This window comes from Micromonospora sp. NPDC049645, assembly GCF_040675155.1.
In the GTDB taxonomy this organism is placed as follows: Bacteria; Actinomycetota; Actinomycetes; order Mycobacteriales; family Micromonosporaceae; genus Micromonospora.
This window is the reverse complement of the sequence record NZ_JBFAOI010000002.1, coordinates 403,701-459,783: the sequence shown is the minus strand read 5'-3', so window position 1 is coordinate 459,783 and position 56,083 is coordinate 403,701. Positions and strand designations below refer to the sequence as shown.

The 56,083-nt window shown below is 70.8% G+C and carries 54 protein-coding genes and 1 pseudogene (2 of these 55 only partly in view); 26 read left to right on the top strand and 29 right to left on the bottom strand.

The annotated features are described in order from the left end of the window. A protein-coding gene (locus AB0J33_RS07525; protein ID WP_363610955.1) for a BTAD domain-containing putative transcriptional regulator crosses the window boundary here: on the bottom strand, positions 1–914 show its 5' portion. The gene continues 1,891 nt to the left of window position 1, outside the view; only the first 914 of its 2,805 coding nucleotides appear in the window; it begins with the start codon at positions 912–914; its stop codon lies off the left edge, out of view. Positions 915–1,200: 286 nt separating this feature from the next. Further along, positions 1,201–3,501 carry a M14 family metallopeptidase gene (locus AB0J33_RS07520; RefSeq protein WP_363610953.1) on the bottom strand — a complete coding sequence of 767 codons (2,301 nt, stop codon included), beginning with the start codon at positions 3,499–3,501 and terminating at the stop codon, positions 1,201–1,203. A 372-nt stretch (positions 3,502–3,873) separates the two neighbouring features. Between AB0J33_RS07520 and AB0J33_RS07515 the strand changes: the two genes are divergently transcribed. Continuing rightward, on the top strand, positions 3,874–4,893 hold the full coding sequence (locus AB0J33_RS07515; RefSeq protein ID WP_363610951.1) for a hypothetical protein: 1,020 nt from the start codon (positions 3,874–3,876) through the stop codon (positions 4,891–4,893). 56 nt (positions 4,894–4,949) lie between these two features. On the opposite strand, the gene AB0J33_RS07510 is transcribed toward AB0J33_RS07515, so the two are convergent. Both AB0J33_RS07510 and AB0J33_RS07505 read right to left on the bottom strand, forming a co-directional pair. Further along, complete coding sequence (locus AB0J33_RS07510) at positions 4,950–5,369, bottom strand: VOC family protein (RefSeq protein ID WP_363610949.1); 420 nt, start codon at positions 5,367–5,369, stop codon at positions 4,950–4,952. Positions 5,370–5,463: 94 nt separating this feature from the next. Further along, complete coding sequence (locus AB0J33_RS07505) at positions 5,464–5,985, bottom strand: glutaredoxin domain-containing protein (protein WP_363610947.1); 522 nt, start codon at positions 5,983–5,985, stop codon at positions 5,464–5,466. Positions 5,986–6,168: 183 nt separating this feature from the next. Here AB0J33_RS07505 and AB0J33_RS07500 point away from each other — a divergent pair, with 183 nt between their 5' ends. The 3 genes and pseudogenes from AB0J33_RS07500 to AB0J33_RS07490 all read left to right on the top strand — a co-directional run. Further along, the gene (locus AB0J33_RS07500) at positions 6,169–7,683 is read left to right on the top strand and encodes a family 43 glycosylhydrolase (RefSeq protein WP_363610945.1); all 1,515 of its coding nucleotides are present in this window, start codon (positions 6,169–6,171) and stop codon (positions 7,681–7,683) included. Between the two features lie 103 nt (positions 7,684–7,786). Further along, complete coding sequence (locus tag AB0J33_RS07495) at positions 7,787–8,311, top strand: hypothetical protein (protein ID WP_363610943.1); 525 nt, start codon at positions 7,787–7,789, stop codon at positions 8,309–8,311. 1,492 nt (positions 8,312–9,803) lie between these two features. Further along, positions 9,804–10,241: pseudogene (locus AB0J33_RS07490) on the top strand (RICIN domain-containing protein); the annotation flags it as partial. Positions 10,242–10,326: 85 nt separating this feature from the next. Here AB0J33_RS07490 and AB0J33_RS07485 read toward each other — a convergent pair. Then, positions 10,327–11,595 (bottom strand): PHB depolymerase family esterase, encoded by a 1,269-nt coding sequence (locus tag AB0J33_RS07485; RefSeq protein WP_363610942.1) that lies wholly within the window; start codon positions 11,593–11,595, stop codon positions 10,327–10,329. A gap of 163 nt (positions 11,596–11,758) precedes the next feature. Next, complete coding sequence (locus AB0J33_RS07480; protein ID WP_363610940.1) at positions 11,759–12,358, bottom strand: hypothetical protein; 600 nt, start codon at positions 12,356–12,358, stop codon at positions 11,759–11,761. A 118-nt stretch (positions 12,359–12,476) separates the two neighbouring features. On the opposite strand from AB0J33_RS07480, the gene AB0J33_RS07475 reads away from it, so the two are divergent. From AB0J33_RS07475 to AB0J33_RS07460, 4 genes are all read left to right on the top strand, one after another. Further along, a complete protein-coding gene (locus tag AB0J33_RS07475) occupies positions 12,477–14,792 on the top strand; it encodes a tetratricopeptide repeat protein (RefSeq protein WP_363610938.1) in 2,316 nt (771 codons plus the stop codon). Positions 14,793–14,868: 76 nt separating this feature from the next. Further along, positions 14,869–16,008: a sensor histidine kinase gene (locus tag AB0J33_RS07470; protein WP_363610936.1), complete on the top strand. Its 1,140-nt coding sequence runs from the start codon at positions 14,869–14,871 to the stop codon at positions 16,006–16,008. Next, entirely contained in the window at positions 16,005–16,661 is a 657-nt protein-coding gene (locus AB0J33_RS07465; RefSeq protein WP_363610934.1) for a response regulator transcription factor, read from the top strand. The genes AB0J33_RS07470 and AB0J33_RS07465 overlap by 4 nt, the downstream gene beginning before the upstream one ends. Positions 16,662–16,750: 89 nt before the next feature. Then, positions 16,751–17,389, top strand: coding sequence for a DUF2306 domain-containing protein (locus tag AB0J33_RS07460; protein WP_363610932.1), 639 nt, complete (start codon positions 16,751–16,753; stop codon positions 17,387–17,389). A gap of 96 nt (positions 17,390–17,485) precedes the next feature. On the opposite strand, the gene AB0J33_RS07455 is transcribed toward AB0J33_RS07460, so the two are convergent. After that, on the bottom strand, positions 17,486–17,818 hold the full coding sequence (locus AB0J33_RS07455) for a TraR/DksA C4-type zinc finger protein (protein ID WP_363610930.1): 333 nt from the start codon (positions 17,816–17,818) through the stop codon (positions 17,486–17,488). A gap of 352 nt (positions 17,819–18,170) precedes the next feature. Between AB0J33_RS07455 and AB0J33_RS07450 the strand changes: the two genes are divergently transcribed. Further along, the gene (locus AB0J33_RS07450) at positions 18,171–19,274 is read left to right on the top strand and encodes a hypothetical protein (protein ID WP_363610928.1); all 1,104 of its coding nucleotides are present in this window, start codon (positions 18,171–18,173) and stop codon (positions 19,272–19,274) included. A 172-nt stretch (positions 19,275–19,446) separates the two neighbouring features. On the opposite strand, the gene AB0J33_RS07445 is transcribed toward AB0J33_RS07450, so the two are convergent. Genes AB0J33_RS07445 through AB0J33_RS07435 form a run of 3 tightly spaced genes read right to left on the bottom strand, consistent with a single transcriptional unit; the run spans position 19,447 to position 22,382 of the window. Next, positions 19,447–20,592: a MalY/PatB family protein gene (locus AB0J33_RS07445; protein WP_363610926.1), complete on the bottom strand. Its 1,146-nt coding sequence runs from the start codon at positions 20,590–20,592 to the stop codon at positions 19,447–19,449. A gap of 9 nt (positions 20,593–20,601) precedes the next feature. Next, a complete protein-coding gene (locus AB0J33_RS07440; protein WP_363610924.1) occupies positions 20,602–21,702 on the bottom strand; it encodes a Gfo/Idh/MocA family oxidoreductase in 1,101 nt (366 codons plus the stop codon). Beyond that, positions 21,672–22,382 carry a ThuA domain-containing protein gene (locus tag AB0J33_RS07435; protein WP_363610922.1) on the bottom strand — a complete coding sequence of 237 codons (711 nt, stop codon included), beginning with the start codon at positions 22,380–22,382 and terminating at the stop codon, positions 21,672–21,674. The genes AB0J33_RS07440 and AB0J33_RS07435 overlap by 31 nt, the downstream gene beginning before the upstream one ends. Before the next feature lie 284 nt (positions 22,383–22,666). Here AB0J33_RS07435 and AB0J33_RS07430 point away from each other — a divergent pair, with 284 nt between their 5' ends. Beyond that, complete coding sequence (locus tag AB0J33_RS07430) at positions 22,667–25,540, top strand: M48 family metalloprotease (protein WP_363610920.1); 2,874 nt, start codon at positions 22,667–22,669, stop codon at positions 25,538–25,540. 37 nt (positions 25,541–25,577) lie between these two features. Here AB0J33_RS07430 and AB0J33_RS07425 read toward each other — a convergent pair whose 3' ends face one another. From AB0J33_RS07425 to AB0J33_RS07410, 4 genes are all read right to left on the bottom strand, one after another. Then, positions 25,578–26,453: an endonuclease/exonuclease/phosphatase family protein gene (locus tag AB0J33_RS07425; RefSeq protein WP_363610918.1), complete on the bottom strand. Its 876-nt coding sequence runs from the start codon at positions 26,451–26,453 to the stop codon at positions 25,578–25,580. A gap of 169 nt (positions 26,454–26,622) precedes the next feature. Beyond that, positions 26,623–26,820, bottom strand: a complete 198-nt coding sequence (locus AB0J33_RS07420; protein ID WP_363610916.1) for a histidine phosphatase family protein — start codon at positions 26,818–26,820, stop codon at positions 26,623–26,625. Beyond that, on the bottom strand, positions 26,817–27,194 hold the full coding sequence (locus tag AB0J33_RS07415; RefSeq protein WP_363610914.1) for a histidine phosphatase family protein: 378 nt from the start codon (positions 27,192–27,194) through the stop codon (positions 26,817–26,819). The genes AB0J33_RS07420 and AB0J33_RS07415 overlap by 4 nt, the downstream gene beginning before the upstream one ends. A gap of 101 nt (positions 27,195–27,295) precedes the next feature. Beyond that, on the bottom strand, positions 27,296–27,922 hold the full coding sequence (locus AB0J33_RS07410) for a disulfide bond formation protein DsbA (RefSeq protein ID WP_363611378.1): 627 nt from the start codon (positions 27,920–27,922) through the stop codon (positions 27,296–27,298). Positions 27,923–27,961: 39 nt separating this feature from the next. Between AB0J33_RS07410 and AB0J33_RS07405 the strand changes: the two genes are divergently transcribed. Continuing rightward, the gene (locus AB0J33_RS07405) at positions 27,962–28,480 is read left to right on the top strand and encodes a MarR family transcriptional regulator (protein WP_363610912.1); all 519 of its coding nucleotides are present in this window, start codon (positions 27,962–27,964) and stop codon (positions 28,478–28,480) included. 40 nt (positions 28,481–28,520) lie between these two features. Here the strand turns inward: AB0J33_RS07405 and AB0J33_RS07400 are convergent, their stop codons facing one another. After that, positions 28,521–29,258, bottom strand: a complete 738-nt coding sequence (locus AB0J33_RS07400; protein WP_363610910.1) for a VOC family protein — start codon at positions 29,256–29,258, stop codon at positions 28,521–28,523. Between the two features lie 215 nt (positions 29,259–29,473). On the opposite strand from AB0J33_RS07400, the gene coaD reads away from it, so the two are divergent. After that, entirely contained in the window at positions 29,474–29,911 is a 438-nt protein-coding gene (gene coaD, locus AB0J33_RS07395; protein WP_363610908.1) for a pantetheine-phosphate adenylyltransferase, read from the top strand. Positions 29,912–30,039: 128 nt separating this feature from the next. Further along, complete coding sequence (locus AB0J33_RS07390; protein WP_363610906.1) at positions 30,040–30,570, top strand: GNAT family N-acetyltransferase; 531 nt, start codon at positions 30,040–30,042, stop codon at positions 30,568–30,570. A 51-nt stretch (positions 30,571–30,621) separates the two neighbouring features. On the opposite strand, the gene AB0J33_RS07385 is transcribed toward AB0J33_RS07390, so the two are convergent. Further along, positions 30,622–31,128 carry a tetratricopeptide repeat protein gene (locus AB0J33_RS07385; RefSeq protein ID WP_363610904.1) on the bottom strand — a complete coding sequence of 169 codons (507 nt, stop codon included), beginning with the start codon at positions 31,126–31,128 and terminating at the stop codon, positions 30,622–30,624. A 109-nt stretch (positions 31,129–31,237) separates the two neighbouring features. Here AB0J33_RS07385 and AB0J33_RS07380 point away from each other — a divergent pair, with 109 nt between their 5' ends. Next, positions 31,238–31,384 (top strand): ArsR family transcriptional regulator, encoded by a 147-nt coding sequence (locus AB0J33_RS07380; protein ID WP_363610902.1) that lies wholly within the window; start codon positions 31,238–31,240, stop codon positions 31,382–31,384. Positions 31,385–31,418: 34 nt separating this feature from the next. Here the strand turns inward: AB0J33_RS07380 and AB0J33_RS07375 are convergent, their stop codons facing one another. The 5 genes from AB0J33_RS07375 to AB0J33_RS07355 form a co-directional block, all read right to left on the bottom strand. Further along, positions 31,419–32,894 (bottom strand): RICIN domain-containing protein, encoded by a 1,476-nt coding sequence (locus tag AB0J33_RS07375; RefSeq protein ID WP_363610900.1) that lies wholly within the window; start codon positions 32,892–32,894, stop codon positions 31,419–31,421. Between the two features lie 29 nt (positions 32,895–32,923). Continuing rightward, on the bottom strand, positions 32,924–34,363 hold the full coding sequence (locus AB0J33_RS07370) for a glycoside hydrolase family 43 protein (protein ID WP_363610898.1): 1,440 nt from the start codon (positions 34,361–34,363) through the stop codon (positions 32,924–32,926). A gap of 36 nt (positions 34,364–34,399) precedes the next feature. Next, positions 34,400–35,797 carry a family 43 glycosylhydrolase gene (locus AB0J33_RS07365; protein WP_363610896.1) on the bottom strand — a complete coding sequence of 466 codons (1,398 nt, stop codon included), beginning with the start codon at positions 35,795–35,797 and terminating at the stop codon, positions 34,400–34,402. A 309-nt stretch (positions 35,798–36,106) separates the two neighbouring features. Continuing rightward, the gene (locus AB0J33_RS07360; protein ID WP_363610894.1) at positions 36,107–37,123 is read right to left on the bottom strand and encodes an ATP-binding protein; all 1,017 of its coding nucleotides are present in this window, start codon (positions 37,121–37,123) and stop codon (positions 36,107–36,109) included. Continuing rightward, a complete protein-coding gene (locus AB0J33_RS07355; protein ID WP_363610892.1) occupies positions 37,116–37,811 on the bottom strand; it encodes a response regulator transcription factor in 696 nt (231 codons plus the stop codon). Before AB0J33_RS07355 ends, AB0J33_RS07360 begins: the two co-directional genes overlap by 8 nt. A gap of 159 nt (positions 37,812–37,970) precedes the next feature. Between AB0J33_RS07355 and AB0J33_RS07350 the strand changes: the two genes are divergently transcribed. Continuing rightward, positions 37,971–39,050, top strand: coding sequence for an NAD-dependent epimerase/dehydratase family protein (locus AB0J33_RS07350; RefSeq protein ID WP_363610890.1), 1,080 nt, complete (start codon positions 37,971–37,973; stop codon positions 39,048–39,050). On the opposite strand, the gene AB0J33_RS07345 is transcribed toward AB0J33_RS07350, so the two are convergent. Further along, positions 39,022–40,377, bottom strand: coding sequence for a hypothetical protein (locus AB0J33_RS07345; RefSeq protein WP_363610888.1), 1,356 nt, complete (start codon positions 40,375–40,377; stop codon positions 39,022–39,024). The two genes, AB0J33_RS07350 and AB0J33_RS07345, sit on opposite strands and share 29 nt — an antisense overlap. A gap of 156 nt (positions 40,378–40,533) precedes the next feature. Between AB0J33_RS07345 and AB0J33_RS07340 the strand changes: the two genes are divergently transcribed. The 9 genes from AB0J33_RS07340 (at position 40,534) to AB0J33_RS07300 (ending at position 48,811) form a co-directional block, all read left to right on the top strand. Next, a complete protein-coding gene (locus AB0J33_RS07340) occupies positions 40,534–41,211 on the top strand; it encodes a glycosyltransferase family 2 protein (protein WP_363610886.1) in 678 nt (225 codons plus the stop codon). Next, positions 41,208–41,888, top strand: coding sequence for a DUF2064 domain-containing protein (locus AB0J33_RS07335; RefSeq protein ID WP_363610884.1), 681 nt, complete (start codon positions 41,208–41,210; stop codon positions 41,886–41,888). Before AB0J33_RS07340 ends, AB0J33_RS07335 begins: the two co-directional genes overlap by 4 nt. A gap of 122 nt (positions 41,889–42,010) precedes the next feature. After that, positions 42,011–42,598, top strand: a complete 588-nt coding sequence (locus AB0J33_RS07330; protein ID WP_363611376.1) for a class I SAM-dependent methyltransferase — start codon at positions 42,011–42,013, stop codon at positions 42,596–42,598. Next, positions 42,595–43,761, top strand: coding sequence for a molybdopterin-dependent oxidoreductase (locus tag AB0J33_RS07325; RefSeq protein ID WP_363610882.1), 1,167 nt, complete (start codon positions 42,595–42,597; stop codon positions 43,759–43,761). Before AB0J33_RS07330 ends, AB0J33_RS07325 begins: the two co-directional genes overlap by 4 nt. Next, a complete protein-coding gene (locus AB0J33_RS07320; protein ID WP_363610880.1) occupies positions 43,758–44,168 on the top strand; it encodes a hypothetical protein in 411 nt (136 codons plus the stop codon). The genes AB0J33_RS07325 and AB0J33_RS07320 overlap by 4 nt, the downstream gene beginning before the upstream one ends. A gap of 44 nt (positions 44,169–44,212) precedes the next feature. Beyond that, positions 44,213–45,052 carry an S-methyl-5'-thioadenosine phosphorylase gene (locus AB0J33_RS07315; protein ID WP_363610878.1) on the top strand — a complete coding sequence of 280 codons (840 nt, stop codon included), beginning with the start codon at positions 44,213–44,215 and terminating at the stop codon, positions 45,050–45,052. A 57-nt stretch (positions 45,053–45,109) separates the two neighbouring features. After that, positions 45,110–45,679: a DM13 domain-containing protein gene (locus tag AB0J33_RS07310; protein ID WP_363610876.1), complete on the top strand. Its 570-nt coding sequence runs from the start codon at positions 45,110–45,112 to the stop codon at positions 45,677–45,679. A 361-nt stretch (positions 45,680–46,040) separates the two neighbouring features. Next, positions 46,041–47,390, top strand: coding sequence for a ricin-type beta-trefoil lectin domain protein (locus AB0J33_RS07305; protein WP_363610874.1), 1,350 nt, complete (start codon positions 46,041–46,043; stop codon positions 47,388–47,390). An 83-nt stretch (positions 47,391–47,473) separates the two neighbouring features. Next, on the top strand, positions 47,474–48,811 hold the full coding sequence (locus AB0J33_RS07300; protein WP_363610872.1) for a ricin-type beta-trefoil lectin domain protein: 1,338 nt from the start codon (positions 47,474–47,476) through the stop codon (positions 48,809–48,811). A 96-nt stretch (positions 48,812–48,907) separates the two neighbouring features. On the opposite strand, the gene AB0J33_RS07295 is transcribed toward AB0J33_RS07300, so the two are convergent. Beyond that, positions 48,908–49,528, bottom strand: a complete 621-nt coding sequence (locus tag AB0J33_RS07295) for an ABATE domain-containing protein (protein WP_363610870.1) — start codon at positions 49,526–49,528, stop codon at positions 48,908–48,910. A 91-nt stretch (positions 49,529–49,619) separates the two neighbouring features. On the opposite strand from AB0J33_RS07295, the gene AB0J33_RS07290 reads away from it, so the two are divergent. After that, entirely contained in the window at positions 49,620–50,840 is a 1,221-nt protein-coding gene (locus AB0J33_RS07290; RefSeq protein WP_363610868.1) for an MFS transporter, read from the top strand. Here AB0J33_RS07290 and AB0J33_RS07285 read toward each other — a convergent pair. The 6 genes from AB0J33_RS07285 to AB0J33_RS07260 all read right to left on the bottom strand — a co-directional run bounded on the left by AB0J33_RS07285 (position 50,794) and on the right by AB0J33_RS07260 (position 54,962). Further along, complete coding sequence (locus AB0J33_RS07285) at positions 50,794–51,264, bottom strand: hypothetical protein (RefSeq protein WP_363610866.1); 471 nt, start codon at positions 51,262–51,264, stop codon at positions 50,794–50,796. The genes AB0J33_RS07290 and AB0J33_RS07285 overlap by 47 nt on opposite strands. Positions 51,265–51,322: 58 nt before the next feature. Continuing rightward, complete coding sequence (locus tag AB0J33_RS07280) at positions 51,323–51,688, bottom strand: DNA polymerase ligase N-terminal domain-containing protein (RefSeq protein WP_363610864.1); 366 nt, start codon at positions 51,686–51,688, stop codon at positions 51,323–51,325. Between the two features lie 135 nt (positions 51,689–51,823). Beyond that, entirely contained in the window at positions 51,824–52,747 is a 924-nt protein-coding gene (locus AB0J33_RS07275) for a serine hydrolase (protein ID WP_363610862.1), read from the bottom strand. Then, a complete protein-coding gene (locus AB0J33_RS07270) occupies positions 52,740–53,423 on the bottom strand; it encodes a hypothetical protein (protein WP_363610860.1) in 684 nt (227 codons plus the stop codon). Before AB0J33_RS07270 ends, AB0J33_RS07275 begins: the two co-directional genes overlap by 8 nt. Before the next feature lie 155 nt (positions 53,424–53,578). Beyond that, the gene (locus AB0J33_RS07265; RefSeq protein ID WP_363610858.1) at positions 53,579–54,079 is read right to left on the bottom strand and encodes a SigE family RNA polymerase sigma factor; all 501 of its coding nucleotides are present in this window, start codon (positions 54,077–54,079) and stop codon (positions 53,579–53,581) included. After that, positions 54,072–54,962: a hypothetical protein gene (locus AB0J33_RS07260; protein WP_363610856.1), complete on the bottom strand. Its 891-nt coding sequence runs from the start codon at positions 54,960–54,962 to the stop codon at positions 54,072–54,074. Before AB0J33_RS07260 ends, AB0J33_RS07265 begins: the two co-directional genes overlap by 8 nt. A gap of 417 nt (positions 54,963–55,379) precedes the next feature. Between AB0J33_RS07260 and AB0J33_RS07255 the strand changes: the two genes are divergently transcribed. Further along, positions 55,380–56,083 carry the 5' portion of a glycosyl hydrolase family 18 protein gene (locus tag AB0J33_RS07255; protein ID WP_363610854.1) on the top strand. 652 nt of this gene lie beyond the right edge of the window, so the window shows 704 of its 1,356 coding nt (coding positions 1–704); the start codon lies at positions 55,380–55,382; its stop codon lies beyond the right edge, outside the window.

The following is a 56,083-nucleotide window of genomic DNA, read 5'->3' as shown; positions in this document are numbered from 1 at the left end:
CCCATGCCACCGGAACCCGTGACGACCACCGAGCCGCTGACTCGCCGACCGTCTCCCGGATCCGCGTTCACCGCGTCGAGCGCCGCGAGTTCGTCGTGGCGACCGACGAAGTTGCTGGGTGGGGCGGGCAACTGCGCCGGCCGGACGGTGACCGGAGCGGCGGTCGGCGCCGCCGCTGGCTCGGGCCCACGCAGGATTGCGGTGTACAGCTGCTGCAGGCGACTGCCGGGGTCCGTACCAAGCTCGTCGGCGAGCAGGCGCCTGGTCCGCTCGTAGACGGCCAGCGCCTCCGCCCGACGGTCACTGCGCACGAGCGCCAGCATCAGTTGCGCCTGAAGGCGCTCACGCAGCGTGTTCGCCGACGCCACCGTCGACAGCTCGGCGCAGAGTTCGCGGTGCAGCCCGAGGCTGAGTTCGATGTCGACGCAGCTCTCGTACGCGGTCAGGCGTCGCTCGCCCAGCTGGCCGGCCGCGCCTCTCACCAGATCGGTGTCGGCGGCGCCCTGGTAGGCGTCGGTCGCCCGCCACAGCCGCAGCGCAGCCCGGTAACCCTCGCGTGCCTCGGTGAGCCGACCGCGCGCCTCGTCGCGACCAGCGGCGTCGACCAGCGCGACGAACTCGTCGGCGTCGAACTGGTGCCCGTCCAGCACGATCCGGTAGCCACCGGCCGTACGGGTGATCGACGCGGTGCCCAGGTTACGGCGGAGATGGTGCACGAGCACCCGTAGTGCCACCCGCTTGCTGTCGCTGGGATCGTGACCCCACAGGGCCTCCCGCAACGTGCCGTCGGTGACGGTCTGTCCGCCGGCCGCGAGGAGGCAGGCCAGCACCACCTCGTGTTGGCGTCTGCCGGCCGGAACCACCGCTCCGGACGCGTCGACGGCTCGCAGTGGCCCCAGGACTTCGAACCGCATGATCCCTTTCCCTGAGCGCGATCGGTCTCGACGGCGGTCGCGCGCGGCCGTCGGTCGTCCAACAGCCAACCAACATCCTCCTGCGAGACTGCCGGCACGGCGATCGACCAATCAGATGGAGGTGGGTCAGGAAACCCATTCGTGCCAAACGGGGATACGCGACCGCCACGAGCGAGGCGCACCGCGGTGCGCTCGGGGTCGCGTGTGGCACGACCTGGGCCAGCAGCGACGAATGCCCCGCCGGCGCGGATGACCGCACCGACGGGGCAACGTCACCGGGTCGGCGCTACCTCTCGGCGATCCTGATCGTCGCCGTACGGTAGTTGTCGCGCCTGTCGTTCTTCGTCGGGTCGTAGTTCTTCTCGATGTTGCCGGCGCTGTCGACCGAGAACCAGTGGAACGTCGTCGTCTCGGTCACGTGGAACACCTGCCCCGGCTCCCGGAACTCGGTCGCCGCGTAGCGGGGCGAGTCGAGGGTGGGCCGGCTGCCGTCCGTCGTGTAGTAGATGGTGGCCGGCTCGCTCGTCTCGAAGCGCACGTCGACCGGTTCGGAGTAGCGTCCCGCCCCGGGGATGAGCCGGGACGTCGGCTTCTTGTTGTCCCTGCCCCAGTCCGCCGCGACCCGGAACATCTCCATGATCCCGTTGGCGTACTCCATCGTCTCGGCGTGGCCGCTGACGAGGTCGGGGTTGCCCACCCACTCCGGTTGGAACGAGCCGCCCTGCCAGTCGCCGGTGGCCGGGTTGTAGACGGAGCCGCCGACCTCCCAGCCGAACGCGTAGATCCCGTAGGTGTGGTAAAGGTCCTCCCGCACGTTGCCCGCCGAGGAGTAGAGGACATCCGACGACCCGCCGACGTTCTCCGGCGTGACGACGGTCTGCCGGTGCGCCTTGACCTGCGACAGGATCCGGGCCGCCGACTGCCAGTAGAACGCCTCGTCACCCAACGGCGGGCGCGGCGTGGTGATCCGGCCGTCCGCGATGTAGGCGCCGGGCTGCCAGAAGAGCTGGCCGCCGTTGGAGTGCACCGACATCATGAACTTGATGTTCTTGTACTTCTCGACCAGCCAGATGATGTTCTTCGACTCGGGCTCGGACAGCTCCTCCGGCCCCTGGTAGGTGTCGCTGACGCAGCTGGTCGACGCACCCGCGTAGCCGTCGTGCCCCGACCCGACCCGGTAGTTCCGGTTGAGGTCGACGCCCCAGGAGTTACGTCGACCCGGGTCGGCGTTCGCGTCGGGGCAGTGGTTGGTCATGTTCCGGCGCTGGGAGGCGAAGTTGTAGAAGCTGTAGTTCGCCCCGTCCGGGTTGTTCGACAGGATGAAGAAGACGTCGGTGTTCTCGACGATCTTCTTCGTCTCCCGATCGGACCGGTAGTTGTGCACCAGACGTTCGGCGGACTCCAGGCTCGTCGTCGCCGGCACCCACTCCCGGGCGTGGTCCTGCGCCTGGATCAGCACGCCGGGCTTCTTACCGTCGCGGTGCTTGCCGATCCGCAGGACCGGGATCGTGGCCGGGCCGCGCGGCACCTCGCCCGCCGGCGCGCCCACGCGCTTCTGGTCGAGGAAGTCGGTCAGCGCGACCGGGGCACCCGTCGGCGCGACGATCCCGGTGCCCTCGTTGGCACGGTACGGGTGCGCCCGGTCGATGAGGCCCGCCGAGCGGGTCCGCAGCGCCTCGGCCACCTCGACGGCCGTGCTCGCCGGCGCACCGGACGCATCCGTGGCGAGCAGTACGCGGACCGCCTTGCCCACGACCTCCACCCCGAGCGGGAGGTTCGGATCCGGCCGGTCCACGAAGTCCACCGTGATGTCGTTGCCGCCCTCGTGACCCCAGGCCGCCGAGCTGACCACGACCGCGGCCTGCCCGGTCCCGCCGATCTGGGCCTGCGCCTTGCGCTGGTACCCGTTCGTCTGGTTGGGCAGGTAGACGATCTCGGCGATGTCCGGGTACTGGCGGGCGATCTCCTTGGCGCGACTGTAGAGCTGCTGCGGGTGCCGGTAGCCGTCCACGAAGTCCGACTTGTAGGACGGATTCGCCGTCAGCGGCGGCGGGGCGTCCTCCAGCCAGTTGGAGACCACACCGGTGGTGACGCCACCGGTGGAACTGGTCACCCGGATCTTGTCGGGGCGTGCGTCGAGCTTGAACAGGTTCCGGTGGAACATGTACTGCCCGGAGTCGACGAACCGGCTCATCGTCCGCGCGAAGCCGAACGGCGTGCCCTTGCCGGAGTCGTTCTCCACCTGCATCCCGACGACCGGATCCGCCTGCTGACCCTCGGTGGTGCGCGCCTCGACGTAGAGGAAGCCCTGACCCTTGGTGGTGAACCAGTCGGCGCGGACGACGCGTACCGTCGCCTCGTGGTTCGACGGCTGAACCGCCCGCGCGCCGGCGGTCCCGACGCCGATGCCGCCGTCCGCCTCGTCGCTCCAGGCGAAGCCGGCACCGTCACCGAGCACCTCGACGCCCATCGCGGTGAGTTCAGCGGTCTGCTCGGGGGTGACCACGGCCTCGCCCTCGATGCCGTTCGGTACGCGCCGCAGGCCATGTTCGAGGTCGAAGCCGGCGGCGGCAACCTTGTCGAGCATGTCGGCGCCGGTCAGCCTGATGTGAACGAGACGTACCTGATCCCCAGGCTGGGATCGGCTGGCGGCGGCTGACGGTCCCGTGGGTTCCGCGCCCGCAGGGCCGGTCGTCACGAGGATGCTACCCACCAGGGTGGACAGGGCGAAAAGCGCGATGCGCCGTGGTGTACGCCGCATTCCCCCTCCTTCTGCTTACGACGGGTGATTGCCGGCGGACCGGGTCCGGTGAGCGTATGTGCGTTCGCGCCTGGAGTGGCTCGCGTCGATCGAATTTGAGCATTCCTTGAGGCGACAGCCGGCCTGTCCCCCGGTAGAGGGAGCGCATCCCCTGCTGTCGGGGAGGAAGGTCGGTGGGCGACCCGTGATCGTTGGTCCATGACTGTCGTGGAAAAGCCGACCCGCACCAGAGCGTGGGCGCTGGCGTGCGTCGTGTTCGTCGTCGGCGCGGTGGCTCAGCGTCTCTACTGGATCGCCGGTGGCCGGTGGGGCTACACCGCCTGCGACCGCACCGATCTGGTCGATCCGACGGGCGGTTGCGGTGCGGACCAGGTCGTGCACGTGCCCTTCTGGTCGGGGTGGGGGGCGGTCGGAGTCGGTGTCGCCCTCGCGGCGGTGCTCGCGGGCGCGGTCCGGTCTCCGGGACGCTCGGCGACCGCCGGCAGTTGGGCTGCGGCCGGGCTGCTCCTGGTGGTCGCGTTCCCGCTGCACCTGATCTTCGAGGTCCCGGCGGCGTTGGCGGGACGACCCTCGGACTGGCGTGACCTCGGCGCCCGGCTCGCGCTGGTGGCCGGTGGCGTCCTGTTCGCCGGGCTCGCGAACGCATCCGGGCCCCGGCACCGGCCGGTGGCCGTCGGCTATCGGCCGGTGCCGCAATGGACGCGCCGCTGGGCGTACGTCGCCGTTGCGCTGCCCGTGGTCGGCTGGGCGGTGCCCCACGGGCTGTGGGTGCTCGGCGTTCCGATCGGCATCTCCGAGCGAGAACTGGATGACATCCAGAGGAATCTCTCCACGCCGGTGGGGGTGGCGATCACGCTCGTCCCGCCGCTCGCCGGCCTGCTCGTCCTCGGGCTGGTACAGCGTTGGGGGCAACGGTTCCCCCGCTGGGTGCCGGGGCTGCACGGTCGACAGGTTCCCCGACGGCTGGCGGTGATCCCGGCCGCCGTGGTGGCGCTCACGCTTGTCAGCTACGGCGTGCTGAGCATCGCGGTACTCGTCGGCGACCTGATCGCGGGGCGGTCGCGCTGGTCCGACGTGTGGGACGGATGGGCGGTCACCGCCACGCTGCTGGTGTTCCTCTGTTGGGGAGTGTCGATGGCCGTCACCACCGCCGGCTACGCCCTCGCCACCTCGGCCGCCGCCGCCAGGCCCGGCCTCTCACGATCGGAGCGTTCATGAGCCCCACCGATTTCGAGCACGGCAGGATCGGTGCCCCGCCGGTCTGGGCGGTCTGATCAGAGCCCCTGGCCCACCTCGACCAGGTATCCGTCGGGGTCGCGCAGGTAGCAGCGGATCTCCGTGCCGTGGTCCTTCGGCTCGGTGAGAAAGTCCGCGCCTCGGGACTTCCACTCCTCGTGGAGTTTCCGAACGTCACGGACCCGGAGGTTCATCGCGCAGCTCAGGGTGTTGGAGTCGGTCGGCGCCTTGGCCTGCACGGTCGGCTTGTCGTCCGTCGGACCGCCCTCGACGTTGATGATGATGTAGCTGTTGAAGAATTTCATGATCAGTGGGCTGCTCTCGTGGACGCAGGTCGCCCCGAACACCCGCTCGTAGTACTCCCGGGACCGCGCCAGATCGCGAACGATCAGCAGGGTTGCGAGGAACATGCCGTCCTCGGGCGCGAAGTAGTCGGGTGCCGGGTTGGCCAGCGCCATCACGGTCCTCCTGTCGTCAGCCGTACAGCGCGACAAAGTCGGACGTCGGTATCCCCAGGGAAGGATGGCGAAAACGCCACCGCGACGGGTGTGGTCAGAGCGAGCGCAGCTGCTCGCGGAACCAGGCCCGGTCGGGGTTCACGACGGCCTGATCTCCGAGCACGACGGTCGGCACGGTCTCGTTGCCGCCGGCTATCCCCCGCACGGCGGCAGCGGCTGCCGGATCCTTCCAGATGTCCACCCAGTGCGCCCGCCGGGCGAGCCGGCCGAGAGAGAACCGGAGTTGGAGGCAGTAGCGACAGCCGGGCCGCCAATACACGATCGGCCGGCCGTCCGCCGCGCTGGCTCGCCGCGCTTCCGCGGCACCCACCGAGCGGGGAAAGGCCCACGGCGACAGCAGCAGCGCCAGCAGCAGGAAGACCAACAACTCGACGCCGCCGACGGCGGGCAGGCCGGCGGCCAGTTGGGCCACCGCCACCAGCACTCCACACGCTGCCATCAGGGTCGCCAGAATCCACCGCCGCAGCACGCCGAGGACACTACCTCCCGGTACGCGGAGCGCCCCGCCCAGCTCGCGCAGGAGGCCCGGCGCCGCTGTTCGCACCTTGACAGGCATCAATGTTAACGCCAACATGAACTCCGCCACCTGGACGCGACACCACCGTCACATTTGCCAGCCCCTGGCGCTCATTCCCGGCCCAGCCCGACGCCACCGAGCAGCGCCGACCGGATCGGCTGCGGCGTCGCGACGGTGTTGCCCGTGTTGGTCAATGGCCGTTTCCAACCATGTGGAGGACAGATGTCGCTGCCACCGCGTCGCACCGACCCGGTCACCGGCCGAGCCGCCCACCGGGGGCCCGCCGGCCACGGTGGCCCCCGACATCTGCGGTCGGTGCTGGCCGCCGTGGTGGTGCTGATCGCCGTGGCCGCCGCCCTACCGGTGGCCGGGCCGGCGCACGCGGCACCGGCCGTCAACTACACCAACCCGTTGGTGAACCAGCGGGCCGACCCGCACATCTTCCGGCACACCGACGGCTACTACTACCTGACCGCGACCGTGCCGCAGTACGACCGGATCGTGCTGCGACGGGCGACCACCCTCCAGGGGTTGGCGACGGCGGCCGAGACGACCATCTGGAACCGTCACACGAGCGGAGAGATGGGCGCCCACATCTGGGCGCCGGAGATCCACTTCATCAACAACCGGTGGTACGTCTACTTCGCCGCCGGCCGGACCGACGACGTGTGGCGGATCCGGATGTACGTGCTGGAGAACGCCAGCGCCAGTCCGCTGACCGGTTCGTGGACCGAACGCGGCCGGATCACCACACCCTGGGACACCTTCAGTCTGGACGCCTCGACCTTCGTCGCGAACGGGGTGCGCTATCTGACCTGGGCGCAGCAGGAGCCGGGAATCTCCAACAACTCGAACGTGTACCTCGCCCGGATGGGCGCCAACCCGTGGCAGATCACCGGCACGGTGACCCGGCTCGTCGTGCCGACGTACGACTGGGAGACCCGCGGCTACCGGGTCGCCGAGGGACCGGCGGTGGTCCAACGCAACGGCCGGATCTTCCTGACCTACTCGGCCAGCGCCACCGACGCCAACTACTGCCTCGGGATGCTGAGCGCCTCGGCCAGCGCGAACCTGCTCGACGCCGCCTCCTGGAGCAAGAGCCCCAGCCCGGTGTTCGCCAGCAACGCGGCCACCGGTCAGTACGGGCCGGGCCACAACTCGTTCACTGTCTCGGAGGACGGGCAGAGCGACATCCTCGTCTACCACGACCGGAACTACCGCGACATCAGCGGCGACCCGCTCAACGACCCGAACCGACGCACCCGGCTGCAGAAGGTGTACTGGAACGCCGACGGCACCCCGAACTTCGGCATCCCGGTGCCCGACGGGGTCACACCGGTCCGGCTGCGGTCACATGATCAGGCCAGCAGCTACATCCGGCACTACGACTACCGGGCCCGAATGGAGCCGAACGTGACCAACCTGGCCGACTCCCAGTTCCGCATCGTCACCGGCCTCGCCGGCGGCGGATCGGTGTCGCTGGAGTCGACCAACTTTCCCGGGTACTACCTGCGCCACCGGGGCTTCGCCCTGTACGTGGAGAAGAGCGACGGCTCGGCGCTGTTCGGCGCCGATGCGAGCTTCCGTCGTCAGTCCGGCCTGGCCGACAGCGCCGGAGTCTCCCTGGAGTCGCAGAACTTCCCGGGCCGATACGTCCGTCACCGTGACGGACTGCTCTACGTGGAGGCGGTCAGTTCGAGCGCCGACCGCGCCTCGGCCACCTTCCACCTGGAGTAGCGCCCAGCGGGTCGATGTGCCCGCGAAGGTCACCCCGGGGGTCAGGGTGATGCCCCGGGCCCCCGGGTTTCGCCGGCCGGCGCTTGCGGGTAGCGGTTGGCCCATGAATCGCAATCTCGTCAAGGCGCTGCAGGTCGCGTGGGGGCTGCCGGAGTTCCGCGCGGGCGTACGGCACCTCGTCGATCTCGAGGAGGTCGCCGGGCTGCTGGCCACGTTGTCCCTCCCGGACCACGATCACGAGGTGGAGCGCAGCCTGCTCAACCTGCTGCGGTCCGCACTGGACACGGTCGAGATCCGGGAAGCGGTGTTGCTGCTGCTGGAGCAGGACGAGGTACGCAAGCCGCTCGTCGCGGCGGCGGTGGAGCCGCTTGCCGATCGGCCGGGGCAGGCTGCCGCCATCGCCTCGGCGGCCGAGGATCCTGCGGTGCGCCGCGAGCTGCGGGCGGTGCTGGCCAACGCCACGGTACGGGAGCTGATCTGGCAGGCGATCGAGAACCAGATGAGCGACAACCGGTTCGGGCTGATCCGCCGGGCAGCCGTGCTGCTCGTCTGGCATCCGGGCGTCCGGCGTCTCGCGTGGGCCCTGCGCCGACACGGCGTGTTCCGGGAACTACGCCGCAAGAACTGATCCACGTCAGTCGATGCGGCAGACGTGGCGCGCCCCTTGTCTGTTAGCGTTAACAGTCACGACGGTCGATCGGAGCCCGAAGCGATCGTCAGCTATACGGCCAATCACGTGCCAGCGCAGCAGACCGGTGCCGACCGGGCCGACGGGACCGAGAAGGCGCGAACCACCACCACCTGCAAGGAGACGAGACATGACGCACGATCACCAGGAGCCGGTGCGCGGCGAACGAAGACTGCTGAGCCGACGAACCGTCCTGACCACCATCGGGGCCGTGCCGGTCGCGGCGACCGCGACCCTCGCGGGAGCCACGGCGGCCGCGGCCGCACCGGCGAACATCAACCCGTCCGCACCGCGGCAGACCATCCGGGGCTTCGGCGCCATGGCCCATGCCGCCTGGATCGGCGACCTGACCGCAGCCCAGCGGGACACCGCCTTCGGCACCGGCGAGGGCCGGCTGGGGTTCTCCCTGCTGCGGATCCCCGTCAACGAGAACCAGGCGGACTGGAGCCGGGATCTGGCGACGGCGCAGCGCGCGGTCGCGCTCGGCGCCACCGTCTTCGCGTCGCCGTGGAATCCCCCGGCCAGCATGGTCGAGACCTTCACCCGCGGCAGCCAGACCAATGCCAGGCGTCTGAGGTACAGCTCCTACGCGGCCTACGCCACACACCTGAACGACTTCACCGCGTACCTGCGCGCCAACGGGGTGAACCTGTACGGCATCTCGGTGCAGAACGAACCGGACTACGCGGCGGAATGGACGTGGTGGACGTCTGCGGAGATGCTCCGGTTCCTGCGGGAGAACGCCGGCGCGATCAGCACCAGGGTCATCGCGCCGGAGTCCTTCCAGTACGTGAAGTCCGTGTCGGACCCGATCCTCAACGACTCCACGGCGCTCGCCAACGTGGACATCATCGGTGCCCACCTCTACGGCACCTCGTACGCGAACTTCCCCTATCCCCTGTTCAAGCAAAAGGGCGCGGGCAAGGAACTCTGGATGACCGAGGTCTACTACCCGAACAGCAACACGAATTCGGGCGACGCCTGGCCCGAGGCGCTCGACGTGGGCGAACACATCCACCGCGCCATGGTCGACGCCGAGTTCCAGGCATACGTCTGGTGGTACCTGCGGCGCAGCTACGGCCCCATGCGGGAGGACGGCCAGATCAGCAAGCGCGGCGCCATGATGGCGCACTTCGCCAGGTTCGTCCGCCCCGGATACGTGCGGATCGACGCCACGGCGAACCCGGCGTCGAACGTCTACGTCTCGGCGTACCGGGGCGGCGACACCGTGGTGATCGTCGCCGTCAACAAGAACACCTCGTCGGTGAGCCAGCAGTTCACCCTGTCGAACGCCACCGCGTCCGGCAGTGTCGCCAACTGGCTGACCGACGCGAGCAGGACCGTCGCGCCGCAGGGCGCGCTGAGCATGTCGAACGGTTCGCTCACCGTCACGCTGCCCGCCCGAAGCGTGATGACCTTCGTGACCAGCGTGAGCGGCACCAACCCCGGAAACACGTACAAGTTGACCAACGTCGACACCGGCCTGGTTCTCGGCGTACAGAACATGTCCACCGCCGATGGCGGTCTGGCTGTGGTGTGGGGTGACAGCGGCACCGCCGACCACAACTGGGTCAGGGTCACCGACGGCGACGGGTTCCGGTTCCGCAACGTCAACAGTGGCAAGGTCCTCGGCGTCGAGAACATGTCGACCGCCGACAACGCCCGCGTCCTGCAGTGGAGCGACAACGGCACCGCCGACCACCGCTGGACACTGGTGGCCAACAGCGACGGCTCCTACCGGATCCGTAACGTCAACAGCGGCAAGGTGCTGGCCATCCTCAACGGCTCCAGCACCTGGGGCGCCCAGGCCGTCCAGTACGCCGACAACGGCAGCACCAGGAACAACTGGCGCCTGGTCCAGGTCAGCTGACCGTCCACGACGACGCTCCGGGTCGGCCCTTCACGGCCGGCCCGGAGCCCCGCTCCCGCCTCGATGCCCCCGAGACCGCCGCCGGTCACCGACGACGGCGGCGGGCCATCCACTGCCAGATGTGGGTGCCGTTGACGCTCGGGTCGTTGCGGGCCACGTAGATCCAGGACCAGTGGCCGGGGAACTGGTAGCCGTTCCAGACGACATGGTCGTACAGGGTGATCAGCGATCCGGGGATGAGGTCGTGGGCGTGGATCGTGTTGGCCGCGGGTGGCACGGTGTCGTCGTCGCGCGAGGTGACCAGCCAGGTCGGGGTGTGGATGCCCGCCAGCTCCGCGTCGGTGATCAGCGGCGGGCCCTCCCCGCCGAGCGGTTCGACGACGCCGCAGATCGGCACCGACGCGGCGAACAGGTCGGGATAGGCGACGGTCATCTCCAGGGACATGTAGCCGCCGTTGCTGCAACCGACCACATAGATGCGATCGGGGTCGACACGCTTGCGGCGTACCAGGTCCTGGACGATCTCGCGGATCAGCGGGACGAACCGGGGACCGTCCTCCATCCAGTAGGACGTGCTCTGCGGGGCGACAACGTACGCGCCGGAGAAGATCCGTTGAGCCTGCGGGGTGGCGAAACCGAGCGCGCCCCGGTTGGCGCGCAGTGTGGTCTCGTTGTCGTAGTAGTCGTCGGGCAGGGAGGCGCCCTCGCCGCCGCCGTGCAGCCAGACGACCAACGGTCGCCGCCCGTGCCGGGGTGAGTGGTCGGGAGAGTACAGCCGGTACTTCAGCCCGGAGCCCGAGACGTGGTGGCTGAAGGCGTCCACCTCGGGGTTCGACAGCCGCCCCTGCACGAAGCGCGTGATGGTGAGCGGCGAGCCGTGGCGTCGGGCGAGCGGGGTGTTCTGGGTGATGGTGTAGACGAGGTCCAGCCGGACGTTGCGGCCCCTGCTCAGGATGTAGCCGAGGGTGCCACCACCGAGTTGGCCTTCGGCGTGGTCCAGCTCCAGCACGATGTTCCCGTGCCGGTCGAGCCGGGCCGCGGTCACCGTGCGGTCCAGGTCGTACTCGCTGAAGATCAGGTCGCCGGGCGCGATCGGGATCGGGCTGGTGGCCTTGGCATGCACGGTGAAGGCGCCGGGGGTGAGCCCGGCGGGGTCGATCGGCCCGAGCCGACCGGTGTCGAGGGTGACCGAGGTGACCTGCTCGCCGCCGTCGAGCGTTCTGGCGTCGAGGGTGAAACTCACGCTGGTCGGATGGTGACCTCCGGCGTGGGCGGCCGGGCCGGGCAGGGCCAGGCCGATCGCGGCGCCAGCCCCACCGGCCAGCACGGTGCGACGAGTGACAGACGTGGACATGCGGCCCCCGTAACCCTGCGAAGTAGACAGTCGTCTATGGGACCTCAACGTAACGCCGTGGAGATCCGCTGGCAACCGATGCCGCCATGGGTGATCAGGGCGCCCACGAGCCATCGGGGAGACGCCCTGATCAGTCACGGGAGGAGCGACGCCACGCGCACCGTCAGCTCAGCCGCTGGAACACGGAGAACGGGTAGACCCAGGCGGGGTTGAAGATGAGGCCCAGCCGGTGCAGGTACCGCTGGCAGGTGCTCGGCTGCGCGGGGTCGGTGCAGAAGGTCAGCCACAGCTCGGAGTACCCGTCCTTCTCGGTCGGGCTGAGGTGGACGATCTCGTCGCGCACCACGAACTGCATCGAGGTCAGTCGGGGGTCCTGCACGTCGTTGGGGAAGGAGAGGGACGTGTCCAGGCCGTACAGCACGATCTCGTTGGCGAACAGACAGACGCTCGCCTGGAAGTACATCTCGTAGATGGTGGTGTAGGTAGCGGTCTCGTAGACCTGTTCGGAGACCTCCTCGCGATAGCAGGGGGTGCCCGGCGGGAACGCGGGCGGCGTGGGCACCGGGATCGCGTTGGTCGTGATGTCACCGGTGGTGCGGGCCGAGCTGCGCGACGACGTCGCGCGCAGGACGCCGTCGGCGCAGGACGCCTTCGTCGTGCAGATGGCCGCGTCGGGCGCCGCCGACGCGGCCGCCGCCGGGACGGTGAGCGTCGCCGCGAGCACGGTCAGGGCCAGGACCAGAGGCTTGAGATGTACGGACACATGACCTCCATCGGGAATCGATCAGTGCGCTCTGCACCCGAGCAGGATCGCCGACCGGTCGGATCTCTGGCCGGGATTCCGTACACCGCCGTACACTGACGAACGTCTATTGCCGACGGTGGGGGGCAGGGCACTGGACACCGCCGGAGCGCAGACGACCGACGACCTGGCTCGACTGTTGCGGGCGTTGCGACGCAGGCACGCACGCCAACGGGGCGACGGTGAGCTGACGTACCGGGAGCTGGCCGCCCGCACCGGCTGGTCGCACACGGCGATCGCGGAATACCTCACCGGCAAGACGCTGCCGCCCACCGACCGGCTGGACGTCCTGGCCCGGTTGCTCGGTGCCACGCCGGTCGAGCAGGGTGCGCTGGCGACCGCCCGGGACCGGATCGAGGAGAACCGCCGTCGCACGGCGCGCGCCCCGGACCGGATGGTGCCCCGGCAACTGCCCGCCGACGTGGCCAACCTCGCCGGGCGGGACGACGAGTTGGCCCGTCTCGACAAACTCGTCGCCGCGCCCAGCGCCGTGGTGGTCGCCGCGATCTCGGGCACCGCCGGGGTGGGCAAGACCGCGCTCGCCGTGCACTGGGCCCACCGCGTCGCCGACCGGTTCGACGACGGTCAGCTCTACGTGAACCTGCGCGGCTTCGACCCGGGTGGGCAGGCGCTGAGCGCCGCCACGGCACTGCGCGGCTTCCTGGACGCGCTCGGCGTGCCGGCCGTCAGGGTGCCCGCCGACCTCGACGCCCAGGCCGCCCTGTACCGCAGCGCGCTCGCCGGCAAGCGGATCCTCATCGTGCTGGACAACGCCCGTGACGCCGAACAGGTCCGCCCGCTGTTGCCCGGCACGCCCACCACCATGGTCCTGGTGACCAGCCGCAACCAACTCACCTCCCTGGTCGGCCTCGACAGCGCGCATCCGCTTCCCATCGGCCTGCTCACCCGCGACGCGGCCGGTCACCTGCTCACCAACCGGCTCGGCGTCGAGCGGGTGACCGCCGAGCCGGACGCCGCCGAGGCGATCATCGCCGCGTGCGCCCGGCTACCGCTGGCCCTGAGCATCGCCGCCGCCAGAGCCCAGCAGTCCGGCTTCCCGCTGGCCGCCCTCGCCACCGAGCTGGGGACAGCCGGCCAGCGGTTCGGCGTACTGGACGCAGGTGACGCGGTCGGCGAGGTGCGCGCGGTGTTCTCCTGGTCGTACACGGCGCTCACCGCGCCGGCGGCCGGGCTGTTCCGGCTGCTGGGCCTGCACCCCGGCCCGGACATCACGGTGCCCGCAGCGGCCAGCCTGGCGGGTCTCGCAGCGGACGCGACCCGCCGGTCGCTGACCGAGCTGACCCGCGCGAACCTGCTCACCGAGTACCGGCCCGGCCGGTTCACCGCCCACGACCTGTTGCGGGCGTACGCCGCCGAACTCAGCGTGGACACCGATCCGGAGCCGGATCGACGGGCCGCCACCACCCGGCTCCTCGACCACTACACGCACACCACCCACGCCGCCGACGCGCTGCTGCGCCCACACAGCGACCCGGCGGACCACCTGATGACCCCACCCGCGGCCGGCGTGACGCCGGAGCGGCCCACCACCCACGCGGAGGCGATGGCCTGGCTGACCGCCGAGCACCCGGTCCTGCTCGCCGCCGTCCGGCACGCCGCCGACGCCGGCTTCGACGCACACGTGTGGCGGCTGGGGCGGGCCCTCGACACGTTCCTGGACCGGCAGGGGCACTGGCACGACCGCGTGGAGACCTGCCGAGCGGCCCTGCACGCCGCCGAGCGGCTCGGCGACCCGGTGGCGCAGGCGGTCGCCCACCGCTTCCTCGCCGGAGCGCACACCGTCGTCAGCCGGTACGCCGACGCGCAGGGCCACCTCGAACGCGCCCTCGACCTGTACGTCCGCAGCGCGGACACCGAGGGTGAGGCGCGTACGCACCAGAACCTCGCCTCGCTGTGGGACCGGCGGGGAGAGCCGGGTAAGGCCCTGGAGCACTCGAGACGAACCCTCGTGCTGGCCCGGGCCGCCGGTCACCGCAGGGCCCAGGCCGACGCGCTCAACGCGGTCGGCTGGTGCCATGCCCAACTCGGCGAGCACCTGGCGGCGTTGGCGTACTGCGAGCAGGCGCTCGACCTTCTCCAACAGCTCGGCGACCGTGCCGGCGAGGCCGCCACCTGGGACAGCCTCGGCTTCGCACACCACCACCTCGGCCAGTACGACCGGGCCGTGGAGTGCTACGAGCGCACGCTTGAGCTGACCCGCGACCTCGGCGACCTCTGGGGCGAGGCGGACACCCTCAGCCGACTCGGCGACACCCGCGACGCCCTCGGCGACCCCACCTCCGCCCGGGTCGACTGGCAGCGGGCACTGGACATCTTCACGGCCCTGAAGCACCCGGACGCCGCCGCCGTCCGCGCCCGGCTCCACCCGACGTGATCGACCGGCAACCCGGCCACCCGAGTCGTACTTTGGGACGATCTGGAGTCGCACCACCGTTCGTACGATGAGTCCTATGCACCCTCGCCTGCACGCGGTGTTGGCCGAGCCGCGGGTCTCCCCCGTCCCCGTCCGGGTGTGGCGCGACTGGGCGGTGATCGCCGTCCTCGCCCCGGCGATCCTGCTGGAGGGGGCGTTGCGGCCCGATCTGCCGTGGCGGGTGGGCTGTGTCGTCGTCGCGCTCGCGCTGCTGCCCACGCTCCTGTGGCGGCGTACGGCACCGCTCGCGATGGTGGTGATCGCGTTCGGCTGCGCGACGGTCGGTCCGCTCGTGCTGCCCGGGGACGCCTGCCAGCTGTTCACCGCGAGTTTCCTGGTCCTCCTGGTCTACGCGCTGTTCCGCTGGGGTTCCGGCCGGGACGCCGCGCTCGGTTCGTTGTTCGTGGTGGCCAAGGTGACCACCGCCGGCCTGGTCGGTTCGGTCGACGGCGGCGAACTGGTAGCCGGCTTCGCGGTGATGTTCGCCGCCGCCACCCTGGGTGTCGCGATCCGCTTCCGGGCCGCCGCCCGGCTGCGTGAGCTGGACCAGGTGAAGCTGTTGGAGCGTGAACGGCTCGCCCGCGACCTGCACGACACGGTGGCCCACCACGTGTCGGCGATGGCGATCCGCGCCCAGGCCGGCATCGCCGCCTCGGCGAGTCAGCCGGACGCCGCGGTCGAGGCGCTGCGCACCATCGAGGCGGAGGCATCCCGCGCGCTCGCCGAGATGCGCGCGATGGTCCGCGTCCTGCGCCGCGACCAGCCCGCCGACCTGGGGCCCAACCCGCAGGTCGCCGACATCGAACGGCTCGCCGGTCACTTCCGCACCGGGCCGACCGTCGATGTGGACCTACACGGTGACCTCGGCGACCTGCCGCCCACGGTCGGCTCCGCGCTCTACCGCCTGGCGCAGGAGTCGGTCACCAACGCCCGCCGCCACGCACGTCACGCCACCCGCATCGAGGTCAGTGTCGCGGCCGACGACACGTCCGTGCGCCTGCGGGTCAGCGACGACGGCGAGTCCGGTTCCGCCCGACCGTCCGGCGCCTCCGGTTTCGGGTTGGTGGGCATGATGGAGCGCGCGGACCTGCTCGGCGGCACCTGCGAGGCCGGTCCCAATCCCGACCGTGGGTGGACCGTCACCGCCGTGCTCCCGCGCGAGGGGGTCGGCGCGTGACGGTTCGCGTACTGGTGGCGGACGACCAGGAGATCGTCCGTACCGGCCTCACCATCATCCTGAACACGCAGCCCGGCATCGAGGTCGTCGGTGGGGCTGGCGACGGCCGGCAGGCGGTCGAGCTGGCCCGGAGGCTCCGGCCCGACGTGTGTCTCTTCGACATTCGCATGCCGGTGATGGACGGCATCGAGGCCACCCGGGCGCTCGCCGGGCCGTCGGTTGCGGAGCCGCTCGCGGTGGTCGTCATCACGACCTTCGACCTCGACGAGTACGTGTACGCGGCACTGCGCGCCGGCGCCCGCGGCTTCCTGCTCAAGGAGGCCGGACCGGACCTGCTGCGCCAGGCCGTGCACGCCGCCGCCAACGGTGACGCGCTGATCGCGCCAAGCGTCACCACCAGGCTGCTGAAGGTCTTCGCCGACGCGGGTCCCGCCGCGCCGCGCCGACAGCCCATCGAGGCGCTCACCGACCGGGAGGAGCAGGTGCTGGTCGCCGTCGCGCGGGGGCGCACCAACAAGGAGATCGCCGACGAGCTCTACATCACGTTGAGCACGGTCAAGTCGCACCTCACCAGCCTCATGACGAAGTTGGGTGTGCGTAACCGGGTCGAGGTGGCGATGTGGGCGTACGAGACCAACCGCAGCCGGCCCTAAGTACGACGACCGCGTACGACCATGGGCCGGCCCGATCGCGGCCCATCTGCCGATGAGCCGGGCCGGGTGCGGCGTCCACCATCGACGGCATGACGATGCGCGAGTGGCGGCTACCGGCCGCGTTGATCCTGCTGGGCCTCATACCGATGCTCGCCGGCGCGGGACGGCTCACCGAGTTGGGCACCGGACCGGAGGTCACTCCGGCGAACGCCCGCTTCGTCGCCGATCCGCTGCCCGTGGTGCTGCACATCGTCGGTGCGGTGGTCTACACGATCCTCGGCGCGTTCCAGTTCGTCCCGCGCCTGCGCCGCCACAGCTGGCACCGCCGAGCCGGCCGAATACTGGTCCCCTGCGGGCTGACGGTCGCGCTCTCCGGCCTGTGGATGGCCTTCGCGTACGACCTGCCGGCCCATGACAACGACGTGCTCGCCGGCATGCGGCTCGTCTTCGGCTCGGCCATGGCCGGCGCGATCCTGCTCGGTCTCGCCGCCGTGCTGCGCCGGGACTTCGCCCGGCACCGCCGGTGGATGACGCGCGGCTACGCGATCGGTCTCGGCGCGGGCACCCAGGCGTTCACGCACGCGCCGTACCTCCTCGCGACCGGTGAACAGCCGGATGGGAACCTCCGAGCGGCGCTGGTGGTCGCCGGCTGGCTGATCAACCTCGCCGTCGCCGAGTGGTACCTGCGGCGTCCGGCCCCGGTGGTCACCGCGGCGGCCCTGCGCTGAGTTGGCGGGAATCGGCGCCTGCACCGAGTGACCGGCTGGGCGCTCCCGCACGTGCCGATGTGGCTGCCGCGCACCGCGCGGCAGCCACATCTGGCGTCACCTGCTCTGCTTCTCCTGGCACGGCACGCAGAAGCGCGCGTGTGGGAGGACTTCGAGCCGCTCGGCCGGGATGCTCTGGCGGCACCTCTGGCAGGCGCCGTAGCTGCCGTCGCCGATCCGGCTCAGCGCGCCGGTGATCTGCTCGATGTTCTGTCGGGCGGCCACCAGCAGCGCGGCCTGGGTGTGGGCCTCGCCGGGGTCGCCGGTGTCCGCGTTGAGTTCGGTCAGTTCCCGTAGCCGGGCCGTCTGGGTGGCGAAGTCGTCCGCCAGGGACGCTCGCATGTCAGCCAGCCAGGTCTGGTCGAGAGAAGGACGATGATCGACGCTCATGGTTCGCCTTTCGGAGGGGAGTATCGGCAAAAAGAAAAAGGGCCGAAGCTTGGATAGCTTCGCCCTGGCGGTCGTTCTGAGATGCAACGATTCCGCGGGTGGGCCTCGGCCGGGTCGCGTCGGGTCCGACACGGTGCGCGTGGGCGCGACGTGCAGTGCGCGGACAACGGGCACCCGCAGGTCAGCCACCAGACGTGTCGCCATCGGCACGCGGACAGCACCGACCGTCCCCACCTCGGCGGCGGGCGAGCGGAAGGGCACCGGCAGCATGCTCCCACCATAGAGGGGTATTCCGCTGATGCCAACGAGTCCTGGACCACGCGGCGGCCGGCACGGCCAGTACGGTACGTCGATGGGTAAGCGCTCGACCCGACCGATGACCGGCGACCGCGCCTGCGTGATCACGCTGGTCCACGGCACGTTCGCGCGCGATGCCCCGTGGACGCGATCGGACAGCGCGCTGAGCACGTCGCTGCGGCGGGCCGGCTGCCAGGTGACCCAGTTCGCGTGGTCCGGTCGAAACTCTCATCGGGCCCGATCGGATGCGGCGCAGGGTCTCGTCGAGCACCTGCGGAGGCAACTCGCCGACCATCCTCGCGCCCGGCACTGGGTGATCGCGCACAGCCACGGCGGGAACGTCGCGCTACACGCCGCCGACCGCTTGCGGGCCGCGCGGGGCGGGGCATCGCGGGTTACCACGGTGGCTCTCGCGACGCCGTTCCTGCACGCGCGTTCTCGGCGCATCACCGGTTGGCCGCTGTTCATCATCGTGCTGTTCAGCGCGTTGCTGGTCGGGTCGGCTTCGGTGACCGCCGTGGCCGGCCCGCGTTCGGCCGCCGACGTGGCGCTGGTCGTCGGTGGTGGCGTGTTCGCGGCCATCCTGGCCCTGTGCGCCGTCGGCGCGTTCCTGCATCGGCGATCCCTGCGGCCGGGCTGGCGGAGCCGACTCATCGGCGCCATCCACGCACCCACTGCCCGACCTGACGAGGTCGTTGTCATCCGGGCCGCCGGGGACGAGGCTTCGGGGCTGCTCGCGGCCGGTCAGTTCGTCGGTTGGCTGAGCGCGGCGGCGACCCGGCTGCTGACCAGTCTGTGGTTCTGGACGCTCCTCATCGGGCTACCGCAGCTCGCGGTCGTGGTGTCCGCCGTCACCGGCCACGGTGGACGTTTCGCCATCAACCTGCTGCTCTACGGCTTCACCGCGCCCGGCCTGGCGATGGTGGCGGTGGTGGCGGCGATGGCCGGGTCGGCGGTGGTGTTCGGCATTGATGGCCCGTTCGCCGGTCTGGTCGCGTCCTGCTCGGCCGAGGCCGCCCCGCCGGGCACGGCGACGCTGGTCCAGCTCGAGCCGCGCACCTCCGTCACCCGCAGCGGGCTCGCGCACTCCAGCCTCTACGACGATGAGCAGGTCATCGGCTACATCCTGTCCGCCGTCCGCCCGTCAGCGCAGAGCTGACCAGAACGGGTGAATCGACGGGACCGGGCGGTGCGAGGCCGGCGGCCCAGCGATCGACGGCACGGATAGCATCCCCCGGTCGCCTGTCGGTAGAGGTCCGTCCTTGCAGTCGCCCCGGGCTGGCTCCGGGGCGGGAAAGGATCGCAGCGGTGCCGGGCGGCGCGGCGGCCGCTCAGCCGACCGCGGTGGCCATCCGGCGGACCGCCTCGGTGATCAACTCAGGCGCGGTGGCCAGATTGAGCCGGACGTGGCCCGCACCGCCGGTGCCGAACGTCGGACCCGAGTTGAGCGCGACCCGGCCACGGTCGAGGAACACGGTGGCGGGGTCGGCGCGGAGGCCCAGGGCGCGGCAGTCGAGCCAGGCGAGATAGGTGGCCTGGCCGGGTTGGTAGCGGACGGCTGGCAGGTGCTCGGCGAGCAGTGCGGCGAGGAGCCGACGGTTGTCGTCCAGGCCGGTCGACAGGGCGTCGAGCCACTCGCCGCCGTCGCGGAAGGCCGCGGTGTGCGCGATCACGCCGAGGTGGCTGGTGCTGACGCTGACCTCGAACGGGACGCGAGCGAGGTCCCCGGCCGCCGCCGGGCCGGCGACCAGGAGCCCACCGCGCAGGCCAGCCAGATTCCACCCCTTCGAGGCGGACATCAGTGACAGGCCGTTCTCCGCGCCGGGCACCGAGAGGTACGGCACGAAGCGCGCGCCGCCGGCCATCACCGGGGCGTGGATCTCGTCGGCGATCACCCGCACCCCGTGCCGCTCGGCCAGAGCGGCGACGGTGGTCAACTCGGCCGCCGTGTGCACGACACCGGTCGGGTTGTGTGGGCTGCACAGCAGGTACGCCGCCGGCCGTCCGCCGGCCCGCGCCTGGCGGAACGCATCCTCCAGCGCGCCCAGGTCGATCCGCAGATCCTCGCCGAGCGGCGCCTCCACGATCCGGCGGCCGGCGTGCGCCACGAACTCGTAGAACGGCGGGTAGACCGGGCAACTCACCACCACCGCGTCGCCCCGTTCGGTGACCAGTCGCAGCGCCTCGACGACCCCGTGCATCACGTCGGGCACCAGCGCCGTGCGTTCCACGGCCAGCCCGTCCCAACCCCACCGCCGCCGGGCGAACTCCGCCAATGCCTGCGGATACGCCGTGCCGGCGGAGTAGCCGGTGTCGCCACGCGCGACGGCCTCGGTGATCGCCCGGACGATCGGCTCGGCCAGCGGCACGTCCATCTCCGCCACCCAGAGCGGCAGCACGTCGTCGGGGTACTCCCGCCATTTGAGGCTCGTCCGCTGTCGGAGCTGCTCGATCGTGAGCTGGCGAAGGGGATTCACCACGAGGGCCTACGCCTTCCAGTCCGCGACCGAGGTGAGCGGAACCGGCGCGGGCCGCTGCACCACCGTCGTCAACTCGATCCGCCTGCCCTCCGCCGCCGACCGGAGCAGGGTGGTCATCGTGTCGAGTACGTGCAACGCGAGGTCGCCGCTGGCGCGCGGCGTACGGTGATCGTCGGCCCGGACCAGGTCGATCAGACCGATGCCTCGGGAAGCCCCGGCGTAACCCGCCTGCGGTTCGAGAACGCGCCATTCGGTGCCGCCGAGCGCGAAGAGGCGGACCTCGCCGTCGAAGTTGTTCGGATCGGGTACGGCGAGTGTGCCGGTCTCCCCGTGTACCTCGATCGGCGCGGCCGTCGTGGCGACTCCGTCGAAGCTCGTCGTGATGGTGGAGAGAACACCGTTGGTGTGCTCCAGCACGCCGGTCACGTGGGTGTCCACCTGCACCGGGATCCGCTGGCCGGCGCGCGGGCCCGAGCCGATGACCCGCTCGGCGCGCAGGCGGCTGGCGACGCCACTCACCGCGTGGACCGGGCCGAGCAGTTGAATGAGGGCCGAGATGTAGTACGGCCCCATGTCCAGCAACGGGCCGCCGCCGGGGGCGTAGTAGAAGTCGGGCTGGGGATGCCAGCGTTCGTGCCCCGCAGTGACCATGACGGCCGACGCGGAGATCGGGCGTCCGACGAGGCCGCCGTCGATCGCCGCCCGCGCGGTCTGCGTACCCGTGCCCAGGACGGTGTCCGGCGCGCACCCCACGCGGACGCCCGCGGATGCGGCCCGTTCGAGGATCGAGCGGCCGTCCGGGAACGTCACGGCGAGTGGCTTCTCGACGTAGACGTTCTTACCCGCGTCGATGGCGCCGAGTGAGATGTCGGCGTGCGCGGCGGGGGTGGTGAGGTTGAGCACCGTCTGTACGTCTGGGCGGGCGAGCAGCCGCTCGACGCTCGACGCCTCGGCGCCGGGGATCGTCGCCGCGACCTCGGCCGACCGGGACGCGTCGAGGTCGGCGACCGCGGCGATGCTCAGCGCGGGATGGTTCGCGAGTGTGTCCAGGTAGGCGCGGGAGATGACCCCGAGCCCTACGATGCCGACGCGGTGCGGGTCGCCCACACCATCCCCCTCTCGATGACGGTACGAACGCTCGCGTGCCTCAGCACGTCGAGGTCGTGCCCCGGGGTCGTCACGACGATGCGCCCGGCACCCCAGAGGCGGGTCCAGATCGCCGGCGAGGTGACCGGACGGTGCCACGGATGCCACGCCTGGGTGGGGTGGGTGGTGACGGCCAGTACGTCGACCAGGTCGTCGTGCAGCACCCAGTACTGCTCGGTGACCAGGTCGAAGTCCTCGATATCCGCGGTGATCGGATGTTCTCGGCCGAGGTCGGTGATGCGCACCGAGTGCGGCAGGAAGTTGTCCTCCGGACCACCGTGGCGCTCACCCGGCTCCCGGCCCGGATGGGTCGCGAACTGACCGCCCACCAGATGCAGGTACTCGGATGACGCACGGAACGAGTCCACGATGCCGCCGTGCCAGCCGGTGAAGCCCGTACCGGCGATGACCGCCGCGCTGAGGCCCGCCACCTGGTCCGCCGTGATCTGCGACATCGTCATGCACTGCACGACGAGGTCGGTCTCGGCCATCTCGGCGGCATCGGCGTAGACCTCGGTCGACTCCTCGACCCGCACGGCATAGCCGTTGCGTTCGAGGAAGGGTATGAACAGCTCGGTCGCCTCGACCGGCCGGTGCCCCTCCCATCCGCCTCGAACCACCAGTGCTCTCCGCTGCGTCACCGTCGCTCCCTTCCGCACGGTCCGTCGCCGTCGGGCGCGGGGTTGCCGCCCCGGCGACGTGCCGCCGACGCCCATCCATGTCGATCACCGAAACCGTACCCGTGGAAGCCGCCGAAGCCTCCGGTGGATCTGAACCGGTTGGCCGGGTGCGTCCCAGCGGGTCGATCGAGCGGGCTTCGCCGGATCCTCCGCGCCGACGGCCGACCGGACGCGGCTCAGTCACCTTCGTGACGGATGAGGCTGGTGGACACTGCGTATCCTGATGCCTACTCGCCGGAGGTGGTATGGCCGACACGCGCGGCACGTCGCCGTCAACCGCTGCGCTGACCCGGAGGCCGGGTGGGCCTCCGCCCACCCCGCTGCTCTGGCTCTATCTGCAGGTCACCGGAGTGGTGGCTGGCGTCGGTGTCGCGGCCGGCAGCATGTTCTTCTTCGGTCACCGTCCACTGGCGCAGCCCTACGCGCAGGCGATGGTCCGCTGTTCCCGGACCTACGACGTCGACCCGAGCATTCCCGGCGAGTTCGATGCCACCCGGACAACGCAGTTCCTGACCTGCATGTCCGATCCGGCCCGGGTACGCGGGTTGGTGATGCTCACCGGCGGCGTCCTGCTGGTGGTCGGGCTCGCCCTGATCGTCGCACTGACCCCGGTGGTCGATCGGTGGCGGCTGCGCCGCCACCGGCTCCCGGGCGTCGTCGCCGGTGCCGAGCAGCGGTTTGCCGAACTCTGCGATCGGCAAGGGCTGTACGGTCGGCACCGGCCCCGGTTGTTCGTGGCGGGACCGTCGGTGCGGCAGGCGTTCACCACCGTCCGGCCCGGCGGTCGGCCACTCGTGGTGCTGCCGGCCGCGGTGGCGGTGGGTTACCGGGATCCGGCGCGGTTCGACCCGGTCGTCCAGCACGAGTTGGCGCACGTGCAGGGTCGCGACGTCCGGTGGGTCTCCGCCGTGCGTGGTCTGCTGTGGCTGGTCGTACCGGCCGTGGTGGTGGCCGGCGCCGCGGAGATCCGCAGGGTAGGGCTGACCGAGATCCCGGTCGTCACGGTCGGCCGGGCGCTGGTGCTGGTGCTGTTGAGCGCCCTGCTGCGGGCGCTGGTGCTGCGACTGCGCGAACACGAGGCGGATCAGCAGGTCAGCCGCACCGGCGACCCGTCCGCGCTGGTCCGGCTGTTGGACGCCGCTGCCGCAACCCGACCGCACGCCCCCGGGCGGCTGCGCCAGCTCTTCGCCCGGCACCCGACACCGCAGCGGCGGGCCGCCGCGCTGCGTGGCAGGCAGCCGGTGTCGGTTGACGGCCCCATGCAGGCCGCGGTGACCGGGGCGGTGACGGGGATCGTCGCGGGCGCGGCATCCCAGGCGGGGATCCTGTTCGCGTACGACCGGGATCTCTCCGTGCTGACGGCCGGCCTGGTCGGTGTGCTGTTCGGGTTCGGGTTGACCCCCGCGCTGCATCGCAGGGCGCTCAGTGGTGCGCCGTCGCGGCGTTGGCTCCCGGTCGTCGCGGCGGCTGCCGGTCTCGCCGTGGGCGGGTTCCTCTTCCCCAGCGGAACCTCCGGTGGCGGTGCGTCGTTTCCCACCGGCACGGCCAGCCTCAGCGTCAGCCTGCGGTTCGCGATCGTGGTCGCACTGGCCGGCGTGGTCGCCGGCACCGCCTGCACCCTGCTGGCCGGGCTGGCGGCCCGCCGCGGCCCGGACCGGTTCACCCGACTCCGGCGAGGGCTCACCTACCTGGCGGCCTCCGCGACCGTCACGGCCGTCTGCTGGCCGTTGCAGTTCCTGGTCGTCGGTCTGGAACGACCGGTGCCGACCCGCGCCTGGCTGGTCTACGCGCTGCCCGACGCGCCGTGGCCGTGGCTGGCTCTGGCCCTGCCGACGGCGGTCGTGGCCCTGATCGGCTGGCGTCGGTTCGCCACCCGTGCCGTCCTGTCCGTCATGGCGGTGACCGGGCTGATCGGTGCGGGCCTCGCATCGGCACAGGCGCTGCGGAACCCGCCGGCCACGCTGGACGCAGCGCTCTCCCTCCTGCAACAGAGAGAATGGATATGCGCCCTGGCCGGGTGGGCGACACTCGTGGTGCTCGCCACCGGGCGCGGTGACCTCGGTATGGGGAGGGCCCTTGGTGCCGGGGCGGGTGTCGCGGGGCTGACCGGCACGTCGCAGTTCGTGCATGAGGTGCTCTCCGGTCGTACCTGGGATGCGACCCTGCTCCGGCTCTACGTCGGCGTACCGGTGATCTGGTGGCTCTACCTCGCGGTGCTCACGATGCCCATCCTGCTCGGGCTCTCCGCTCTTACCGGACGGCTCGGACGACGACCCGGTCTGATCGGGCGGCCAACCCACCACCCCGACACGCCGCGACGGGTGTGGCCGGTGGTGGGCCCGGCGACGGCGGCGCTCCTGGTCGCGGCGGCGGCGGTCATCGGGCTGCCCGGTGGACCGGTGCTGTTGCCGACAGCGGCGCCGACCGCCACCGGTCCGCCGGTCGTGGCGACGCCGTCCCCGACCACCGTCGGGCCGAGCGTCAGCGCCTCACCGGGTGGGCGGACCGGTGCTGATCCCGGCCGGATCCTCACCGTCGCGCAGGCCGGCGCCGCCGCCGGCGCGGTCCGGGCCAAACTGCCGGCCTTCTGGAAGCCGGAGCCGCAGGAGCGGGAAACCGGGGAGTCCGACACCGTCGTCGCGCCGCCGGCCTGCCGGCGGTTGGCCCGGGACGACTACCTGCGCGGGATCGAGTCGGACAAACGGGTCGACGAGATTCGCGGCTTCGCCACCAGGAAGTCGCCGAACAGCATCAGGCAGTCGACAGTCATCGTGATCGTCACCTCGTACGCCCACCCCGTGCCCGACACGCTTGTCGACGAGGCCGAGGCCGCCCGCGCCGCGTGCTCCCGGTTCACCGCCACCGTCCCCGGTGGCTCACCGGTGCGGTTCACGGTGCGCGCCCAGGCGGCTCCTCAGGTGGGAGAGGAGTCCTGGCGGGTGCGGTACGACCTCTCGCTCGGCAGTGGTTCGACGAGGATCACCGGTACGACCCTGTTCGGCCTGGTCCGGGTCGGCCACAACCTCGTCCTGGTGCAGTTGAGCGCCGTCGCGGAGCCGTTGGACGAGGCGGTTTTCGAGGCGGCGGTCTCTTCGACGGTGGCTGTCCTCAGCCGCTAGTCGCGCGGTTGGTGGAGGTGGAAGGGCGGACGGGTGGTCAGTTCTGGATGGAGAACGTCGCGACGACACCGTTGTGGTCGGACCTGGTGCCGCCGACGATGTCGTAGTCGGTCATCCACATCAGCTGGTATTCCGGCAGCCGCTTCCAGAAGTAGACGTAGTCGATGTGCCGGTTGCCGTGCGTCCCGGTGCCCTTCTCGCCGTAGAGGTTGTAGTTGGAGCGCAGGTTCGGCAGGTCGTTGGCCTCGAAGACCTGCCACGGAAACTTCGCGTACCCGTAGCTCCGGTCGGCGCTGAAGTCGACGTTGAGGTCACCGCTCACGATGACCTGCCCCTCGCTCTGCTTGGCGACCGCGAGATCCTTGAGGCCCTGGAACTGCGCCTCGGCGCATCTGGTGCGTGGCAGGTCCTCCGGTCGGCCGGCGGTTTCGATGCTGGCCACCGCATGGGCGTTGATGTGCGTCACGTTGCGGCCGCTGGCCTTGTGCCGGTACTTGACCCAGTTGTTGTACCGGGCGGGCGGCACCTCGCCCGGACCGTTGGTGTCACAGACGAAGATCGAACCCTTGTCGAGTACGTCGAACATGCTCTTCTTGGCGATCAGCGCCTCGCCAGCCTGGTTGGTGCCGCCCGGCGCGTACAACCACCAGCCGTTGTCGGCGGCCCAGCTCTCCAGGAACGCCTTGCGGTTGCCGACCTCGTTCAGACCGACGAGGTCGGTCTTGGAGGCGATCAGATTCAGATCGTAGGCGAAGTCCGCCTGGCTCAGTCCGTTGTAGATGTTCAGCGTCGCCGCCTTGAAGGCCACCGTCGCCGCTACCGCCGGGGTTGCCGGCAGCAGGGCCGCCACCAGCGCGACGGCAGCCGCGAAAGCGCCCAGGGCTCGGGCCGGCCAGTGCAGTGTGTCAGGCATCGACTTCCCTTCGCACGAACCGCCGACGGTGGCGGTCACCGCACCTTATCGATCGAAGTCGACACCACGCCGAACACCCGGGGAACAGAGGATCGACAGCCGTGTGGCTGGTGCGCCGGACCTCGCTTCGGAGCCGACAAAGGCCCGCGGGCGCGACGGCGAGACGTTGTTACAGGTGCTCGGTGTCGTTGAAGCTGACCAGGGTCGGCGGACGATCGGAGTCCCACCGCACGACGGTGATCGCGCAGTTGGCCTGGTGGAGACCGATCCAACGCCATTCCGGCGCGTCGAGGACGTGGCGGACGAACCAGCCGATCACGAAGTTGTGGGTGATCAGCAGCTCGTTCCGGTCCTGCTCGCCGGTCACACCGAAATGATCGACAGCGGCTCGCAGCGCGACCGCATCCTCGTCCTCTCGTTCCCGGGCACGCCGTCCAGCCAGGAGAGCCACCGGTCCGGGTACCGGCCGCGTCGCTCGGCGGAGGGCACCGGCGTGCGGTCCGTCACGAAGTCGCAGGCGTGTCGTGGCACCTCGGCAAGGTGGCCGGCGACAATGTCGGCGGTCTGGGCCGCCCGGGTGACCGGGCTGTGGTGGATAGCCGAGAAGGACACCGCGCGCAGCCGCTCACCCAGCTGATCTGCCTGCTCGCGGCCGAGGGGCGACAGGCCGCCGTCCGAGGCGTGCCCGAGGGCCGAATCCTGCTCGCCGTGACGGACCAGGTACAACGTGGTACGAGCCATCGACACGCACCTCCTGTCAGTGGTCGGCGGCCGGTGTGGCCGTCGGGGGATCTCGGCCGACCGCCGCAGAGGAAGCGTGTCCCCGGCTGCCTCGACGAAGGTTACGCGAAGCTGAGGGCGTCGGACCGGGCGCGTTTGAGCTCGGTGAAGGACCGGCAGGTGGCGAGTAGGCGAACGCCGTCGAAGACGCGCAGGGCCTCCTCCCCGCGCGGGATCGAGGTCAGCACGGGGCCGAAGAAGGCCACGTCGTCGATGACGACCGTCGGGGTGCCGAGGTCCTCGCCCACGAGCTGCTGGGCGTGGGTGGTACTCGCCCGCATCTGCGGGTCGACGTCGTCTCGATGAGCTACGTCCGCCAGGTCGGCGGGGAGGCCGGCCTCGGCGAGGGCCAGTGGGACGACGGCGCCGAAGTCCTTGTCGCCGTCGTCGTGGATCCGGCGGCCGAGCGCCGGGTAGAGACGTGCGAGGGCGTCGGGCCCGTGTTGTGCGGCGGCTGCCACGCACACCCTGGCCGGCCCCCATGCCCGGTCGTTGAACTCGCGGTACCACGGCTCCAGGTCGCGATGCTCGTTGATCACGGCGAGGCTCATCACCTCGAAGCGCAGCGCGAGCGGTCGCATCCGCGCCACCTCCATGAGCCAGCGGGAGGTGATCCAGGCGAAGGGACAGGACGGATCCACGTACGCCGTGACGACCGGAGTCGAGGTCCGTGAGAAGTTGCCTTCCATGGAAGACAAATTACCTTCCTTGGAAGGTAAGATGCAACCGTGGATGACGACCGGATCGCCGACATCGTCGGGCAGTGGCGACGTGAGCGACCAGACCTCGACCCCAGTCCGCTGCTGATCATCGGCCGCATCCAGCAGATCGCGGCCGTACTCGATGCCACCCTGCGGCCGCCGTTCGCGGCGGCGGACCTCGGCAACGGCGACTTCGACGTCCTCGCGGCGCTGCGCCGAGAGGGAGAGCCGTACACACTCACGGCGGGCCAGTTGAGCCACCGGATGCTGGTGACCACCGGAGCGGTGACCAAGCGGGTGGACCGGCTGATCGCCCGCGGCCTCGTGTCACGCTCGGTCTCCGAAGCCGACGCGCGGGGCAGGGTGGTCGGGCTGACTCCCGCCGGAGTGGCGTTGACCGACCGGCTCATCGAAGAACACCTGGCCAACGAGGCGGCCATTCTTCGCGGCCTCACCGACAGAGACCGCCGAACGCTCGAACGGCTCCTGACGGCGATGACTCGGACCCTCACCGCCCGTGATGCAGAACCCGAGGGGCACCCGTGATCGCCGCGCTGCGCTGACCGGCCCTCCGGCAGGGCGCAGGTCAGCTTGGGGTGAGCAGGCAGAACTCGTTGCCTTCCGGGTCGGCGAGGACCCTCCACGGGATATCACTGCGGCCCAGGTCGACGGCGGTGGCCCCGAGAGCCCGCAGCCTGGTCGCCTCGTGCTCCAGGTCGTCACCCGGGTACGGGCGAACGTCGAGGTGGACGCGGTTCCACCCGCTCTTCACGTCGGGGGTGCGGATGAACTCCAGATAGGGGCCGACGCCCTTGGCGGAGCGCAGCACCGCCCCTCGGTCGGTCACCTCGTGCACGGCCCAGTCCATGGCCTCGCCCCAGAAGCGGGCCATGACTCGTGGATCCGCGCAGTCGACGACAACCGCAGCGATCGGCCCGGTGTCCCGATACAACGGTCGGGGTTCCAGCACGCAGAACTCGTTACCCTCCGGGTCGGCCATCACCGTCCACGGCACGTCGCCCTGACCCACGTCCGCGGGCGCCGCGCCAAGATCCATGAGGCGCGCGACCACTTCCGCCTGATGGGCAGCCGAGGTGGTGGCGAGGTCGAGGTGCACCCGGTTCTTCACCGTCTTGGGTTCCGAAGAGATGACGAGGTCAAGACAGACAGCGACGGGGTCGGGGTAGACGAAACCCACAGGTTCGAGGTTGGTCACGCCGGGCCCCTCGCTGGACATCCCCCAGCCGAGCGCCTCCGCCCAGAAACCACCAAGCGCGGAGTCGTCCCGAGCCTTCATGTTGACCTGCACAAGCCGCGTCGCCATGCCGAGGATGGTAACGGCACTCCGGCACCAAGATCAGCCGTACGGAGCGGTGGCGGCTCAACCATCACCGTCCGTGCTGTGGCAGCAGACTCAGGACGCGCGGCCAGGATCACAACAGGGTCGGTGCCGGTACGAGCCTGGGATGATTGCGGCATGCGGTTGGAGGCACGGTGACGGCTACGTCGGCTCGCGGAATGCTCTCGGTACACGGTTCGTTGGCGGTCTACCCCGGTACGTTCGATCCGTTCACCCTCGGGCACCGCGATCTGGTGGCCCGTGCTCGGGTGATGTTCGATCGGGTCATCGTGTTGCTGGCGGTCAACGCCGACAAGCGACCAACCGCCGAGGCCACGGCCAGGGCCGCACGAGTGCGCGACGCCCTCCCGGCTGACTGGGGCAACGTTGAGGTGGACACCTGGACCGGCCTGACCACTGCCTACTGCGCACGCCGCGGTGCCACGGTCATCGTCCGCGGCGTGCGCACCACCGCGGATCTTCGCTACGAGTACCAGCTCGCCGCGATGAACGAGCAACTCGGCGTGCCGACCGTCTGGTTGCCGCCCCGTCCCCACCTGGCTGCCATCTCGTCCTCTGCCGCACGCGCCTTCCGCACGGCAGAGTTCGCCCACCAGCCCCATGAGGCCGAGGAGTGACAGTGAGCCGCACGGGAACGGTGCCGACACGTCGATGTACCACGGCCGATCGACCAAGCAGGACGGCAACGACGGACGTGAGCGTCCGGCGTGGTCGGATACGGCCTCTCAAGGATTAGGGTTCCGGCATGGAGGACACCACCCGCGGCGTACGCATCAGGGGCGGCAGCTTGGCCGACGCGCCCGCCGTGCTGGCCATGCTCGACTCCGCGGTGCGCTGGATGAACGATCGCGGCAACACCGAGCAGTGGGGCACGACGCCGTTCTCCGAGAAGCCCGGAGGGCCCGAGCTGGTCGATCGTTACCTGACCGAGAACCTCCCGTACATCGCGGAGTTCGATGGGACGCCGGCCGCGGCCCTGGTCCTGGACTCCGGCCCCGATCCGAGGGCACCGATCACACCTGCGGGAGAACCGGAGCGCTACGTCCGCCTCCTGGTCTCCGACCGGCGATTCGCCGGCCGGCACCTCGGGTCGGCCCTGCTGGCACACGCCGTGCGGGAGACCCGGCGAGCCGGTGTACGCCTGTTACGGGTCGACTGCTGGGCGGGCGGCGGTGGCGAGTTGGTCGCCTTCTACGAGCGCCACGGGTTCACGTCCACCGAGACCTTCCGGTCCGGGTCCTGGCCCGGTCAGGTGCTGGCCCAGCGGGTCGGTTGACGGCCAGCTGATCCCCGGTCGGGCACCCGGCGGGGCGGCCACCCGGGCGGCTCAGTGCGGCTCCACCAGCAGTCGGGCGTAGTTCGCCATGGACCGCTGGTAGCGCGGCAGGTGCTTGGCGAGCGCCCCGACGGCGGTCGAGACCGCCTCCCGCTCCCGGCCGACGCTGGTCAGCGCCAATGCGAGGGTCGCGCTGAGCGCGTCGTCGAGTTCGTCGGAGCCGCGCTCGCGCTCCTCGGTCAGCAGCCGGACGCTCTCCTCGGCCTGCCCGATGTTGCGCAGTGAGCTGGACAGCTGGATCACCGCGCGGCGTCGGCGGATGCCGTCGATGCCCAGCTCCAGCGACCTGCGGTAGAGCGGCACCGCCCGGTCCGAGTGACCGGTCGAGTCCCAGGCGCAGGCCCGTTCGAACGCCGCGACCGGATGCTGCGGCCCCAACTCGTCGGCGAGGTCACCCACCCGCGTGCGGAACTCGTCCTCGTCCCAGTCCTCCGGTGCCGCGTTGAAGGCCGCCCACAGGTCCGCGCTGCGCTGTTCCCAGTCGACGTTCGGGTTCATCAAGCTTCTCCTCGTGGTCGGGTTCAGGGCCGGGAGACACTCTGCGAGTCCTGATACCGTAGCCGCCAGTAATTCGGCCAGTGCCGAATGTTCGGACCCGGGACCGACGGTGCTGGCCCACCGGCACGCGCTGGCTGCCGGAACGGTGTCCGAGCACCTGTCGGTGCTGCGCGACGCCGGGTTCGTCGCCGGGGAACGGCACCGGCACGAGATCCGCCACCGGCGTACGCCTCCCGGCGACGCCGCGCTCGGGTAGCGCTTGCCGGGCCCTCCCGTCCCTCGGCGGGTCGTCAGACGGCCGTGCGCGACCACTGCTGGTTGGCGCCGGTGTTGCACGGATACTGCTTGAGGATCACGCCGTCCGCGGTCGATGCGGCCGGTACGTCCACGCACTTGCTGCTGTGCCGTGCCCGGAGCTGGAAGTAGCTGCCGTTGGTGACCATCTGGAACTGCTGGTTGGTGCCGGTGCCGCAGGTGTACTGGACGAGTTCGGCGCCATCGGCGGTCGAGGCGCTCACCACATCGAGGCACTTTCCGCTGTGCCGGCTGACGATGCGCCAGTAGCCGCCGCCGGCGTCCTGGAACTGCCACTGCTGCCACGCGTTGCCGCCGTAGGTGTACTGGCCCACGCGGGCACCGTTGTCGGTGTTCGGAGACTGGACGTCCATGGCCTTGCCACTGTGTCGGACGGTGATCCGGTAGAAGGTTCCCGTCCCTGGCGGAGGGGTCGTGGGGCCGCCCTCGACGGTGTCGCCCCACGCGTACCGGATCCGGTCGGCGCCGGAGGTGTTGCGGACGGTCAGGTTGAGGTCGGTGCCGCCGCCGCTGAGGGAGAACATCGAGTACCAGTCGTATCCGATGGTGCCCGGCTTGCCGCCGAGGGCGGGCCAGTAGGTGCCGCCCATCTGGTTGTCGCGCATCACCTGGGCCATGGCGCGGATGTAGCGCACGAAGTTGTCGGTGCTGCTGGCGTCGGCGTAGTTTCGGCCGTCGTTCATGGGCGCACCGAACTCGGTGGCCACAGCGCGGGAGGCGCAGTTACCCAGCCGGGTCTGGATGTGGCTGCGGAAGGCGTCGTAGGTCATCGCGCCGTAGAAGAAGGCGTAGTAGTGGAAGGACAACAGCGTCGAGTTGAAGCGGGCGTCGTTACAGATGTCCCGCAGGTCCTGGCTGAAGCCGGTGCCACCGATGAGCACCCGGCCGGGGACCGCCGAGTAGTGGTAGCTGAGCCAGTTCGCCGCCACGTTGCGCCACTCCGCTGAGCTGTAACCGTGCGGCTCGTTCATCGGCTCGAAGTAGACGTTGGTGTTCGAGCCGTACGTGTTGGTCACCGTGGACCACATCGCGTTCCACGCGGTGAGGTTCGTGATTCTGCCGCCGGAGGCCGCGCCGTCCTCCCAGTAGGCGAGGATGACCTTGAAGCCGCGGGCGGTGGCGGCGTCGATGGCGCCGCGGTATGCCTCCCACCACGCCGTCCCCACCGTGTGCGTGTTGATGGGCAGCCGCACGGTGTTGACTCCCATGGTGGACGCCATGTCGTCGTACAGGGCATTGGCCTTGGCCCGCACCGTCGCGTTGCTGTCCGACGCGCTCAGGCCCTGCACGACGAGCGGACCGGTGCTGAAGTTGTCACCCAACACGGCCCAGTTCATGCCTCTGAACTGGTTGGTGGCGGCAGTGGCCGGCGACGACGTGACGACGACGACACCGACCAACACGGTCAGCGCGGCCGCCAGGGCGGACAACACCCGTCGATGTGGTGCCACAGTCAGAACTCCTTGGACAGGAACCAGCTTCAGCTGGTCACGCGGAAGGTGGCATCGGCGCGGCTCTGCGCATCGGAGACCGGGTCGAGCCGGAGCAGGTAGTTGTAGTGCCGGATGTAGCGGTCCGGATGGCTGTAGGACTGCAACGAGGTCCACGAGGAGTTGGCCAGGCCGGCGACCTGCCGGAAGGTGGCGTCGGCGGCGAAGGTGGCGGTGCCGTCGTTGGCTTCCAGCCGGAAGTCGAACCCGTAGTGGCGCAGGTAGTGGCCCGGGTAGTTGACCGACTGGATGGAGACCGTGCCGGAGCCCACCAGGCCGGGCACCAGCCGCCACTGACCGTCCTGGGCGGGGCTGACGTTCGCGTCGATGCGGGCGTCGTGGTCGGCGTGCCGCACGTACCGGTCCGGGAAGTTGTACGACTGGATCCGGTTGATCGCGGTGTTGGGCCAGCGGGCGAGCACGCGGCTCTGTTCGGCCGCGGTCAGGTTGAGGATCGAGCCGTGCCGTTTCTTGGTGCCACCCATGGCGTACGAGCCGGACGCCGGCAGCCGGTAGGCGCCCGGGCTCGACGGGTTGGTGGTCAGGACGGGCAGGTAGCCGCGCCCGCTGGAGTACTGGTCGAGGTAGAGGACCCACTCGTTGCGGGAGTTGAACCTCATCCACATCGGGCCCTCGACCTGCGCCCCGGTCAGCCCGAGGCCGGACAGGTTCCCCAGGTTCGTCCAGGTGCCGAGGATGGAATTGCTGCCCTCGATGGTGATCTGACCGTCGCGGGACGCCCGGACGTAGCGGTAGGCGCCGACACCGGTCGGCACCTCGACGATCTGGGTGTCGATGATCTCCTGGCTGCCGGGGCGGCTGAGGTAGACCTGCGGTGTGCTGATGCTGCGGAAGTTCGCCGTGCGCGCGTAGTAGATGTGGTGTTTCGTCGCACCGTTGAGCGGGACGTTCGTGGCCCAGTAGAGGACGTAGTCGCCGGTGGCCGGGTTCCAGATCGCCTCCGGAGCCCAGGCGTTGCGCCCGTCGGGGATGGCGCCGGCGACGTTCAGCAGCCACGGCGTCGACCAGTTGACCAGGTCGGTGGACTCCCACACGACGAGGTTGCGGCTACCGTTGTTGATCGCGGTCGACCAGTCCTGACCGCAGCCGATGCACAGGTCCGTGGCGATGATCCAGTACTGGTCGCCGGCGGGTGAGCGCACCAGGGCGGGGTCGCGTACGCCCCGGGTGCCGATGGTGGAACGCAACACCAGCCCACCGTTGTTGAGGTCCGTCCAGCGCAGACCGTCGGTGCTGTGGGCGAGGTAGATCTGCTGGTCGGTCGACGACTCACCGGTGAAGTGCGCCATCAGGTAGCCGACGGTCGGGTCGAGCGCTGCGGCCTCCCTCGGTGTCGCCGCCGACCAGGTGGTGAACAGCAGGCACGCGGCGACCGCAACCGCGCAGAGCCGGGCGAGGACTCTCGACATGCGTCTCTCTCCTTCGCGCAGGGGCTGACCAGTCAGCTAGAGGGTCGGTACGACCGGGCGGATGGTGCCGTCGGCGTTGAACTCCATCCGGTCGATGGCGGTCTCCCGGTTGGTGCCGTTGCCGGCGGGCACGGCGAACCGGTGGTAGGCGATGTACCAGGTGTCGGTGCCGGGGGCCCGGACCACGGAGTGGTGGCCGGTGCCCCTGATGCCGACCTCGAGCCGCTTCTGCAGCACGACGCCACGACCGGTCCACGGGCCGAGGGGCGACGGGCCGGTGGCGTAGGCGACCCGGTAGTCCTCGCTGCGCGTGTCGTTCTCCGACCACATGAAGTAGTACAGACCGTTGCGCTTGAACACGAACGGCGCCTCGTTGTAGCCGGCGGGCGTGCTGACCCGCACCTGCGCCGGGTCGAAGGAGACCATGTCGGTGTTGAGCCGCACCGAGCGTGCGACGCCCTGCCCCCAGTACAGGTAGGACTTTCCGTCGTCGTCGGTGAACACCATGGGGTCGATCGCCTGCCCGCCCGCGAACTGGTCGCTGCGGATGAGCGGTCGGCCCAGCGCGTCGCGGAACGGCCCGGTGGGGCTGTCGGCCACCGCCACACCCAGTTGTTTGGCCGTGTTGCCGCTGGCCGCCCCGCCGCTGAAATACAGGTAGTAGCGGCCGTTGGCGCTGGCCACCGCCGGCGCCCAGGCCGAGTTGTCCGCCCAGGACACGTCCGGGCCGTGGTCCAGGATCACGCCGTGGTCGGTCCAGGTGAGCAGGTCGGTGGAGGAGAACGCCTTGTAGTAGGTGCCGGCCCAGCTCGCGTAGCCGTCGGTGGTCGGGTAGAGGTAGTAGCGGCCGTTGAAGACGGCGATGTGCGGGTCGGCGAAGAGGCCCGGGATCACCGGGCCCACGGTGGTCCTGGGCGCCCAGGGTGCCACGAGGCGGAAGGCGCTGTCCGCTCGGAATCCGGCGGTGTCCTGGTAGGTGTCGAGCCAGAGGGCGAAGTCGCGATGCCGGATGCGCCGGTTCGGGTAGTTGTACGAGGCGAGCGCCACTGATCCGCTGACCGAACCGGCCACCGCACAGAAGGTGGCGTCGGCCCGGAACGTCGCGTCGCCGGTGTTGGGGTCGACCCGGAGCCGGTAGTCGCGGTGCCGCAGGAACATGCCTGTCTTGGTCTGGAACGAGTGGCAGGACGGCGAAGCCAGACCGTTGACCACGGTGAAGGTGGCATCCAGCTTGGTCTGGTTGGTGCTGCCGGAGGTCACCGGATCGAGCTGACCGAGATAGTCGATGTGCCGTACGTACCGTCCGGGTTGGTTGACCGCCTCCAACGAAACGGCGCCGGTTGGCAGCGTGGCGGCATGTGCCGATCCGTCGGTCACCACCAGGAGGGCCGCGGCGACCACGGCGGAGATCACGAGGAGGGCAGGTAGGCGCATCGTCGATGCTCCCGGCGGGGAAACCGCTGTGGTACGCCGTGCCATCACGATCCGCGCCCCTCCCCGCAGCTGTGAGCGTTAACAAGCGATCGTGATCAGACTCGGGCTTCGATGGCTCTCGATAACGGGTTGCCCGCCCACGCAGGACGCCTGCGGCGCGTCACGCAGCTGCCGGCGCAATGTGTTCGGCTGGTTACATTCGCGTTGCGGACAAGTGTTAGCGATCGCATCCGCACGTGTCAAGGGATCGACCGCAGTCGCTCCCCGAGGACTCCGACGCGCCGACCGACACCCGGAGCGTTCGTGGGGTCAGGCGGTGGCCAGCCGGACCATGAACTGGCAGCCGTCGGGGGTGTTGCGCACCTCGACCCGACCACCATGCGCCTCCACCAGGCCATGAACGATGGCCAAGCCGAGCCCTCCCGAGGACCCACCGCCGCCGGGGCCCGGGGTGCGCGCCGGTTCACCACGGAACGCGATGTCGAACAGCCGGGGCAGGTCGGCCGGGGGGATGCCACCACAGGTGTCGGCGACCGACAGCCAGGCGTGGTCCTCCGCCCGGCCGGCTTCGATGCGTACCGTGCCGTCGGCCGGGGTGTAGCGGACCGCGTTGAGCAGCAGGTTGGCCACGACCCGGGCCAGCTCCGGTTCGCTCGCGGCAACCGTCGGCCACCCCGACTCGCTGGCAATCAACTTGATCCGGCGGGCGTCGGCCAACGGGGTAGCACTGGCCAGCGCGTCCGAGACCACCTCACCGAGTGGTACCGCCGTCAACGACAACCGCAGCGCCCCGGCGTTGATCCGGGACAGCTCGAACAGGTCGTCGACGAGCCGGGTCATCCGGTCGGTCTCCAGCCGGATCCGTCGGTGGTACTCGTCGACCGTGTCCGGATCACGAACCACCCGCTCCTCCAGCGCCTCCGCCATCGCGCGCAGTCCGGCCAGCGGGGTACGCAGGTCGTGGGAGACCCAGGCGACCAGGTCGCGCCGACCCTTCTCCAGTTGCCGTTCCCGCTCCCGGGCCTGGTCGCGCCAGACCGCGGCGCGGGCCAGCCGACGGCCGAAGTGCCCGGCGACGGCGAGACTGACCACCGCCGCCGCCGCGACGGTGATCAGGACCACCTCAAGGTCGTGTGCGGAGAGGAACATCGCCTCCGCGACCGCCATCACCCCGACCGCGACGGCGACCACGGTGGTGGTGAGCAGCACGTTGAGGTGCACCGTGATCGAGCTGCGTCGAAGCGCGCGGAGCAGCGCCGCGCCGGCGAGCCCGATGCCGAGTGCCGCGCCGAGGGCGATCGCGAAGATCAGCAGTACGTCACGCATCGGCCGGCTCGTAGCGGTAGCCGACGCCCCAGACGGTCACGATCCGCTGCGGATCGGCCGGGTCGGTCTCGATCTTCTCCCGCAGCCGGCGTACGTGCACGGTCACGGTCGAGTGGTCCCCGAAGTTCCAGCCCCAGACCTGTTCGAGAAGCTCGGCCCGGCCGAACACCCGGGACGGATGCCGCATGAGGTGGACGAGCAGGTCGAATTCGCGCAGCGTCAGCGCCAGGTCGGCACCGGCGAGGCGGGCGGTGCGGGAGGCCGTGTGCACCACCAGATCGCCGTCGGTGAGCGCCTCCGGTCGCTCGGGGGGCGTCGCACCGCCGGCGCGCCGGAGCACCGAACGGACCCGCAGCACCAGTTCCCGGGGCGAGAAGGGTTTGGTCAGGTAGTCGTCCGCGCCGAGCTGCAGCCCGAGGATCCGGTCGGACTCGTCACCGCGCGCGGTCAACATGACGATCGGTACGCCGTCCGGCCGCACCCGCAGCGCCCGGCACACCTCGAGGCCGCTGATCCGGGGCAGCATCACGTCGAGCACGACCAGGTGCGGTGCCTGGCGCTGCACCGCCGCCAGTGCTTCCACGCCGTCCGCCGCGAGGCTCACCTGGAAGCCGTCGTTCTCGAGGTAACGGCGGATGACGTCGCTCACGGTCTGATCGTCGTCGACCACCAGCACGCGCTGCGTCACGACCTCTCCCCGTCCCGCCCCGTCAACGTCTCCCCCAGATGTCCATCGGCCCAGCGTAGCCACGTACCGGGAGGCGCCCGCGCCGGCAAATCTTGTGGGGTTCTTACGGCTCGGCGCGGAAGCCCGCCCGGACGTACGCGAGGTCATACGGTGACCGGAATGCGGATACTTGTCACCGGTGCGGCCGGATTCATCGGCTCGCACGTCGCCGACCTGCTCACCGAACACGGGCACGAGGTGGTGGCGGTGGACGCGCTGCTGCCCGAGGCGCACGGTGCGACAGCACCGCCCTGGACCGAGCGGCACCGCCTCGTGGTCGGCGACGTACGCGACGGCGAGCTGTTGACCCGGCTACTGGCCGGGGTCGACGCGGTCTGCCATCAGGCAGCGATGGTCGGCCACGGCATCGACCCGGCCGACGCCCCCCGGTACGCCGCGCACAACGACCTCGGCACGGCCACCCTCCTCGCGGCGATGCACGCCACCGGGGTACGCCGGCTGGTGCTGGCGAGTTCGATGGTGGTCTACGGCGAAGGCCGCTATCACTGCCCCAACCACGGAATCGTCCGGCCTGCCGGCCGCCGGGCCGCCGACCTGGCGCAGGGCCGGTACGAGCCGACCTGTCCCCGCTGCGACCAGGCGCTCTCCCCCGGTCTCGTGCCCGAGGACGCGCCGTTGGAGCCGCACAGCACGTACGCCGCCACGAAGCTGGCCCAGGAACACCTGGCCGGCGCCTGGGCCCGGCAGACCGGCGGCTCGGTCTGGGCCCTGCGCTACCACAACGTCTACGGTCCGCGAATGCCCCGCGACACCCCGTATTCGGGTGTCGCGTCGATCTTCCGGTCGGCCCTGGCCGCCGGGCGACCACCCCGGGTGCTGGAGGACGGCCGCCAGCGGCGCGACTTCGTGCACGTGACGGACGTGGCCACGGCCAACCTGCTGGCCCTCGCCACACCGGCACCGGACCCTCTGGTCCCGGTCAACGTCTGCTCGGGTGAGCCACACACCGTCGGCGAGTTGGCTCACGAGCTGGCGTCGGCGATGGGCGGGCCGGCACCGGTCACGGTCGGGGGTGGGCGGACGGCGGATGTCCGGCACGTGGTGGCCGACCCGGCCCGCGCCGCCCGACTGCTGGGGTTCACCGCCCAGGTCGGCTTCGCGGCTGGCATCGCCGACTTCACCACGGCGGTGATGCGGGATCCGGCAGCGGTCACGACACCGTCCACAGTAGGTGGTTGACGGTGAGAGCCGTCGCGGCCTGGGCCGCCAGCCACCAGCGTCGGTGACCGGTGGGCAGGTGCGCGGTGGCGACCAGCAGCCAGCCGGCGAACGGTAGCCAGATCCGCTCCACCTCGGCCTTGCTGAGCCCGGAGAGATCCGCCACGAGCACGACCGCCGTCGCCGCGGCGGGCAGCCACACGGTCGGTCCGGCGCTGGCGATCCGCTGTCGGAGGGTGGTCGCGAGCGGGGGGTGCGGTGCTCGGATCGGTACGGCGGACGCCGCCCGGCGCAGCGCCGGCCCGACCACCGGGCCGGCCGAGAGCAGCAGGGCACCGAGATTCGCCCAGACCCAGTACCCGTACGGACGTTCCGCCGCCCAGCCCTGGTAGTAACGACGCGCCACCAGGTGATAGCCGTCGAGCCACCAGAAGCCGGCGAGGGTGAACGCGGTGACGACGACCGCGACTGCCGCCGCCGCGACCAGGAGCACGCCGAGGCGGTCCCGCGCCCGGAGCAACGCCACGGTCAGCGCGAGCAACCCGACCAGGACGAACCCGTACGACAGGTAGAGCGCGAAGCCGAGCAGCAGTCCGCCGAGCGCGGCCGAGGGTCGGCCACCCACCACCAGCAGCGCCAGTCCGGCCGCGACCACCGCGGCGAAGATGCCGTCCGCGGACGCGCCCACCCAGACCGCCCCCGGGAAGAGCACCAGGAACGGCCACACCGCGCGGGCCGCGTCCTCGGCGCCGAGCGCCCGCAACGTCGCCGGAACCGACACCGAGACCGTCGCTCCGAGCAACACACAGGCGAGCCCGGCGGCGGCTCCGCCGCCCAGACCGATCCGCTCCAACCAGACGAAGAGCAGCAACGCTCCCGGTGGATGACCGGCGGTGTGGGTGGACCACGATTCGGGCTGGAAGTCGAGGATGCGGTCGGCGAAGCCGGACACCATGCTGCCGACATCCGTCACCCGGGGTACCTCGTGCAGGTACTCGGCCTGCACGGTGAGCCGCTCGGTCAACCCTGCGGACCAGCCGTCCACCAGGGCCAGCGACAGCGTCCACAGCACCGCGGCGAGATAGCCGACGACCAGCAGCCGCGGCCACGACGTGTCGGTTCCCCAGCGCGTGCCCCGCCAGACGAACAGCGCCGCGACGAGAAGCGCCGCGGGGGTGCCGGGGCCCAGATGGGGCTGCCAACTGGCGTAGAGCGGCGCCGCGTCCGCATGCAGTCGCACGCCCTGGTGGTTGAGCAGTGCGCCGACGGCGACGGCGGTGGCCAGTAGCGCCACCTCGGCGCCGAGGACGATCAGGTCGGCGGACCGGGGTCGTCCCGGCCGGGTCATCATGGTCATGGTGACGGCCGACGATACGAGCTTCGACCAGGGATTCGACGGTCATTCGGGAAGACGTCAGGGAGTCGTAAGATCCGTTGCCGGGTAAGCGATTCGTAAGGAGCCACAGCGGTCTGGACGGCCCGTGGCGGGCCTAGCGTCACCGGTATGCACACAACGATCGACGTGGTGCTGCCATGTCTGGACGAGGCGGCCGCGCTACCTGCCGTACTGACCGGGTTGCCGCCCGGTTACCGCGCCATCGTGGTCGACAACGGTTCCACGGACGGCTCGCCGACCATCGCGGCCGAGTGCGGGGCCCGGGTCGTGCACGAGCCGAGACGCGGGTACGGCGCGGCCGTGCACGCCGGCCTGCTGGCGGCTGACGCGGAACTGGTCTGCGTACTCGACGCGGACGGCTCGTTCGATCCAGCCCAACTGTCCGGGCTCGTCGCGGCGGTGCGCGACGGTCGGGCTGATCTCGCCGTCGGGCGGCGTCGCCCGGTCTCGGCGGATGCCTGGCCGTGGCACGCCCGCACCGGGAACGCGCTGGTCGCCGCGCTGCTGCGCCGTCGCGGTGTGCCGGTGCACGACATCAGCCCGGTCCGGGTGGCCAACCGGGCGGCGCTACTGGGACTCGGTGTCAACGACCGCGCGTTCGGCTATCCCCTGGAACTGCTGCTCCGGGCGGCCGCGGCGGGCTGGCGGATTCTCGAGTTGGACGTCACGTACGCGCCTCGGGCCGCCGGCACCAGCTCGAAGGTCTCCGGGTCGGTCCGGGGCACGTTGCGGGCGACCCGGGACTTCGCGGGAGCGCTGCGTGCCGACGTCGGTGGTGGCCGGTGAACGTCCTCCTGCTGGTCGCGAAGGCACCGGTCCCGGGGCTGGCCAAGACGCGCCTCTGCCCGCCCGCTGATCCCACCCAGGCGGCCCGGGTCGCGGCGGCGGCGCTGTTGGACACCATCGCGGCGGTGCGCGCCACCACGGCGAGCATTCCCGTGCTGGCCCACACCGGCCGGTTCGCCGATGCCGAGTACGGCGCGGAACTGACCGCCGCGCTGGCGGGTTGGCACCTGCTTCCGCAGCGGGGCAGCACGCTCGCCGAGCGCCTCGCCAACGCCCACGCCGACACCGCCGTGGCGTTTCCGGGCCGACCGGTGCTACAGATCGGCATGGACACGCCGCAGCTCCGGCCGGCCCTGCTCGGCACCGCGCTGGGGTTGCTCGCCGAACACGGGGCGGTGTTCGGGCCGGCGCTCGACGGCGGCTGGTGGGCACTCGGGTTACGCGACCCGTCGTACGCGGGCGCGTTGCGCCAGGTGACCATGTCGACCGGCGACACCGGTCGCCGTACCCTCGCCGCGCTGCGCCAGCACGGCGTACGCCCGGCGATCCTGCCCGTCCAGCGGGATGTCGACGACTGGCCGACAGCGCTGGCGGTCGCCGCCGACCTACCCGGCACCCGGTTCGCGGATGCCGTCGCGTCGGTGGACGGCCAGCTGGTGAACGGACACCCCCGGTGACGTCGGCGATCGGCCTCGCCGGCTTCGACGTGGTGCTGGGCAGACTCGGCGGCTGGTCCGCCGACCAGGACGCCTGCGGTACGCCGGCCGCCCCACCGCCTCAGGCCCCGCCCGACGGGTGGCTGGTGCACACCGACGGGCGACGTGACCCGCTGCCGGTACGACGCTGGCACGGCCCGCCCGAGCCGGCGATCGAGTCCGTCGCCGCCCACTGCACCGGGCCCACCATCGACCTCGGCTGCGGCCCCGGCCGGCTGACCCGGGCACTCGCCCAGCGTGGACTCGTCGCGCTGGGGGTGGACATCTCCGCCGAGGCGGTGCGGCTGACCCAGGACCGGGGCGTGGTCGCCCTGCGACGCGACGTCTTCGAACCCCTTCCCGGCGAGGGGAGGTGGGCACACGCCCTGCTCATTGACGGCAACATCGGCATCGGTGGCGACCCGGTCCGACTGCTGCGCCGGTGCGGCGCCCTGATCGCCGCCGACGGAACGCTGGTGGTCGAGGTGGAACCCCCGGGAGCCGGGCTGTGGCAGGGACAGGCGTACGTCCTGTCCGGCTCGTCAGGCGCGGAGGCCCCGCGGGGACCGGCGTTTCGTTGGGCGCGGGTCGGGGCGGAGGCGGTGGCCCGTACCGCCGCGGCTGCCGGCCTGCGGGTCACCGCCCACCTGCGGTTCGGTCCACGCTGGTTCGCCGAGTTGGCGCGCTCATGATCCGCCGACCACGTGTCCCCGCCCCCGAGGACTTCACCGCGCCGTCGCACTCACCGCTGGTCGCCGCCCGGCTCGGCCTCTGGCTCGGGGTGGCGTTCGGGCTGTGTTTCGGCACCGGACTGCTCAGCCACTACATCCAACACCCGCCCGGCTGGTTCACCTGGCCGACCCGACCGGTCGACCTCTACCGGATCACCCAGGGCGTCCACGTGCTCTCCGGTGTCGCGGCGGTCCCGTTGCTACTGGCCAAACTGTGGAGCGTCTACCCCCGACTGTTCGTCCGGCCGCCCCTGCGCCAGCCGATCCGGTTGTCCGCCCACGCCCTGGAACGGATCTCCGTCCTGGTACTGGTCTGCGCCGCGTTCTTCGAGCTGGTCACGGGCCTGTTCAACGTCGCCCAGTCGTACCCGTGGGGGTTCTTCTTCCCGACGGCGCACTATGCGGTCGCGTGGCTGGTGGCCGGCGCGATACTGCTGCACATCGCGGTGAAGCTACCGGTCGCCCGCGCGGCGCTGAACACACCACTGCGACGCGGAACAGCGGTGCGGGCCACGGCCCCGGGGAGCGACGATCGCGACTCGCTCGAGCGACGCGCGTTCCTGCGTACCTCGGCGGGCGTCGCCGGCCTCGCGGTGCTGGCCACCGCCGGGGTCACCGTGCCGTGGCTCCGTCGGGTGTCGCCGCTGGCGTGGCGTTCCGCCTCCGGGCCGCAGGGCATACCGATCAACCGTACGGCGGCCGCCGCGCACATCGTCGTTCCGCCGGACTGGCGACTGGAGATCGTGTGGCCGGACGGGCGGAACACCCTGTCCCTGGCCGAGTTGGCGGCCCTGCCACAACGCACGGCAGAGCTGCCGATCGCCTGCGTCGAGGGCTGGAGCGCCTCGGCCCACTGGACCGGTGTGCCCGTCGTCGAGCTGCTCCGACGGGCCGGCGCACCGACCGGTCGACCGGTTCGGATCACGTCACTGGAGACCGACGGCCTGTACGCGGCGAGCACACTCCCGGCGGCCCATGCCCGCGATCCGCTGACCCTGCTCGCCCTGCGGATCAACGGCGAGCAACTCTCCCCCGACCACGGCTACCCCTGCCGACTCATCGCCCCGAGCCGGCCGGGAGTCCTCCAGACCAAGTGGGTGGCCCGACTGGAGGTACTGCGGTGAGAGCCGTCCGGCTGCTCCTGCTGGTGGTCGGTGCCGCGGCCACGGGGTACGGCGGTTGGCTGCTGCTCCCCCAACTCGGCACCACCCTGCCGTGGCTGATCGGCGGCCCGGTGCTGCACGACGTCCTGGTGGCACCGCTGGTCGGGCTGGTCGGGCTGGTGCTGGGCCGGCTGCTGACGAACCGGATGCGCCGGGCCTGGATCGTCGCGGGCCTGCTGGCCAGCGCCACGTCGCTGCTGATCGCGGTGCCCCTGCTGTGGCGACCGCCCTCGGCACCTCCGAACCCGGGGCTACCGGACCGCAACTACCCGCTGGGGCTCGCCGTCGGGTTAGTCGTCGTCTGGGCCGTGATCGTGGTCGTGCTGGTCGTGGCCACGGCGGTCGAGCGGCGCACCGACAGTCGGTGAGTCCGCCCCGCGCGTTCTCCACTCGTCGTCCAGGAGGGTTACCCATGTCAGCAGGAGAGATCAGCACGACCGGTCGCGCGCCGGTCGGCGTGATCGGCGGCTCCGGTTTCTACGAGTTTCTCGACGACGTCACCGAGGTCACCGTCGACACACCGTACGGGCCGCCGAGCGACGCGCTGTCCGTCGGCGATCTCGCCGGGCGACCGGTGGTGTTCCTGCCCCGGCACGGACGCCGGCACGCCCTTCCGCCACACCGCATCAACTACCGCGCCAACCTGTGGGCGCTGCGAGCGCTCGGCGTCCGCCAGGTACTCGCACCGGGCGCCGTGGGCGGCCTACGCCCGGAGCTGGGCCCCGGGACCCTCGTCGTACCGGACCAACTGGTCGACCGGACCAGCGGTCGCGAGCAGACCTACCACGACGGGCAGTCCTCCACGGACGGGCGACTTCCCGGGGTCGTCCATGTGCCCTTCGCCGACCCCTACTGTCCGGTGGGACGGGCCACGGTCCTCGACGCCGCCCGGTCCGCGGGCTGGCAACCGGTCGACGGCGGCGCCATGGTCGTCATCCAAGGGCCTCGGTTCTCCACCCGGGCCGAATCGCAGTGGTACGGCCGGATGGGCTGGTCGATCGTCGGCATGACCGGCCACCCCGAAGCGGTGCTGGCACGCGAACTGGCGCTGTGTTACACCGCGTTGTCACTGGTGACCGACCTCGACTCGGGTGTCGAGGTGGGCCACGGCGTGACCCAGCAGGAGGTGTTCACCGTCTTCGCGCAGAACATCGGTCGCCTGCGTCTCCTGCTCGGCGACGCGGTGCAAGCCTTGCCGACGGACCAGGGGGCCTGCCCCTGCGGCCAGGCTCTGGCCGGCACGCCGTCGTAAGGGTTTCGAAATAGTTCGCGACCCGTTCGACGACATCCGCGGCCGTACGCTGCGGGGATGGGAAGACGGGTGCTCCGGTCGCCGGTGGGCCGGGCCGGCCTCGCCGCGACTGTCGTCGTGGCGCTTCTGGCCCTCTACTGGTTCCAGCCGTGGAAGCTGTTCACCGACACCTACGTCGACGAGGCGCTTCCCCGGGTGGCGGCGACACCGGCCACCCCGACCGCGGCCACCCCGACCTCGGCCCCTGCGGCCTCGGCGGCCACACCGGCGGCGACCGAGATCCTGACCGTCGGCGAATTCGTCACCCATGAGCACCGGACGACCGGCAGTGCCGAGGTCCACCGGCTCGCCGACGGCCGCCATCAGCTCGTCCTTCGCAACCTGAACACGTCGAACGGCCCGGACCTGCGGGTGTGGCTGACCGACCAACCGGTGATCCGAGGCACGGCCGGCTGGCGGGTGTTCGACGACGGCGAATGGATCGAGCTGGCGAAACTCAAGGGCAACAAGGGCAACCAGGTGTACGAGCTACCGGCGTCGGTCGATCCACGCGACTTCCGGAGCGTCTCCATCTGGTGCAAGCGATTCGCGGTCTCCTTCGGCGCGGCGGATCTCACGAGCGCCTGACCGGGTCGCAACCTGCCGGACACGGCATTGACATCTTTCACTGTCGGATCTAGCGTCGGGGCGAATCGATTCGACGCCGAGCCGGGTGCTCCGGCACCGTCCGGCGATCGGTCGCGTGGCGTTCGGGCGAACGGTGTGGCCACCATCGATTCGACGACCGACTGGTCCTGCGTGGGCGGCGGGACCAGTGCCGGAAACCTGTGTCGATGAGCCGGCCGGGCCCCGTGGACACGTCGCGCCCGCTGGGGTCGCTCCGCGACCGAACGTGGTCGGCGCGGGTGACCGGCGGTGTCGTGGCGGTGCGCGGGTTGCCGTGGACCCCTTCTCCAATCAGTTCGTGCCGAGTGGCGGGAGCCCCTTCATGACAAGACGTAGATCCATCCTTGGACTTCTTGCGACGACGGCGGCCGTCGTCGTGACCGTGAGCGCGGCGGCACTGGCCGGTGGCCTGAGCACCACCGCCTCGGCCGCGGACATCGGAACGGCCGCGGCGACCGCCGGGTGCGGCAAGGCGCCCACGTTGACCAGTGGTCAACGATCCATCCAGAGCAGTGGTCAGAGCCGCAGCTTCATCCTGAGGATCCCGGACAACTACGACAGGAGCCACCCGTACCGGTTGATCTTCGGATTCCACTGGAACGGCGGCACCGCCAACGACGTCGACGGCGGTGGGGCCGACGGGGCGGCCTGGTCCTACTACGGGCTGCGGCAGCAGGCCAACAACAGCACCATTTTCGTCGCACCCCAGGGCAACGGCAACGGCTGGGCCAACCCCGGCGGTCAGGACGTCACGTTCGTCGACGACATGATCAGGGTGATCGAGGCCGACCTCTGTGTCGACACCACGCAGCGCTTCGCGCTCGGCTTCAGCTACGGCGGCGGTATGAGCTACTCGCTGGCCTGTTCCCGGCCGAGTGTCTTCCGCGCTGTCGCGGTCTACTCGGGCGGTCAGCTCAGCGGGTGCAGCGGCGGTACCCAGCCGGTCGCGTACATGGGAATCCACGGCATCGGGGACCCGGTGCTCAACGTCTCCGCCGGACGGTCCCTGCGGGACACGTTCGTACGGAACAACGGGTGCACCGCCCAGAGCCCACCCGAACCGAGGGCGGGCAGCCTGACCCACATCACCACCACCTACTCCGGCTGCCGATCCGGCTATCCGGTGGTCTGGGCCGCCTTCGACGGCGGTCACACCCCCGGCCCGGTGGACGGCGGCGGGGACAGCGGGGCCAGGACCTGGACCAAGGGCGAGGTGTGGAAATTCTTCACCCAGTTCGGTGGCACCGATCCCACGACGCCACCACCGACCACCCCGCCACCGAGCGGCACGTCGGCCCTGCGCAACACGTCCTCCGGACGCTGCCTGGACGTCAACGGCGCCGCGCAGACGAACGGCGCGGCAGCGATCATCTGGGACTGCCACGGTCAGAGCAACCAGAGCTGGACCTCGACCGCCGCTCAGGAGCTGCGCGTCTTCGGCGGCAAGTGCCTCGACGTCAACGGCGCCGGCACCGCGAACGGCAGCTCGGTGATCATCTGGGACTGCAACGGCCAGTCCAACCAGAAGTGGCGGCTCAACACCGACGGCTCGATCACCGGAGTTGGCTCGGGCCGGTGCCTGGACACCGTCGGCAACGGCACGGCGAACGGCACGCGCATCCAGATCTGGGACTGCACCGGCGCGGCCAACCAACGATGGAGCCGAAGTTGAGCCCGCCGACGCTCCCGGGAGGGCAACGGCAGGCCCGGCTCTCCATCCACACACAAGCCATCCACGCACAAGGAGGCCCAGCTGTGCCACTTCGCAAACTGTCCGCCCCCTGGCTGGGGGCAGCCGTGGCGGTCCTGGTTCTGATCGCCGTCGGCATGTACGTCGTCACGACCGTGGCGCCGGCGGCCGCGGCCACCACTGCCGGCTGCGGCAAGGCGCCCGGACTCAACAGCGGCACCCACACCATCCAGAGCGGCGGGAAGAGCCGCAGCTTCATCCTTCGGCTGCCCGACAGCTACAACAACACCTACGCCCACCGGCTGGCCTTCGGGTACCACTGGCTGGGCGGCACCGCCGGTCAGGTCGCGTCCGGTGGAACCGACGGAGCCGCGTGGGCCTACTACGGCATGCTCTCGCAGGCGAACAACACCACGATCTTCGTCGCCCCGCAGGGCCTCAACAACGGCTGGGGCAACTCCAACGGCGAGGACGTGACCTTCACCGACGACATGATCCGCGTGATCGAGAACGCCCTCTGTGTCGACACGACCCAGCTCTTCTCGGTCGGGTTCAGCTACGGCGGCGCGATGAGCTACTCGTTGGCGTGTTCCCGGCCGACGGTGTTCCGTGCGGTCGCGGCGATCGCGGCCCCGGGGGCGATCAGCGGATGCAGCGGCGGCACCCAGCCCGTGGCGTACCTGGGGATTCACGGCATCAACGACAACATCCCGAGCGGACGGTCGCTGCGCGACAGGTTCGTCCGGAACAACGGTTGCGCCGCGCAGAATCCGCCCGAGCCGGCGGCGGGCAGCCGTACCCACATCACCACCGCCTACTCCTGCCAGCCCGGATATCCGGTGGTCTGGGCCGCGTTCGACGGCGGCCACCAGCAGGGTCCGGTGGACGGTTGCGCCGGTTGTGAGAGCGGCGCGCGAAGCTGGGTCAAGCAGGAGGTGTGGCGGTTCTTCACCCAGTTCGGGTCTGACGTGCCGCCCACCACTCCCCCGCCGTCGACCCCGCCGCCCGGCCAGCAGAACGTGCTGATCGCGGGTGGCCAGTCCGGCCGCTGCATCGACATCTCCAACTCGAGCACGGCCAACGGTGCCCGTGCGCAACTGTGGGACTGCCACGGCGGCACCAACCAGCGCTGGACCCACACCGCCAACCGCACCCTGACCGTCTACGGCAACAAGTGCCTGGACGCCAGCGGGGCGGGCAGCGGCAACGGCACCGCCGTCATCATCTGGGACTGCAACGGCCAGGCCAACCAGCAGTGGAACCTGAACTCCAACGGCACCGTCACCGGCGCCCAATCGGGCCTCTGCCTGGACGCGGTCGGTTCCGGCACGGCCAACGGGACGCTGCTGCACCTCTGGGCCTGTCACGGCGGCGCCAACCAACAGTGGAGCACGCGTACCTAGACAGTGCCGCCAACGAGATTGAGGTGGCGCCGGGTCGCCGGGGGCGCGGCGCCACTCTCAGACCGACGCGAGCCCAGCGGGACGAGCGGCCTGGGCTCAGCTCGTCGCGCGGGTGCGTCGCGCGGCGACGTAGCGGCGGATCTTCTCGGACGTTCCACAGTCGTCCATGCTGCACCAGCGGCGACTGCGGTTCTTGCTCTCGTCGTGGAAGAGGAAGCGACAGCCTCGGCAACCCTTGATCCGGTGCAACGCGCCGGTGGTGAGAAGCTGGACGGCCGCGTGCACCACCGGCCGCAGCGGCCGGGCAAGCGTCTGGTCGTCTCGCCAGGTCCATTCGAACGTGCTTGCTCGATCGAGCCGGGCGTGACCGAGCGCGTCCGCTTCGTCGTCTCGCAGCCGGGCCAGCACGGACCCGCTCGGGCTCTGGCCGGCGGCCACCGCCCGGAACACCTCGTCGAGATCGTCTCGGATGCGCAGCGATCGCGTGAAGGCGGCGTGAGCGCCGTCCGGGTCATCGCGGGACAGCCGGCGTGACACCTCCGCCTCCGGCTCGCTGAGCGCGCCCGCGTACACACCCCAGGCGACCAACTCGGGGTAGCCGGTCAGCACGTCGTCGTCCGGGGACCCGACGGGTGGCCCGGCACGGGTGTTGGTGAAGTCCAGGGCGAGGTTGCCGCCCACCAGTCGCATCCGCGTCACGCCCGCAAGCGTTTCCATCGAAACTCACTTTACCAGTTGACCCGCATCGAAGGACGCCACTAGCATGTTTCCATCATAACCGATTTCACCGGCAACGACGGGAGGTCTGATGAGACGCGGGCGGGCAGTGGGAGCGCTGATCGGCTTGTCGGGCGGGACCTTCCTCTACACCACCGCCGAGGCACTGCCGGTCGGGCTGCTGCTCCCGATGGCGGGAGACCTGGCCGTCTCGCCACCGCAGGTGGGCATGCTCGTCACCGCGTACGGCGCGGTGGTGATGGTCGCCTCGGTCCCGCTGACCGCGCTGGTCCGCCGGGTCCCGCGCCGACGGTTACTGTCGACACTCCTGGCCGGCTTCGTCGTCAGCAACGCCATCACGGTGCTCGCCGACACCTTCGCGCTGCTGCTGGCGGCCAGGATGGTCACCGCGGCGACCCATGCGCTGTTCTGGGCCGTGGTGGTGCCGGCCGCGGCCGAGCTGTTCCGACCCGCACAACGCGGGCGGGTGGTCGCGGTCGTCTTCGCCGGCGGCACCGTCGCGTTGGCCCTGGGGGTGCCCGCCGGCACCTGGCTCGGCGAGCGCGCCGGATGGCGGGCCTCGTTCCTGGCGGTGGCCGGGCTCGGCGCGCTCGTGCTCGTCATGGTGGCCACGCTGTTGCCCTCGACCCGGCCGGACGAGGGACACGCCGCGCGCGGTGCGACGCCCGACGCCCGACGCTTCTGGTTGTTGGTGGCCGTGGCCATCCTGGCGACCGCCGGCGCCATCACGGCCTACACCTATGTCGCTCTTTTCGTCACCGAAGTCAGCGGATTCTCCGCCTCGTCAGTCGGGGCCATCCTGTTGGCACGCGGCATCGCCAGCGTGCTCGGCATCCTCACCATCGGCGCGCTACTGGACCGCAACCCGTGGCTCGCCCTGGTCACGACCGTCGCACTGCAGTCGGCGGCCCTGCTCGGGCTGTACGTCCTCGGTCAACGGCCGTCGGTGGCCGTCGGCCTGATCGCGCTTGCCGGCCTGGCGTTCGCCGCGTTCACCGCGGCGCTCGGCGGCCTCGTCCTGCAGGTGGCGCCCGGCCGCTCCGACCTCGCCGCCGCCACGGTCTCCGCCGCGGTCAACGTGGGCATCACCGCTGGCGCGTTCGTCGGCGGCCTCGCCCTGCCGAGCCACGGTGTGCGCGCCACAGTGCTGATCGGCACGCTGCTCGGCGCCGTGGCGCTGGTGCTGGCTCTCGGCGAACGCACCATCCGGCCCCCGGCCGTCGCGGCGAATCTCGCCGACGCGGTCACCGACGGTGGTCCGCTCGCGCGAGATAACGTCGCAGCTCGGTGACCTCCACGTCGGTGAGGACGGGGGCGAAGTCGAGGTGCTCGCTGGGATGGATGCCCGTACCGGACCCGGCAACCGTGACGAACCAGGCGCCCTCGTGGCCGAACCAGTGCGCCTGTCCAGCGGCGCCGAGGTCCACGACGTCCTCCGCGCTGGCGGAGTCCCCGGTGGAGACGATTCGCACCCACTGCCCGTCGCGCCCGTAGGGCGGCTGCGGGATCACCACGTCTACGCACTCCGCCGCGATTCGGTCCATGGGCACGCCGTACAGGCGAGCCGAACCCTCGCGTGCCACCCCGCGCACCTGCCGGAGGCTGCGGGTGACTCCGACCAGCACCTCCCCCTCCGGGCCTTCGACCAGGACCGCGTAGGAGCGGTCCGGCTCATGGCGGACCCGGGCGCGGACCTGGAGCGGGATGTCTGCCATACCGACGATGATCCCGCATCGGGCAGCTCCCCGGAGACCCGATCGGACCCCGAAATCGCTAGCCGCGCTCGTGTGGTGGCTGCTCCTTCGTCAGGTGGAGCAGCCACCCCTCGGTGGTGCGAATGAGCGCGTATCGCCGGGGGCCGGTACGGCCGTGCAACGTGAAGAGCATTCGTCGGTCGGTGCGGTCGTGCTCCTCCCACGTGCCGATGTCCGCGATCGACTTGTCCGCGTCCTCGTAGGTGAGGTGATCGAGGTGGTGGTCGGGCACGGCGATCGCGAGCCGGTTCTGGCCGGGACTGTCCGGCAGGCCGCGAGGCACTGCCCAGGAGCGCAGCACACCGTCCTCCTCGAGCCGCAGGTCGAAGTGCGGTCGCGGTTTGCGGTGATGGTGCAGGACGAAGGCGGGCGCCACCCTTGCCATTGTCGACGCCCGCCGGCCCGACCGCCCGCCAATGCCGACGGCCGGGGTGCCGGCCAGCGGCGACACGGACGTCGACCTGCCGTCACCCTGCCGTTCACGGGCGTCGGGCAGTTGGGCAGTTGCCCGACGGTCGGCCTAACTCTGCGAGGGTCCGTCACCGGCGGTGGCCGCCCGCAGTTCCTTGAGCACGAACGTGGCAGCCCTCTCGACGGCGCGGATCCCCTCCTGCTGGTTCGCGTGATGGTCGGAGAGCACGGCGATCAGCCAGTCATGACCGGGCTCGACGACCCGTCCGATGCTGTTGACCAGCCAGCGACCTCCGTCGGCATCGACGGTGTCCCAGCCGTTCTTGACGTAGACGGAACTGTTGGCCGGCACCCGCGCGGCGGTGACTCCCCATCGTTGCTCGGGGATGACCTTCTTCATCAGGCCCATGATGAAGGTGCGGTCCTGCGGGGTCAGCGGTCCCGTCGGTGAGGTCAGCGCCGACAGCAGACGGAGCTGGTCGGCGGCCGTGGTCGTGGTGAGTCCCCAGTGCGAGTTCGCCGTGGTCTCCCGCAGACCGAGCGTACGGTTCGCGGCGGTGAGGCCGCGGAAGCCCTGGATCTTCTGCCACAGGGCCACCGCGGCATCGTTGTCACTGGAGACGATCATGGCCTCGGCCAACCGCCGGGTCTCCGAACCCAGGGCCTTGCCCGGCGGTTGCTGACGCAGCAGCAGCGCCGCGAGGATGTTGACCTTGACGATGCTGGCGGTCTCGAACCGTCTGCTGCCGACCGCCACCGCAGCCGCTCCCTGCCGGTCCAGCGCCGCCACCGCCAGGTGGCCGTCGTACCGTTGCAGGTATGCCTTGATGCGCGTTCTCGCCTGGTCGATCCGGTCGACGGCCGGCGTCGTGGGGATCGGACTGGCCGGGGAAGGGCTGGGCGCCGGGCCGGTTTCGTCGTGGTCACCGCCACGCGTGGCACCGAGGGCGGCCGTCGCGACGCCGGCGAGCGACACGGTGACCGCGGAGATGATCCAGCGGCGGGGCAGCCGCCGATCTGCACGCTCAGCCAAGACGGGCCACCACCCTCGCCGCGACCGAGTCCACCGCGGCCTGGCTGCCCGGGTCGGGCAGGCTGACCGTCGAGACCGTCTCGCCTCGCCTCACCAGCACGAAGTACGTGACGGTGGGCGGACTGCCGGGATGCGCGATGCGACCTCGAATGAGCATGCCGGCGCCCCTGAGGTAATGCGGATCGACGACGTCGAACGAGACCTGCGACCCGAGGACCAGGTAGCTCGCGCACCGCAGCAGGACGCGGCGGACGTCTTCGACATTCCGCTCGGCCCACCCGGGCTCGTACGTCTCCACGACGTGGTGAGCGGACGACGAGCCGTCAGACGGCCGGTAGTAACGCTGCACGGCGGCGCGTCGATGCGACTTCGCCGTGTAGTCGCCGCTCTGATAGCGGGGGCAACTTCGCTGCTCCCACGGCCACGGCGGCAGACCGGTTCGGGCGTCGTCCTCACGCCAGGCCGAACCCAGATCACCCGCCCCCAGCAGGACGCTCGCATCGCCGCGTTCCGCGTCCGCGTGTGACTCGTCGGCGACGACGCCCGGCTCCCCCCGATGACACCCGGCGGTGAACACCACCAACGCCGACAGGACCGCCGACGCGACGGCGACCGAGCCTCGACCGCTGCCGCGCATCCGGCCCCGGCGCGTCCTGCCGCTCGACACGTACACCATGGACCTCCCCAACCACAGATATCTGCCACCGCAGGCCGCGCTCGAGGCGACGCGTGGTGGCACGTTCCTTGCCGCCCGCACCACGGGCGCGGCAACGGCCGCTCGGCGGCCCGACACCACCGAAATCCGCGGCGCCCGGTCGCGGCCCGGACCGGTCAATGGCGTTCCTCGGCGAACAACTCGGAACGGGTCTCGCCGAGCAACTCGCGCAAACGGTTGAGGGAGCGCATGCTCTGGCTCTTGACGACCGCGGTCGAGACACCCACAACCTCGGCGACCGCCTCCACACTCAGGTCGTCCCAGTAGCGCAGGACGATGATCGCCCGGTCCCGCAACGGTAGGGTGGCCACCGCGTCCAGCAACGTCATGCGCAGCTCCGCCGGATGTTCCTCGCCCCGATCCGGCGGCGCCGACATCGCCAACTCCCGGCTGGAGCGACGCCGCTGATGATCGAGCAAGCAGCGCAGCAGTATCTTGCGGGCGTACGCGTGCGGGTCGTCGGCCCGGCGGACCCGCCTCCAGTTGGCGTACACCTTGGCCAACGTCGTCTGGGTGAGGTCCTGGGCGAGATGCCAGTCGCGGCACATCAGGAACGCGGCGTCACGCAGACGGCCAGCGACCGCCTCGGCGAACTGCACGAAGTCTTCGTCAGCCATTGATCTCGGCCAGCGTCGAGAACCTCTTGTTACCGGCGACGACGAACTCGGCCGGCACCTTCGTCCCCCAGATCGGGTTGGCGGCGATCTCGGTCGCCTCTCGCACGGTGAGGACGGGCCGGGCCGGCGACTGTCCCTTGCCCTCCCAGGCCAGGCAGGTGGCGATCATCAAATCGATCTGGACGCCACCGCCATGGTGCACGGTGACGATCTTGTTCTGTACGCAGTTGTCGGGTACCTCGGTCAGCTCCACCGTCCCCGGGGCCGGCTCGCCGCCCAGGTCGTCCTGGTAGATGGCGAGCCGGAGCATGCCCGGTCCAGCGCCTCGATCCAGGTAGAGCTGGATGTACGGCATGCCGGCGCCCGCCCCGCCGCTCCGCAGACTCGCGTAACCGCTGGTCTTCCCGCTGGGCAACAGCCGGGTCAGCAGTTCCAGGGCAGCCTGCGGTGTGGTGGTCAGCAGCTCGCCGCCCGGCCCCGCCCCGATCCTCACCCTCTCGATCACCGTGGCCGAGGGGGTCGGCGACACCAACCCGGCGGGCCCTCCTTCCCTCCCCCCGTCGGCGCCCTTTCCGGACCCGCCCGGTGCCGCATCGGGTGACTCGGCCGGGGGCGGCGTGACGGTGCCGACCGGCCCACCCGACGAACCCAGGTTCAGCCCGCCGCGCTGACCGGCGTCCTCAGCACCGACGCCGAGCGGCCCGGCGGCCAGGCCGATCACGAGCAGCATCGCCAACGCCGATCCGCCGGCGCCGAACTGCGCCAGGCGGCGCCGGCGGCGCAGTCGCCGGCCCCGCACCACCGACTGCTGGATCAGATCACCCAACGGCGGGGCGGGGTGGCGGGCCAAATCGTCCCGGAAACGCTCACGGACGTCACCCATGTCCCGTGTCCCTTCCCTCGGCTGACCGCCGCCGTGGCGATCCGTCACCTCCCTGACGGGCTGGGCCACCGATTTGGTTACCGACTTCGGCGCGAATTTTCCGCCCGGGCCATTCGGTTGACTCGACGCTTCCGGTCTGTGTGCGGCCGCCTTCACAGCGTCGCGGTCGATACGGGTCACAACCCGTACAGCATCCTAGGAGGTTAGGTTGTCCGGGCTTCCCGCTGCGCGGCGCGCGCCCTGGCGTCGGCAGCGCCGTCGGCGACGAGACCCGGAGCTTGAATGGCGGATCCACGCCGGGAGTCCCACCAGACCTCCGCACCCGACTTCCCGGAATCTGTAAACAACCCTTGATATTAAACTTCACGGCCGTCAATATGTGGAGGTCGCGGGTCGTCCAAGCCTGGGGAGTGAGCCATGAGAAGCCGTCGGATCTTCGCAGTGCTGGCCGGGGCGGCGATGACCGTCACGGCCGCCGTCGCCTTCGTTCCCAGCAGCCTGGCGGCCGTGTCGTCGGCCAACGCCGTGCCGATGGTCGCCTGCACCGCTCCGGGCTGGGCCGAGGGCGCCACCTACCAGGCGGGCGCCCAGGTCACCTACGCCGGCCGGCTCTACCAGGCCCTGGTCACCCACACCGCGCACCCCGGCGCCGGCTGGAACCCCGCCGCGACCCCGTCGTTGTGGCGTGACCTCGGCGCGTGCTCGGGAAGTACGCCGCCGCCCACCACGCCACCACCGACGACCCCGCCACCGACGACCCCGCCGCCCACCACACCGCCACCGACCACACCTCCCCCCACCACGCCACCACCGACCGGGGGCACCTGCGCGGTGAAGTCGCGGCCCACCGGCAAGGTCTTGCAGGGCTACTGGGAGAACTGGGACGGCGCCTCCAACGGCGTGCACCCCGGCCTCGGCTGGATCCCGATCACCGACAGCCGACTCAACCAGCACGGCTACAACGTGATCAACGCGGCGTTCCCGGTGATCCGCTCGGACGGCACGGTCCTCTGGGAGAACGGCATGGACGCTGGCGTGAAGGTCGCCACTCCGGCCGAGATGTGCCAGGCCAAGGCTGCCGGCGCCACCATCCTGATGTCGATCGGCGGAGCCGCCGCGGG

What these genes read in the sequence shown, in the direction of transcription:
- AB0J33_RS07520 (WP_363610953.1), bottom strand. Translation starts at nt 3,501, where the DNA reads ATGCTCGACAAGGTTGCCGCCGCCGGCTTCGACCTCGAACATGGCCTG.
- AB0J33_RS07515 (WP_363610951.1), top strand. Translation starts at nt 3,874, where the DNA reads ATGACTGTCGTGGAAAAGCCGACCCGCACCAGAGCGTGGGCGCTGGCG.
- AB0J33_RS07510 (WP_363610949.1), bottom strand. Translation starts at nt 5,369, where the DNA reads ATGGCGCTGGCCAACCCGGCACCCGACTACTTCGCGCCCGAGGACGGC.
- AB0J33_RS07505 (WP_363610947.1), bottom strand. Translation starts at nt 5,985, where the DNA reads ATGCCTGTCAAGGTGCGAACAGCGGCGCCGGGCCTCCTGCGCGAGCTG.
- AB0J33_RS07500 (WP_363610945.1), top strand. Translation starts at nt 6,169, where the DNA reads ATGTCGCTGCCACCGCGTCGCACCGACCCGGTCACCGGCCGAGCCGCC.
- AB0J33_RS07495 (WP_363610943.1), top strand. Translation starts at nt 7,787, where the DNA reads ATGAATCGCAATCTCGTCAAGGCGCTGCAGGTCGCGTGGGGGCTGCCG.
- AB0J33_RS07485 (WP_363610942.1), bottom strand. Translation starts at nt 11,595, where the DNA reads ATGTCCACGTCTGTCACTCGTCGCACCGTGCTGGCCGGTGGGGCTGGC.
- AB0J33_RS07470 (WP_363610936.1), top strand. Translation starts at nt 14,869, where the DNA reads ATGCACCCTCGCCTGCACGCGGTGTTGGCCGAGCCGCGGGTCTCCCCC.
- AB0J33_RS07460 (WP_363610932.1), top strand. Translation starts at nt 16,751, where the DNA reads ATGACGATGCGCGAGTGGCGGCTACCGGCCGCGTTGATCCTGCTGGGC.
- AB0J33_RS07455 (WP_363610930.1), bottom strand. Translation starts at nt 17,818, where the DNA reads ATGAGCGTCGATCATCGTCCTTCTCTCGACCAGACCTGGCTGGCTGAC.
- AB0J33_RS07450 (WP_363610928.1), top strand. Translation starts at nt 18,171, where the DNA reads ATGGGTAAGCGCTCGACCCGACCGATGACCGGCGACCGCGCCTGCGTG.
- AB0J33_RS07430 (WP_363610920.1), top strand. Translation starts at nt 22,667, where the DNA reads ATGGCCGACACGCGCGGCACGTCGCCGTCAACCGCTGCGCTGACCCGG.
- AB0J33_RS07425 (WP_363610918.1), bottom strand. Translation starts at nt 26,453, where the DNA reads ATGCCTGACACACTGCACTGGCCGGCCCGAGCCCTGGGCGCTTTCGCG.
- AB0J33_RS07415 (WP_363610914.1), bottom strand. Translation starts at nt 27,194, where the DNA reads ATGGCTCGTACCACGTTGTACCTGGTCCGTCACGGCGAGCAGGATTCG.
- AB0J33_RS07410 (WP_363611378.1), bottom strand. Translation starts at nt 27,922, where the DNA reads ATGGAAGGCAACTTCTCACGGACCTCGACTCCGGTCGTCACGGCGTAC.
- AB0J33_RS07400 (WP_363610910.1), bottom strand. Translation starts at nt 29,258, where the DNA reads ATGGCGACGCGGCTTGTGCAGGTCAACATGAAGGCTCGGGACGACTCC.
- AB0J33_RS07390 (WP_363610906.1), top strand. Translation starts at nt 30,040, where the DNA reads ATGGAGGACACCACCCGCGGCGTACGCATCAGGGGCGGCAGCTTGGCC.
- AB0J33_RS07385 (WP_363610904.1), bottom strand. Translation starts at nt 31,128, where the DNA reads ATGAACCCGAACGTCGACTGGGAACAGCGCAGCGCGGACCTGTGGGCG.
- AB0J33_RS07370 (WP_363610898.1), bottom strand. Translation starts at nt 34,363, where the DNA reads ATGTCGAGAGTCCTCGCCCGGCTCTGCGCGGTTGCGGTCGCCGCGTGC.
- AB0J33_RS07365 (WP_363610896.1), bottom strand. Translation starts at nt 35,797, where the DNA reads ATGCGCCTACCTGCCCTCCTCGTGATCTCCGCCGTGGTCGCCGCGGCC.
- AB0J33_RS07360 (WP_363610894.1), bottom strand. Translation starts at nt 37,123, where the DNA reads ATGCGTGACGTACTGCTGATCTTCGCGATCGCCCTCGGCGCGGCACTC.
- AB0J33_RS07350 (WP_363610890.1), top strand. Translation starts at nt 37,971, where the DNA reads ATGCGGATACTTGTCACCGGTGCGGCCGGATTCATCGGCTCGCACGTC.
- AB0J33_RS07345 (WP_363610888.1), bottom strand. Translation starts at nt 40,377, where the DNA reads ATGACCCGGCCGGGACGACCCCGGTCCGCCGACCTGATCGTCCTCGGC.
- AB0J33_RS07340 (WP_363610886.1), top strand. Translation starts at nt 40,534, where the DNA reads ATGCACACAACGATCGACGTGGTGCTGCCATGTCTGGACGAGGCGGCC.
- AB0J33_RS07325 (WP_363610882.1), top strand. Translation starts at nt 42,595, where the DNA reads ATGATCCGCCGACCACGTGTCCCCGCCCCCGAGGACTTCACCGCGCCG.
- AB0J33_RS07315 (WP_363610878.1), top strand. Translation starts at nt 44,213, where the DNA reads ATGTCAGCAGGAGAGATCAGCACGACCGGTCGCGCGCCGGTCGGCGTG.
- AB0J33_RS07310 (WP_363610876.1), top strand. Translation starts at nt 45,110, where the DNA reads ATGGGAAGACGGGTGCTCCGGTCGCCGGTGGGCCGGGCCGGCCTCGCC.
- AB0J33_RS07305 (WP_363610874.1), top strand. Translation starts at nt 46,041, where the DNA reads ATGACAAGACGTAGATCCATCCTTGGACTTCTTGCGACGACGGCGGCC.
- AB0J33_RS07295 (WP_363610870.1), bottom strand. Translation starts at nt 49,528, where the DNA reads ATGGAAACGCTTGCGGGCGTGACGCGGATGCGACTGGTGGGCGGCAAC.
- AB0J33_RS07290 (WP_363610868.1), top strand. Translation starts at nt 49,620, where the DNA reads ATGAGACGCGGGCGGGCAGTGGGAGCGCTGATCGGCTTGTCGGGCGGG.
- AB0J33_RS07285 (WP_363610866.1), bottom strand. Translation starts at nt 51,264, where the DNA reads ATGGCAGACATCCCGCTCCAGGTCCGCGCCCGGGTCCGCCATGAGCCG.
- AB0J33_RS07280 (WP_363610864.1), bottom strand. Translation starts at nt 51,688, where the DNA reads ATGGCAAGGGTGGCGCCCGCCTTCGTCCTGCACCATCACCGCAAACCG.
- AB0J33_RS07270 (WP_363610860.1), bottom strand. Translation starts at nt 53,423, where the DNA reads ATGGTGTACGTGTCGAGCGGCAGGACGCGCCGGGGCCGGATGCGCGGC.
- AB0J33_RS07265 (WP_363610858.1), bottom strand. Translation starts at nt 54,079, where the DNA reads ATGGCTGACGAAGACTTCGTGCAGTTCGCCGAGGCGGTCGCTGGCCGT.
- AB0J33_RS07260 (WP_363610856.1), bottom strand. Translation starts at nt 54,962, where the DNA reads ATGGGTGACGTCCGTGAGCGTTTCCGGGACGATTTGGCCCGCCACCCC.